The 57,671-nt window shown below is 59.7% G+C and carries 43 protein-coding genes and 1 pseudogene (1 of these 44 running past the window's edge); 37 read left to right on the top strand and 7 right to left on the bottom strand.

Going from position 1 to position 57,671, the window contains the following annotated elements; translation table 11 throughout:
- The 7 genes from HHL14_RS27200 to HHL14_RS27170 form a co-directional block, all read left to right on the top strand.
- On the top strand, window positions 1-7,835 hold the 3' portion of the coding sequence (locus HHL14_RS27200; protein WP_169500692.1) for an LPD38 domain-containing protein. 3,307 nt of this gene lie to the left of the window's left edge; only the last 7,835 of its 11,142 coding nucleotides appear in the window; its start codon lies beyond the left edge, outside the window; it ends in the stop codon at window positions 7,833-7,835.
- 84 nt (window positions 7,836-7,919) lie between these two features.
- Window positions 7,920-8,318 (top strand): putative holin, encoded by a 399-nt coding sequence (locus tag HHL14_RS27195; RefSeq protein WP_169500691.1) that lies wholly within the window; start codon window positions 7,920-7,922, stop codon window positions 8,316-8,318.
- Window positions 8,299-8,739, top strand: a complete 441-nt coding sequence (locus HHL14_RS27190) for a hypothetical protein (protein WP_169500690.1) — start codon at window positions 8,299-8,301, stop codon at window positions 8,737-8,739. The genes HHL14_RS27195 and HHL14_RS27190 overlap by 20 nt, the downstream gene beginning before the upstream one ends.
- Before the next feature lie 71 nt (window positions 8,740-8,810).
- Entirely contained in the window at window positions 8,811-9,572 is a 762-nt protein-coding gene (locus tag HHL14_RS27185) for a lysozyme (protein WP_169500689.1), read from the top strand.
- Window positions 9,569-9,886 (top strand): hypothetical protein, encoded by a 318-nt coding sequence (locus HHL14_RS27180; RefSeq protein ID WP_169500688.1) that lies wholly within the window; start codon window positions 9,569-9,571, stop codon window positions 9,884-9,886. Before HHL14_RS27185 ends, HHL14_RS27180 begins: the two co-directional genes overlap by 4 nt.
- Window positions 9,883-10,101: a hypothetical protein gene (locus HHL14_RS27175; protein WP_169500687.1), complete on the top strand. Its 219-nt coding sequence runs from the start codon at window positions 9,883-9,885 to the stop codon at window positions 10,099-10,101. Before HHL14_RS27180 ends, HHL14_RS27175 begins: the two co-directional genes overlap by 4 nt.
- Before the next feature lie 366 nt (window positions 10,102-10,467).
- A complete protein-coding gene (locus tag HHL14_RS27170) occupies window positions 10,468-11,721 on the top strand; it encodes a tyrosine-type recombinase/integrase (RefSeq protein ID WP_169500686.1) in 1,254 nt (417 codons plus the stop codon).
- A gap of 172 nt (window positions 11,722-11,893) precedes the next feature.
- Here the strand turns inward: HHL14_RS27170 and HHL14_RS27165 are convergent, their stop codons facing one another.
- The 3 genes from HHL14_RS27165 to HHL14_RS27155 all read right to left on the bottom strand — a co-directional run bounded on the left by HHL14_RS27165 (window position 11,894) and on the right by HHL14_RS27155 (window position 15,759).
- Window positions 11,894-13,213 carry an MFS transporter gene (locus HHL14_RS27165; RefSeq protein WP_169500685.1) on the bottom strand — a complete coding sequence of 440 codons (1,320 nt, stop codon included), beginning with the start codon at window positions 13,211-13,213 and terminating at the stop codon, window positions 11,894-11,896.
- 85 nt (window positions 13,214-13,298) lie between these two features.
- Complete coding sequence (locus HHL14_RS27160) at window positions 13,299-14,378, bottom strand: porin (protein WP_169500684.1); 1,080 nt, start codon at window positions 14,376-14,378, stop codon at window positions 13,299-13,301.
- Between the two features lie 124 nt (window positions 14,379-14,502).
- The gene (locus tag HHL14_RS27155) at window positions 14,503-15,759 is read right to left on the bottom strand and encodes a cytochrome P450 (RefSeq protein ID WP_230413225.1); all 1,257 of its coding nucleotides are present in this window, start codon (window positions 15,757-15,759) and stop codon (window positions 14,503-14,505) included.
- A gap of 149 nt (window positions 15,760-15,908) precedes the next feature.
- On the opposite strand from HHL14_RS27155, the gene HHL14_RS27150 reads away from it, so the two are divergent.
- Window positions 15,909-16,838 (top strand): LysR family transcriptional regulator, encoded by a 930-nt coding sequence (locus HHL14_RS27150; RefSeq protein ID WP_169500683.1) that lies wholly within the window; start codon window positions 15,909-15,911, stop codon window positions 16,836-16,838.
- Between the two features lie 76 nt (window positions 16,839-16,914).
- Here the strand turns inward: HHL14_RS27150 and HHL14_RS27145 are convergent, their stop codons facing one another.
- Window positions 16,915-17,646 carry a TetR/AcrR family transcriptional regulator gene (locus HHL14_RS27145; RefSeq protein ID WP_169500682.1) on the bottom strand — a complete coding sequence of 244 codons (732 nt, stop codon included), beginning with the start codon at window positions 17,644-17,646 and terminating at the stop codon, window positions 16,915-16,917.
- Between the two features lie 273 nt (window positions 17,647-17,919).
- On the opposite strand from HHL14_RS27145, the gene HHL14_RS27140 reads away from it, so the two are divergent.
- The 18 genes from HHL14_RS27140 (at window position 17,920) to HHL14_RS27055 (ending at window position 41,600) form a co-directional block, all read left to right on the top strand.
- Window positions 17,920-19,020, top strand: coding sequence for a porin (locus HHL14_RS27140; protein ID WP_169500681.1), 1,101 nt, complete (start codon window positions 17,920-17,922; stop codon window positions 19,018-19,020).
- A gap of 54 nt (window positions 19,021-19,074) precedes the next feature.
- Entirely contained in the window at window positions 19,075-20,319 is a 1,245-nt protein-coding gene (locus HHL14_RS27135; protein WP_169500680.1) for a CaiB/BaiF CoA transferase family protein, read from the top strand.
- Between the two features lie 84 nt (window positions 20,320-20,403).
- Window positions 20,404-21,741, top strand: coding sequence for an MFS transporter (locus HHL14_RS27130; RefSeq protein ID WP_169500679.1), 1,338 nt, complete (start codon window positions 20,404-20,406; stop codon window positions 21,739-21,741).
- 45 nt (window positions 21,742-21,786) lie between these two features.
- Window positions 21,787-22,947, top strand: coding sequence for a 2-hydroxyacyl-CoA dehydratase family protein (locus HHL14_RS27125; protein WP_169500678.1), 1,161 nt, complete (start codon window positions 21,787-21,789; stop codon window positions 22,945-22,947).
- On the top strand, window positions 22,944-24,236 hold the full coding sequence (locus tag HHL14_RS27120; protein ID WP_169500677.1) for a 2-hydroxyacyl-CoA dehydratase family protein: 1,293 nt from the start codon (window positions 22,944-22,946) through the stop codon (window positions 24,234-24,236). The genes HHL14_RS27125 and HHL14_RS27120 overlap by 4 nt, the downstream gene beginning before the upstream one ends.
- 38 nt (window positions 24,237-24,274) lie before the next feature.
- Entirely contained in the window at window positions 24,275-25,186 is a 912-nt protein-coding gene (locus HHL14_RS27115; protein ID WP_169500758.1) for an amidohydrolase family protein, read from the top strand.
- Window positions 25,187-25,297: 111 nt separating this feature from the next.
- A complete protein-coding gene (locus HHL14_RS27110; RefSeq protein WP_169500757.1) occupies window positions 25,298-26,128 on the top strand; it encodes a p-hydroxycinnamoyl CoA hydratase/lyase in 831 nt (276 codons plus the stop codon).
- A gap of 78 nt (window positions 26,129-26,206) precedes the next feature.
- Window positions 26,207-27,658, top strand: a complete 1,452-nt coding sequence (locus HHL14_RS27105) for an aldehyde dehydrogenase (RefSeq protein ID WP_329601738.1) — start codon at window positions 26,207-26,209, stop codon at window positions 27,656-27,658.
- A 106-nt stretch (window positions 27,659-27,764) separates the two neighbouring features.
- Window positions 27,765-29,675 carry a feruloyl-CoA synthase gene (locus tag HHL14_RS27100; protein WP_407945312.1) on the top strand — a complete coding sequence of 637 codons (1,911 nt, stop codon included), beginning with the start codon at window positions 27,765-27,767 and terminating at the stop codon, window positions 29,673-29,675.
- A 118-nt stretch (window positions 29,676-29,793) separates the two neighbouring features.
- Window positions 29,794-30,294 carry a MarR family winged helix-turn-helix transcriptional regulator gene (locus tag HHL14_RS27095; RefSeq protein WP_169500675.1) on the top strand — a complete coding sequence of 167 codons (501 nt, stop codon included), beginning with the start codon at window positions 29,794-29,796 and terminating at the stop codon, window positions 30,292-30,294.
- A 653-nt stretch (window positions 30,295-30,947) separates the two neighbouring features.
- Window positions 30,948-32,150, top strand: coding sequence for a CaiB/BaiF CoA transferase family protein (locus tag HHL14_RS27090; RefSeq protein ID WP_169500674.1), 1,203 nt, complete (start codon window positions 30,948-30,950; stop codon window positions 32,148-32,150).
- A gap of 43 nt (window positions 32,151-32,193) precedes the next feature.
- A complete protein-coding gene (locus HHL14_RS27085; protein WP_169500673.1) occupies window positions 32,194-33,369 on the top strand; it encodes a 2-hydroxyacyl-CoA dehydratase family protein in 1,176 nt (391 codons plus the stop codon).
- An 88-nt stretch (window positions 33,370-33,457) separates the two neighbouring features.
- A complete protein-coding gene (locus HHL14_RS27080) occupies window positions 33,458-34,606 on the top strand; it encodes a 2-hydroxyacyl-CoA dehydratase family protein (RefSeq protein WP_169500672.1) in 1,149 nt (382 codons plus the stop codon).
- Window positions 34,607-34,662: 56 nt separating this feature from the next.
- Window positions 34,663-36,030, top strand: coding sequence for an MFS transporter (locus HHL14_RS27075; RefSeq protein ID WP_169500671.1), 1,368 nt, complete (start codon window positions 34,663-34,665; stop codon window positions 36,028-36,030).
- Between the two features lie 17 nt (window positions 36,031-36,047).
- The gene (locus HHL14_RS27070) at window positions 36,048-37,040 is read left to right on the top strand and encodes an NAD(P)H-quinone oxidoreductase (protein WP_206002547.1); all 993 of its coding nucleotides are present in this window, start codon (window positions 36,048-36,050) and stop codon (window positions 37,038-37,040) included.
- Between the two features lie 262 nt (window positions 37,041-37,302).
- Window positions 37,303-38,985, top strand: a complete 1,683-nt coding sequence (locus HHL14_RS27065) for a benzaldehyde dehydrogenase (protein WP_206002540.1) — start codon at window positions 37,303-37,305, stop codon at window positions 38,983-38,985.
- Window positions 38,986-39,013: 28 nt separating this feature from the next.
- Window positions 39,014-40,453, top strand: coding sequence for a carotenoid oxygenase family protein (locus HHL14_RS27060; protein WP_169500669.1), 1,440 nt, complete (start codon window positions 39,014-39,016; stop codon window positions 40,451-40,453).
- Window positions 40,454-40,520: 67 nt separating this feature from the next.
- Window positions 40,521-41,600, top strand: coding sequence for a porin (locus tag HHL14_RS27055; RefSeq protein WP_169500668.1), 1,080 nt, complete (start codon window positions 40,521-40,523; stop codon window positions 41,598-41,600).
- A 148-nt stretch (window positions 41,601-41,748) separates the two neighbouring features.
- On the opposite strand, the gene HHL14_RS27050 is transcribed toward HHL14_RS27055, so the two are convergent.
- On the bottom strand, window positions 41,749-42,696 hold the full coding sequence (locus HHL14_RS27050) for an AraC-like ligand-binding domain-containing protein (RefSeq protein ID WP_169500667.1): 948 nt from the start codon (window positions 42,694-42,696) through the stop codon (window positions 41,749-41,751).
- Between the two features lie 176 nt (window positions 42,697-42,872).
- On the opposite strand from HHL14_RS27050, the gene HHL14_RS32910 reads away from it, so the two are divergent.
- A complete protein-coding gene (locus tag HHL14_RS32910; RefSeq protein ID WP_206002539.1) occupies window positions 42,873-43,217 on the top strand; it encodes a hypothetical protein in 345 nt (114 codons plus the stop codon).
- Window positions 43,218-43,506: 289 nt separating this feature from the next.
- Here the strand turns inward: HHL14_RS32910 and HHL14_RS27045 are convergent, their stop codons facing one another.
- Both HHL14_RS27045 and HHL14_RS27040 read right to left on the bottom strand, forming a co-directional pair.
- Entirely contained in the window at window positions 43,507-44,868 is a 1,362-nt protein-coding gene (locus tag HHL14_RS27045; protein ID WP_169500666.1) for an FGGY-family carbohydrate kinase, read from the bottom strand.
- Between the two features lie 38 nt (window positions 44,869-44,906).
- A complete protein-coding gene (locus tag HHL14_RS27040) occupies window positions 44,907-45,698 on the bottom strand; it encodes a DeoR/GlpR family DNA-binding transcription regulator (RefSeq protein WP_169500665.1) in 792 nt (263 codons plus the stop codon).
- A gap of 179 nt (window positions 45,699-45,877) precedes the next feature.
- Here HHL14_RS27040 and HHL14_RS27035 point away from each other — a divergent pair, with 179 nt between their 5' ends.
- The 10 genes and pseudogenes from HHL14_RS27035 to HHL14_RS34115 form a co-directional block, all read left to right on the top strand.
- Window positions 45,878-47,998, top strand: coding sequence for a bifunctional rhamnulose-1-phosphate aldolase/short-chain dehydrogenase (locus HHL14_RS27035; protein ID WP_169500664.1), 2,121 nt, complete (start codon window positions 45,878-45,880; stop codon window positions 47,996-47,998).
- A 93-nt stretch (window positions 47,999-48,091) separates the two neighbouring features.
- A complete protein-coding gene (locus HHL14_RS27030; RefSeq protein WP_169500663.1) occupies window positions 48,092-49,582 on the top strand; it encodes a sugar ABC transporter ATP-binding protein in 1,491 nt (496 codons plus the stop codon).
- Window positions 49,583-49,621: 39 nt separating this feature from the next.
- Window positions 49,622-50,581 carry an ABC transporter permease gene (locus HHL14_RS27025; protein WP_169500662.1) on the top strand — a complete coding sequence of 320 codons (960 nt, stop codon included), beginning with the start codon at window positions 49,622-49,624 and terminating at the stop codon, window positions 50,579-50,581.
- 37 nt (window positions 50,582-50,618) lie between these two features.
- Window positions 50,619-51,620, top strand: coding sequence for a substrate-binding domain-containing protein (locus HHL14_RS27020; protein WP_169500661.1), 1,002 nt, complete (start codon window positions 50,619-50,621; stop codon window positions 51,618-51,620).
- An 87-nt stretch (window positions 51,621-51,707) separates the two neighbouring features.
- Window positions 51,708-52,466: an SDR family oxidoreductase gene (locus tag HHL14_RS27015; RefSeq protein ID WP_169500660.1), complete on the top strand. Its 759-nt coding sequence runs from the start codon at window positions 51,708-51,710 to the stop codon at window positions 52,464-52,466.
- A 159-nt stretch (window positions 52,467-52,625) separates the two neighbouring features.
- On the top strand, window positions 52,626-53,546 hold the full coding sequence (locus tag HHL14_RS27010) for an ABC transporter substrate-binding protein (RefSeq protein ID WP_169500659.1): 921 nt from the start codon (window positions 52,626-52,628) through the stop codon (window positions 53,544-53,546).
- Between the two features lie 63 nt (window positions 53,547-53,609).
- Window positions 53,610-55,121 carry a sugar ABC transporter ATP-binding protein gene (locus HHL14_RS27005; protein WP_169500754.1) on the top strand — a complete coding sequence of 504 codons (1,512 nt, stop codon included), beginning with the start codon at window positions 53,610-53,612 and terminating at the stop codon, window positions 55,119-55,121.
- Window positions 55,118-56,098 carry an ABC transporter permease gene (locus HHL14_RS27000; protein WP_169500658.1) on the top strand — a complete coding sequence of 327 codons (981 nt, stop codon included), beginning with the start codon at window positions 55,118-55,120 and terminating at the stop codon, window positions 56,096-56,098. Before HHL14_RS27005 ends, HHL14_RS27000 begins: the two co-directional genes overlap by 4 nt.
- A 36-nt stretch (window positions 56,099-56,134) precedes the next feature.
- On the top strand, window positions 56,135-57,271 hold the full coding sequence (locus tag HHL14_RS26995) for an alcohol dehydrogenase catalytic domain-containing protein (protein WP_169500657.1): 1,137 nt from the start codon (window positions 56,135-56,137) through the stop codon (window positions 57,269-57,271).
- Between the two features lie 4 nt (window positions 57,272-57,275).
- Window positions 57,276-57,374 (top strand): annotated as a pseudogene (locus HHL14_RS34115) (IS6 family transposase); the annotation flags it as partial.
- Window positions 57,375-57,671 lie beyond the last annotated feature (297 nt).

The raw sequence follows: 57,671 nt of genomic DNA, 5'->3' as shown, positions 1-57,671 counted from the left end.
CGCAAAATCTGGGCGTCGCCGTCGGGCGTGAGCCTGCTCAACAAGATCGTGTTCGACAAGACGCTGGCGCCGCGCGATCGGCAGACGGTCGACCTGTTGAAGAAGGCAGGGCCGCCGGACCGCGCGAAGTTGCAACTGGTGGCGGGCAAAGGAACGAGGTAGAAGGCCGCGACAGCGAGCCGCTGCTCGGGAGCCAGACGCCGGATGAACTTCGGGCGCGTGACGAGCAGCAGCGCGCCCACGCGGCAGACCGGGCGCGAACGCAAAGGCAGGCAGAGGAGCGGGCGCAAGCCGACGATGAGGCGAAGGACTTCCGTCTTACCGGCAGCGATCGCGCAGCGGATGTCGCGGCGGCGCATGGGCAAGGTGATCTGCTCGAAGCAGGGGCCGAACAGCACGATCGAAACGGACATGTAGAGCGACGCCCCAAACTGTCCGGCACTGATCGGATCGACTATCCGGTTGGCCGGGGTAGCGAGGCGATAGTTAAGGCTAAGCGGGACGTCGTGGATTACATGAACGGGGACATTACCCGTTCGGAGCTACTTGCCGAACTCAATAAATCCGGTTTGCAAGAGGGCGAGTTGGCGATGGTTGCGCATCGTCTCGGCGACGACTCCCTGATGTCCGGTGAAGTCGACAGGCTCGTTAAAGGACAGTGGCGGCCCGATAATCAATCTCGATTTGATCGAACAGGAGAATCAGGTGACCGAAGTACCGCAGTGGATCTGGAACGAGATCGCACGCGACGAGCAACTGGCGACGCCGTGGGCGCGCAAAATGTTCGCGGCGACGCCGGACGAAGTGACGAAGGAACTGGACCAGCAGGCAGCAGCGCTGCGGGCGAGGGGCGTGCCCAACAAGGTGATCGGGGCGTATCAGACGGTTCTTCCGCTGTGGCTGGAGCGGCACGCGATCAACGAGTACGTGAGCCACGCAAACGATCCGCAGTTGCGGGCGATGCTGCCGGAGCTGACCGAAGTGAGCGAAGCGGTGGATCTGATGACGAAGCAGTACGGGCTGACCGCGGAGAACGCGGGGACGCTGTACGATCTGCTCGAGCAGAAACCGGTGAGCTGACCGAGCGTATTGCGGCACAGGAGAAGGCCGACCGTGATACCAAGGTCAAGGTCGGCGACCTCGCGAACATTCGCGAGACACTTCCGGTCCTCTTGCCGGAACAGCAGGATGACGTTGCAAAAGCGGAGCGGCGGTTCTTCAGGGACGACCAACCCGGCATCCTGTTCACGAACGGAACGGGCACTGGCAAGACATATACGGGCTTGGGAATTGCAAAGCGATTCGACCGTCTAGGTAAGCACAATATTCTCTTTCTCGCGCCCACCGACGCAAAAGTAAAAGACTGGATCGAGGACGGCAAGAATCTCAAGCTCAATATTTCGCAGCTCGAAAGCACGAGTGACGCCGGCAAGGGCCGCGTAGCGACGACGTACGCGAATTTCGGGCAGAACGAAGCGTTGGTGCATCGGAATTGGGATCTGATCGTCGCCGACGAATCGCATTACCTCATGAGCAACGAGGCGGGCGTGTCGACGGACGCGCTTCAGCGACTGCGTGAACTCACGAATCACCCCGATGCGCTGCGCCTGAAAGCGCAATCGTATTTCGCCAAAGAGGCGCGAGAGCTCAAGGCCGCCGAAGATGCGCGGCTCAATGAATTGCAGCGCGCCGGGATGCATCAAGGCGCGGCCGCAGAGCAGATGCGGAAAGAGTTCGAGGACCGCCGCGGCGCACTTAACCAAAAGGTCGAAGCACAATACGACGACATCAAGGACGAGAAGCCTTCGAATGTCGTGTTTCTCTCGGCGACGCCGTTCGCCTATCACAAGACGCTCGACTACGGTAACGGCTACCTTTGGCCGGCGTGGAGGCACGGCAACGGTTATGGCACGAGCGAGCGCGATCAATTCTATTTACAGAACCTTGGCTATCAGTGGCGTTATCACCGCCTCGAATCGCCGTCGGCAGAAGTGAATCAGTCGTACCTCGAACGTGAGCTGCATCGCAAGCTGGTGGAGTCGGGCGCCGTGTCGGGTCGCAAGCTCGAACTTGACCGCGACTACTCGCGTGATTTTGTTGAAATCGAGAGCGGTGCGGGCCGGAAGATCGATGCGGCGCTTAGCGCTATACGCGATCACAAAGGGCCGTACAAGCTACTGGGTGAGTACGTTCACGACCGATTCGACTACCACGCACGCAACCGGCTGCTGGAGAACCTGAAAGCTGACGACGCGGTGGAGCGCGCGAAGAAACACCTTGCGCTCGGCCGCAAGGTGGTCGTGTTTCATGGGTACAAGACGGGCCACACGATCAACCCGTTCGACTTTCCCGAGCGTTTGCCGTCAGATATCGGCACGCACCAAGGCAACGCCCATGAAAAATGGCGTGCCGAGTTGCAGCAATTCCGCAGCGAATTCCCCGACATTGGCCGGATGAACTTCAACCGGCTCGGCAATCCTATCGAGGCTTTCACGAAGGCATTCGGCGACCGGCTCGCGCTCGTGAACGGCGACGTGCCCAAGGGCCAACGCGTTAAGAACATCCGCGAGTTCAACAAGGACGGCGGCAAGAAAGACGTGATTCTCGTCCAGACGAAGGCCGGCAAAGAAGGCATCAGTCTGCACGACACGACCGGCAAGCACCAGCGTGCGCTGATTGCCCTGCCGTTGCCAACGAGTCCCACGGATGCGATCCAGATCGAGGGCCGCATTTACAGAACGGGCAACAAGTCGCACGCGGCTGTCGAATACATGAAGGCGGGGCTGGACTTCGAGCAGCACACGTTCGCGAACACGATCGCGCAGCGCGCGCGCACGGCCGAGAACTTCGCGCTCGGCCACGGCGCCCGCGACCTTGAACGTGCATTCAAGGACGGTTACATCAACAGTTCGGCGTTTGAGCCGCACGAAGGTCAGGGCGTAGGCGGTAAGGAGGCTGACCATTCCGCCGATACGCTTACTCCGTACCAGAAGGCCGAAACGCTGTATTTCGCGAAGCAGAAAGAGCGCGGTCGGCGTGACCAGCGACACGGCAAGGACTGGTACGCCACGCCGGAGCCGGTGGGCCTGAAGATGGTCGAGTGGGCCGGGTTGCGTCCTGGCGAGAAGGCGCTGGAGCCGTCAGCCGGCGACGGCGCGATCGCGCGGTTTTTCCCCGAGCAGACGCAGAACACGTTTATCGAGCCGTCGAACGAGCTGCAATCACGGCTTGCGCTGAACGCGCGCGGCGAGGTCAAGCCGACCACGTTCGAGGAACACCACGTCGTCAACAAGTACGACGGGATCGTGATGAACCCGCCGTTTGGCGTGGGCGGCAAGACGGCTATCGACCATGTGGAAAAGGCCATGATCCATCTGCGCGATGGTGGGCGGATTGTTGCGCTGATTCCAGAAGGTATTTCTGCCGACAAGCGTCTGCAGGCGCTCTTGGAGAGCGACGCAGCGAAGCACGTCTATACCGTGGCCGATGTGTCGCTACCAACGTCGGCATTCGAGCGAGCGGGTACTGGCGTTAAGACGCATATCGTCGTGCTGGAGAAACAGACCAATCCGGAGGCGGCCGCGCGCCTGCACATGCGTACGGTCGATCTGTCCGGCGCGGCCACGCCAAAGGAACTGTTCAAACGCCTCGAACACGTCGAGTTTGCCGAGCGTGCGCCTATGCCCGAATCCGGTAAGCGCGGTGCGGGCGCGGCGCGCTTCTCGCGCGCGGAGAGTGAGAGTGGGCTGACCAGCGACGAGGTGCGTCGCGCGATCGACGCCGATACCTATGGCCACAACGTCGACGTGTACGACACGCTCGCCGATGCGCCCGACTATGTGCGGCGTCAGGCGGAGCGCGAAGGCGCCGACGACGTGGAAGGCTTCTTCGATCCGCGTACGAATCGCGTCGCGCTGATCGCGGGCAATCTGCGCAGCGCCGAGCGCGCGCGCGAGGTCGCGCGGCACGAACTTATCGGCCACTACGGCATCGAGAACATGGTCGGGCGCGAGACGATGAACGAGCTCGCGCGCAAGGTTCTGACTGCCGAGCGCCTCGGAAACAAGGTGTTTCGCGAGATTGGTGCGGAGGTGGACCGGACTCAGCCTGATCTTCCTGACGGGCGCCGCGCTCGCGAGATTATCGCGATGATGGCCGAGCGCAACATGCAGAACAGCGTCGTGCGCCGCGTGCTGGACGGTGTGCGTCAGTTTCTCAGGAAGATCGGGCTGCTGCGGGGTGACACGACGGATGCTGAAATCGCGGGGCTGCTGCGCGAGGCACAAGCGCATCTGAAGGAACAGGGGCGTCCGTCGATCGCGAACCCGGAAGCCACTGCTGCATTCACGCGCCAGGGTGACGGTGGCGCCGAATCGAGTTTCGGTCAGCGCGCGGACCTGTTCGAGCATCCTGATATGCCAGTCACGCGTCTGACCGGCCGCGAGCTGGGCAATCCGAACGGTGGCAAGGCTTTTATGCGCGCACAGGCAATCAAGGCAATTCGCGAGTTCGCAGATGCGCCAGCAGCGGACAGGACGAACGCCGACACTGGTTGGACCTTTACGGTATCAAGGATAAATCGCAGCAAGATTGCCGAAGACCGCGCGGCGCCGGTTACGCAGTTGCAGGCAATCGCAGGGCTTCGCGATCTTGTGCAGCACGCGGTTCTTGCGGAAACCCATACGGATCTAAAACATAGCAATCCGGACGTCAAGGCAATCCACCGACTGTACGCGCCGCTCGAAATTGCAGGCGTGCCATATCGTGCGAAGCTGACGGTGAAAGACTATACGTTGAACGATGGGACGGCGCGGAAGAACTTGCACGCGCTGGAGACGGTGGAGCTTGAGAGGGCCGACGGGGCTCGGAATGGTTCTGACGTGGCAGGCCGCCAATCCCAACCGCCGGATGTCACCGCTGGGAACGTTCCTGACCTCAGTGCCACGCTTAAGGACAGGTCAACCAACCACGGCGACACCATGAGTATAGCCGAACTTTTGCGCGGCGCTGAGCGCGACGGCGACGGCAAGCCGTTCGGGCCGGTCGACGCGTCATTCTCGCGCGCCGGCACGCCGCGGGCTCCGGTTCCCATGGCCGAGCGCGAGCCAACCGTGCTCGAGCGGATGCGCGAAATGTGGCGCAACCCGCAGAGCTCGAAGGATACGGCCCGCGCGCTCCTGTCGGAAGGCTCGCGCGCGGCACAGCCCGAGTGGCTTGAGAACTTCGTGACTGCCGCGTTTGACCATCGCAATCCGGTTGAGCAGGTAATCCGGCGCACTGGCGATACGGCGGCGGGCCGCGCGCTGCGCAACACGATGCGCTCGTTCGAAGCCGCGACACAGGCCACGCTCAACCGCTTCAGCGAACGCAGTGTCGACCCGATGACTCGCGCGTTGAAAGACGCGTGGAAGCAGACCTTTTCGAAACAGGACTGGTACAAGGAGCACGGTTGGCGGCAATTCTTGCAGGACGTTGGGACAATCGGCAACCTCGTTAAGCATGGCCGCGAGCGCAACGCAGAGATCGCGCGCAAGACGGACGGTAATGACCTCGCGGGCTCGGGCGCAACGGATGCCGAGATTGCTGCGTTCGAAAAGCACTTCCGCGAATCAGCGCCAGGCCTGATCGAGTTCTACGAAGGGCTGTATCGCGACCACCTCAAGCCGATGCTCGAGTACGCGGACCAGACACGTAGAGAGGCGGGTCTGCTCACACCGGAGATGGAAGCGGCGCGCCCGAAATATGAGTGGTATCTCCCACTGTACGGCGACCCCGACGAAGTAGAGGGCGGCGGCGGGCTGCCCTCGGGCGGCAGTCTCAAGGCGCCGAAAGACAAGCAGGCGATGGGCCGTTCTGGAACGCTCGCGGATAACCCATTGCAGAACGTGCTTGTGTCGGTCGAGAGTGCCGTGCGCAATGCAGGTATGCAGAAGTTCAAGAAGGACTTCGCGAGCTTCGTGAAGGAGACGCCCGGCGCGAGAGCGCTGATGTCGGCGAAGGTGAACGAGGCGCCCAACTTCGAGATCTTCGAGAAGTACGTCGACAAGCGCGACGGGCTCGTGAAGCAGCGCGTGAAAGCGAACGCGGCGATGTCGCCGGATGCGATCGTGCTGCGTGACGGCGACCGCACGACGGTCATCCACGTCGGGAACCGCAAGGTACTGGACGCGATCAAGGGCACGAACCGCGCTCAAATTGACGGACTCATGGGCCTGCCGCTAAAGGCGACCCGCACACTCTCTCGCGTCTACACGAGCTGGAACCCGGTGTTCCCGTTCATGAACAAGATGCGCGACGTGATGTCGATGGCGTCGCTGGTGATGGCAGACGCGCCGACGAAAGACAAGCTCGGCGCGGTGCGCCGCATGCTTGCAAACAACGCGACGTTCACGCCGCAATGGCGGGCGAAACCGGGCAGCGAGTACCACTCGTGGCTCAAGCGGTTCGAAGATCTCGGCGGCGCAACGCAGTACGCCGACCTGTTCCGCGACGACATCATGAAGAACATCGAAAGCGAGTTTGGCAAGATGGCCGGCGTGAACACGAAGTTCAAGGCGAAGGCGGCCGCGCAGAAGATCGGCGACTTCATCGACCACGTGAATGAGCACATGGAAATGACCTCGCGCGTGTCGCTGTTCAAGGCGCTGGTCGAGTCGGGTGTGCCGGAGCGCGACGCAATGCTCTATGCCAAGAACACGATGAACTTCGAGACGAAGGGCAAGATCGGGCAGCAGCTTGGCGCGCTCTACACGTTCGCCGGGCCCGCGATGTACGACGCGCGGCGCATGGCGCAGGCGCTGCGCACACCGCGCGGCGCGGCCGTGATGGCTGCGCACTTCGCTCTCATGTATGGCTTGTACGGTGCGCTGAAGGCAATGGGCGGACAGGACGACGATGGGGTTGACCGGCTCAACAAGGTGCCGGTCTCGCAGTCGGGGCGCTATCTGACGATGATCGATCCATCCGACCCGGACGGACGAGGTTTCAAGATTCCCGTCGGCTTCGGGTTTCAGCGCATCGCGCTCACACTCGCGGCAGCACTCCATCGTTATGCCGACGGCGTGGACGATACCGGCACGTTCCTGAGCAACACACTGAAGGATGGCGTTCTGTCGAACTTCAGCCCGCTTGATCCGACCGACATTGACCCGTCAAAAGACCTGTCTCAGTGGGCTATGCAGCAGTTTGCGCCGAGTGTCGCGAAGCCTTTGTTGCAGCTCGCTCTCAACTCGACGGGCCAGGGTAACCCGATTCATAAGCCTGACGAATGGACCGGCAACAAGCTCCACTTCGAACAGGCATGGCCGCAGACGTCGGGATTGTTTCGCGGGCTTGCGAAGCAGATTTACGACAGCACGGGCGTCGATGTGTATCCGGAGACGTTGCAATTTCTCATGCGCAGCTACGGCGGCGGTGGCGCGCTCGACGCGATCAAGGCGATCGATGCGCTTGGCGAAAAGGCAGACGTTGATAAGTACCTGACCGATATTCCGCTAGCGCGGTCGTTTGGTTCAGGGCCGCTCCCGCAAGACATGACGACGTTCCGCCAGAACTCAACGGACATCGACCGTCTCCAGAACGAGCGGGCGTATGCAGAGAAGCAGGGGACGCTCGACACGTTCGATGCTGCGAACCCGGGCATTGCGCCGCGCGCCGCGATCATGAAAGCAGCGAACGCCGAAATCAAGTCGCTGTATAAGGCGCGGCAGGAAGCGCTTACGGACGAAGATCCCGCACAGCGCCAGCAGCGCGCGCTTGATGTCAACCGGCGGATTCGCGCGGTCCAGATGCGCGCGAACAAAGCCTATCAGGAAGCATTGGCGAACGCCGGATAACCGGCTTCGCGTTCACCCTGCCGCCTTCGGGCGGTTTTTTCGTTTACGGCCGCCACGCGCGGCCGTTTTTTTTAAGGAGAGTCGATGACCGAACCTGTTTCTTCCGCGGGAGCAGTTGTCGCGGCCGGGTTGACGAGCGGGGTAGTGCTCACGGCACTGCGATCGCAAGTGGACCCCGGCATGGTGGCGGGCATTCTGTGCGGATCTTTTGTTTTTCTGACGCGCTCGCGCGAGTCGTCGCGGTGGCGCAAGGCACTCTATTTTTTCGTGTCGCTGATTGGCGGTTATCACCTCGCGCAGTGGGGAGCCACACGTTGGCCGACGATCTCTACGTGGGCGATCGGCTTCGGCACGAGCGCCTCGGTGGTGACGGTTGCCGTTCTGGTGCTTGACTGGCTGGAGCGGAACGTCTCGCCGATGCTCGACGACCTGCGCGAGCGCTGGCTTGGAAAAGGAGAAAAGCATGACGAACCTCGCAGCTGACGTTACTGCCTTCGTACTGTCCGAGATGCGCTACGTCTACGTCGCGATGCAATACCTGCATGCACGTGACGGGCTGGATTTCACACTGCTGATTCTCAACGGTGTCGTCGGTCTGCGGATTTTCTGGCATCTCGCCTTTCCTCACATCGAGCAGGACGAAGTCGTGCCGCTCGGCGCGAATCTGGTTCGCTGGTCACTCGTTGGCGCGAGTGCGGCGCTGTCGTACCGCATCTTTACAGGCCACTACCTGACGCCATTCGATGCCTCGGAGCTGCCGTTCAATCTGTGCATCTGGCTGATGGCCGAACTGCTGCGCGGCGACGTGCGGCCCGTCTGGGATCTGTTGTCGGAGCGCTGGAAAAAACGGCGTGACGAACGCCGGCGAATTTTTGGAGGAAAGCGGAATAGCCGGCGTGCGTGACAGTGCCGGGCGCCCGCGATCTGTCGATGGTCGGCGCGCGGGTGTCCCGGCGTAGCGAAACAGGAGGAAGCATGTTCAGCAAGCTGATTTCATTTTTCAAATCGCTGTTCGGTGGTGGAGTAGCTACGCAGGAGGTATTAGACATGCAGGGATTACAGACTATTGCGGCAGAGCCGCAGCCGCCAGCGGCAACGCCGGTTGCTGATGCGCCGCAGCCGGCCGGGGCACCGGTCGCAACCGTGCCGACGTGGATCGAACTGTGCCGGCCGCTCGTGCAGCACTTCGAGAACTGCTATCTGACGGCATACCCTGACCCGGGCTCTGCACTCGCGAAAGTGTTGCAGGGGCGCGGTCTATGGCAGAAGACGCTCAATGGTGCGGCGATTCCTGCGGACCTGCAATCACTGAGCGGCGCGCCGTGGACGTGTGGATGGGGCAGCACCGGCACGGACGTAAAGCAGGGCACGGTGTGGACACAGGCGTTCGCCGATGCACGGCTCGATGCGCAGATTAACGAAGCAGCGGCGGCGGTCGATCGCGCCGTGAAGGTGGCGTTGGCGCCGCGGGAGAAAGCTGCGCTGACGAGCATCGTGTACAACGTCGGGCCGGGCCGTGCGGCGGCCGGCAATGACCAGGGGCGCGACGGTATTGTGGTGCTGGCAAGCGGCAAGCCGTCGACGTTGCTCTCGAAGCTGAATGCAGGTGACAAGCCTGGCGCGGCCGATCAGTTCCCGGCCTGGAACAAGTCGGGCGGCGTAGTGAGCAATGGGCTTGTGCGACGTCGCGCGGCCGAGCGCAGCCTCTTTCTCACCGGTACCTGGAGCACATCATGAGCGCGATCTGGCAGTTTCTGATTGGCGGCGCTGGCGTGGTCGTGGCGGCTGTCGTCGGGTTGTTCGCGTGGGGCAAGAAGAAGGAAGCCGATGCGCATGTCGCACAGGCCGAGGCCAGCGAAGCGAAGGCGAAGCAGGAGACAGCAGACGTGAAAGCGGCGGTCGAGCTGGGGAATGCTGCCGCAGCCAAGGTGGGGGAACAGGCCGTAGCGAACCGCGTGAAAGCGGACGACCTGGCGGCGCAGCTTCAGGACGACGAACTCGACGCTGCGCTTCGCCGGCAAGGCGCGCTGCGCGATGGAGAACCGAAATGAAGGCCGTGCTGATTTCAATTTGCGTGACAGCCGCGCTCGCCGGCTGTGCGTCGCGCCCGTCGCCTCAACCCGTCGTCCAGACCCGAATCATCGATACGGGCTGCGACTGGACGCGGACGATAACCGCGAGCACAGCTGACACTGCGGAGACGAAACGGCAGATCATCGCGCACAACGACGCGCGTGCGGCGAACTGCCCGCCAGCCGATAAGTGACCCTGTTCGTAAGTCAAAAATCGTTCCGCAATTTTTTCGATTGTGACGACGTCATGGGATATTTGACGCCAAGAAACCATCTTTTTGCGGAACGATTTTCATTCTAGCTTATTGATTTATATGTAAATGCGGCCGGGCTTCAAACCCGGTTGAGGGCGTCAGACGCTCTCAGGATGGTTCGACTCCATCTGCCTTCCGCCAAATGGGCCTTCCGGGCTATTCCGACCTCTTCCGCTGACGTCCTCCAGGTCGCTGATTTTAAAGCGATTTGTGGGTAATGACGTGCTTGCGGCTACCGTTGATGTCCCGCACAATTTCTTCACGAAGTATGGGTAGCGATGTGGGTTTGTGGGTAGGGAGGGCAATATGGCTGGACGACAGTTGCATCGGCTCAGTGCGCTGCGGGTCGCGAAAGAGGTGGCACCGGGCCATTATGCGGATGGCGGTGGGCTCTACATGCAGATCGCGGACAGTGGTGCACGCTCGTGGGTGTTCCGGTTCAAACTGAACGGCCGGATGCGGGAGATGGGGCTCGGTCCACTCTCGCGGGTTTCTCTGGGCGAAGCGCGGAAGCTGGCCGCCGGGTACCGTGACATGGTCCGGGACCTTATCGATCCCATCCTTGCACGACGTGAGCAACAGCGCAGGCAGTTGCTCGACATATCGCCGGATGCTAACGTCACGTTTCGTGAAGCCACTGAAGCGTTTATCCGCGCGCATGAACCCCAGTGGCGAAATCACAAGCATGTCCAGCAGTCGGGAAACACGCTCAAAACGTACGCGTATCCGGTGATCGGTGACGTCCGCGTGCGCGACATCGACACGGCGATGATCGTGCGAATCCTTCAGCCGATCTGGACGAAGAAGGCCGAGACCGCGCGCCGTGTGCGCTTCCGCATCAAGGCGATCCTTGATGCGGAAGCGGTGCTGGGTCATCGCACTGGCAGCAACCCGGCACGGTACGTTGACCATCTGCAGCTTGTGTTGCCGAGGTCGAAGAAACGCTCCCAGGTGAATCACCATCCCGCACTACTCTGGGAGGACTTGCCGGCATTTATCCTTGAGCTTGAGCAGCGTCCCCGGCGTGCGGCGCGCGTATTGCATCTGCTCATCCTTACCGCGACCCGCACGAACGAGGTGCGTTTTGCGCGGCCGGAGGAGTTTGATCTTGTTGCCCGCATTTGGGTCATTCCTGGCGATCGTACGAAGAGCGGTCGGCCGCTTCGCGTACCGCTTTGTGATCGCGCTATCGAAATCGTGCGCAATGCACTACCCAAAGCGAAGTACGGTTATCTGTTCCCTGGTTGCAAGGAAGGGCGTCCGTTGTCGAACATGGCGATGCTGACGCTTCTGAGACGCATGTCTCGACATGGAATTACCGTGCATGGTTTCCGGTCGACGTTTCGTGACTGGGTTGCTGAATGTACGGATTATCCCGATTCGCTCGCAGAGGAAGCACTGGCTCACGTCATCGTATCGCAGACAGTGGCAGCCTACCGGCGTCGCGACCAACTCGAACGTCGGCGCCTGATGATGGAGGACTGGGGACTGTATTGCGGTAAAGCGCAGGTAGAGGCTGCGCAAATGGCGCCGGCAGCGGCAGAAGCATTCGCTGCGTGATAACGCTTCAAGGCATGGTCAGGCAGACTTCCCTGCCTTTGCATCCTGAGGTTGGCCCATTCGCGAAATCCAGTATGCCTTTCATGCGCACGGGTCGCATGCTTGCAGTTGACTCGTCGATCGACGCGCACAGGGTCGAGCGCCCAGTCCTCGACGATCCCCACGACAGGGCTCAGGTTTCGGGATTTGGGTCGAGGGCCTCAGGTTTTTCTCCGCTGACCCTCGACACCGTCTCGTTGCCACGGAGGATTGCGGCGAGCAGTGCACCCACCACCATGAGTGCTGCCATACTGTACGCCGGCAGCTTGTACGAACCGGAAGCCTGGAGTATCACGCCAAGTGCGTAAGGGCCGAAGAGGCCGCCAAGGTTTCCACAAAGACTGATTGCTGCGACGCCTTTCCCGGCCAGATCTCTCGTCAGGAAACTTGTTGGGATGGTCCAGAAAACGCCTTGCGCACCACCTAGCCCTACACTGCCGACGAACAGCAGCGCGAGCGCCAGCACCTGATCGCTTACGAGAGTAGCCGCGGCGAGACATAGGCTGCACAGAAGCAGTGGCACTATTACATGGTAGTAGCGTTCTCCCGACTCATCGGAGTGGCGTGAATTGAAATACATTCCGAGGCCGATGCCAAGCCATGGAAATGCGCTAACAACACCTGTTTTAAAGATACTAATGTTTGATAGCTGCTTGATTATCTGCGGCAGCCAGAACAGGATTCCGTACGCACTCGCTATCAAGACGAAGTAGAGTCCAGCCGCGGCCCAAATCTTGTGGCTCCAGAGCATGGCGCGCATCGAAGCAAGGGCGTGACCTTTTGAATCGGCATCGAGAGCATGCTGTTCGTTCAGCCAACGCTTGTCGGCGTCGGCGAGCCATGGCGCATCATCTGGACCGTCACGAACTATCTTAAGTGCGAATATTGCGAATGCAATAGTCAAAATCCCCTGTGCGAGAAACATCCAACGCCATCCAGATATCGCAAATGGGATAGTCTGATGTGACATTAACCACCCTGAAAGAGGCCCACCGACAACTACCGAAATGGGAACTGCCAGCATGGTCAAGCCGATTGCCGCGGCACGATATCTGTTCGGGATCCACAGACCACATAGATATACGATGCCCGGTGCAAATCCCGCTTCGGCGAGGCCGAGTAAAAAGCGTAACAAATAAAGTGAAGTAGTGCCTCGAACAAAGACCATTCCGATGGCCAGTACACCCCACAGCAATACCGAGACGAAGATCCACTTTCGGGCACCGTAGCGCATTAGCAAGGCAATGCTCGGGAATTGGAAAATCAGGTAGCCAGAGAAAAAGGCACTGATGGCTACTCCATACTCTCGCGGAGTGAGCCCGAGTTCCGCGTTCATCTGGAGAGCGGCGAAGCTGATGTTGACCCGGTCGATTGAACTGACGACGAGCAAGATGAGTAGCGGGAGGATGATACGCGTCCGAATCCGCCGAATAACTGCCTGATTCTCAATCATGAAGATTCCTCGCGTCGTTTTGTCGAAAAACGTTGAGGCAACGTTGCGGCGTGCCCCAGTAATGGCGCCGCGTGCCGATTGGGGATTAGAAGAACGTGATCATTCCGACGCGAAGCACTGACTGCGCGTCACCGGAGGAAGGTGCGGTTGCGCCACCAGGGAGACCGACGAAGCCATGGTAGACATTCACATTAGAGGACCTGTTGATTGCCCCAATCGCGTAGACCAAGGTCCGTTTACTCAATGCGTAATTGGCACCAGCTGTGACCTGACGGAGCGTCGTGCCCACACCGGCGGCATTGGTCACTACGGCCTGCTCAACGGCGATACCAGCGTGAGTGGCAACATTGACCTGATAGTCGACACCAAACTCAAGTGGCTGATTTCTTGCGGGCGACCAGCGGCTACTTGCGTTCGCATAACTGCCCAAAAGCGTGAAGTCGCCGAGCTTGTAATTTGCCTTGATGCCGAGCACCCGGTTCGCGGTATTGCCGGACTGGGCGGCACTCAGGTGGTCTTGGGTCCATCCCACGCCGACATTGATCGGCCCTTGGTGGTACGACAGAAGCGCCGAATCCATGCGGGTCGATGTACCGTTGTCGGTACTTCCGTCGCTGAAGCCGTGCATATAGCCAACCGTCACGGGTCCCCAGTCTTTAGTCCATTTTGCCGTGTTGTTGTAATTGGTGCCGCCAAAATGGCTGTCGATGGGACCGATGTTCCCCGCGGTCCCTCCAGGACCGCCGGCCACGCCGGCTATGACGGGGCCCGCAAAGAGTTCAGCGCCGAGAGGCAAACTAGTCACATAGAGAAAGTCGTACTGGCGACCGAGGGTAAGTCGGCCATAGGGACTTTCAACTCCGAGATAGCTCTGCCTGCTAAAGAAGGAACTGCTATTCCCGGCCGTACCCGTGGTCGGGCTGACACCACTTTCGAGGCGAAATATTGCGGCATAACCGCCACCGAGATCTTCGCGACCGAGAAAACCGAAGCGGCCAGCTTGCCAGATGCCGGAATTGGCATAGACAGCCGAATGACCCCCGACGTTGTTGACGTAGGAAATGCCCGCATCAAGCAGGCCATAAAGCGTAACACTGCTCGATTGCGCGTAAGCGCTCATTGGCATCACGGCAGCCAGAAGCAGCGCCCATTTTGTTCTTTGCACAACATGTCTCCTTAACCCTTGATTTTAGTAGTTACGTCTACCGCACCAATTCTTTGCCTGGTTAGCTGCGGATCAGTCGTTGCCGGTTCCTGGCCGGTTTATGGTTGTTATGGAAGAACGGCGACTACGCGACTTGAAATCGAATCGGTACGCAACTTGGTCCTAGCTCGGGAAACGGACTCATCGTTATTTCGCCCACGACATCGAAGTCGGTCGTATGCTTGAGCAGTTCCTCAAGCGCTATCTGAAGTTCGTATCGAGCCAGATGCGCGCCCGCGCAATAATGTGGGCCGCGCCCGAATGCAAGGTGGTCCTTGATGTTCTGACGGTCGATTTGAAATTCGGCAGGGCAATCGAATACTTCTTCGTCGCGATTCGCCGAAGAGATAATCATTGCAATTGCTTCGTCCTTGAGAATGGTCCGGCCGCCGAATTCGACGTCTTTTGTTGCCGTTCTGGCGAATCCTCGATAAGGCGTATAAAGGCGCAGGAACTCCTCGATTGCGGCCGGAATTTTCTCTGGATGAGTACGCAAATAACGCTGCAATTGCTTGTCGCGGGCAAGATGGATGCCCATATTTCCCATCATGATCATCGGTGCCACGATTCCGACCACGAGCACCTGGCGAATTGCGCCGACGATCATGTCCTCTGGTAAGGGCTTGCCCTCGCTGGTTGCGGCGAGAAAGGAACTGACGGGATCGACGTCAGGATCCATGGGGTGCGCCTTGCGCATTGCCACAAGAGTGCGCGCCATGTCGTAGAGGACGAAACTGGTCTCCTTCATCTGCCCGGCCTCGGCCGAGCGTACGGCATTGATGAAAGCGGGCCCTGCCTGACTGAGCTGCGCCTCGAGGTCCGCCGGAAGATTCATCCAGAGGCTGAACACTTTCACCTGAAACTGACTCGCGAACTCGTTACAGATGTCGCCTTGTCCGCGCGCTAGCAGTCCCAGCAACTCCTTGTGTATGCAGGCCCGGATTTCGGGTCCCAGCGCGCGGACTTTCTCGTCGGAAAGCAGTGGATTCAGGGCGGCGCGATAGGGCGTGTGCTCAGGCGGATCAAAGTGCAGAGGTGGACGCCGACCGGAGAATGCGACCTTGGGTACGACGTTCTGGACCGATGTGATGAACGTCGCGGAATCGCTCAACACACGTTGGACGTCCGCATACTTCGTTAGCGCCCAGAAGCCGCCATATGCTTCGCTATGCGCGACGGGGCATCGAGACCGGAGCTGTTCATACGTCTCGTGAGCGCTACCAAAGATTTCCTTAACGAGGGGGTTGTAGTCGTCGGAGCGGTTCGGAATGTCGGCCATGAAGAAGTCTGAAGATGCGGATAAATGACAGCGTTGACTGTTGGTGATGAGGCGGCGACGCATCGGTCATGCGCCGGCTTCTGTTTGCAGGTTTCCGAAGATCGCTTCCGGTTTCCCTGTGGGATCACCGCCATGTCTTACGTGCACGAATGCTAGTCGCAAGCTCACTTAAGGTATATTTAGATTACCTTTGATAGTCATCAGAATCCCTTATGCCAGATCTGCCTGCGCGTCTTCAAAAGTTACGTGTGCGTGACCTTCTGCTCCTCGAATACATTTCGGAATCGGGATCGCTTCAGCGGGTGGCGGAACGGCTGCATATCACGCAGCCGGCCGTCACGATGGCGGTGCAAGCGCTCGAGGACGCATTTGGCGCGGCGCTCGTGCAGCGGGGGCGACGTGGCGTCGCCTTGACGAGGCTCGGGGAAGCGGTATTGCGACGTGTCGTGGTGGGTCGCAAGGAACTGGCTGAGGCGTATGCGCTGGCTTCAAATCCTGAGGCACCTCACATTCGACTTGGCTGTTCACCTATTGCATCGCTTCGGTTGCTGCCCAAGGCGCTGGAAAGGCTGTTTGGCGAAGCAGGGCACGACGAGTTCAGAATGTCTCTCACCGAGTCGGCCGTTCCGGTTCTGTGGGACATGCTCGAAAAAGGGGATCTGGATGCGATCGTGTGCGCGATGCCAGGCGCGGCGCAGATGGACTTCACGAGACCCGGCATCGCGCTGGAGACCGTTGGATTGGAGCGGATGGTGATCGTGGCCAGTCGACGCAGCGTGGTTGCCGCTGGCCGGGCGGATATGGCGACCCTCGCTGCGCAGCGGTGGATTCTGCCACCCAAAGGCTCTCTCGCTTATCCGATGTTGGCGGAATGGTTTGCGCAGGCGGGGCTGCCGCCGCCGCTTGCGACGATAACGTCCGCTTCATTCCAGACCAGTATTGCAATCGCCAGCAAGGTCGGGATGGTGACGCTCGTGCCAGAATCGGCGGCACTCGACATGGCCGACACTCTCGAGATAGAGATCATCGAGACCGACAGCGAATGGCGGCAGGCTTCGCTGGTATTTGCATATCGGACTACCAGCGAATGCCAACCTGTCGTCGCCACACTGCGCGCGTGCTTTTCCGCTGGCGCGCCTTGAAGGCGCAAACGAGTTCGGAAGCCGAGCGAAAACTCCTTGCCGAAAACGACGCGGCTCTTCCGTGCGAGCCGATCAATTAACCGGCTTGGGCTGGCGTTTGGGCATGTCGAGAGTCGGAAGCGTGTGAAGCGTCCGCTTCTTGCGTGACGAGCGAAGACGGCAGATTCGCCAGCTCCTTGCCGATCGACGTCCGCAGCCGCGAGGCATCGACGAGGCCACCCGCGATCAGATCGAAGAACACGTCGACGATGCCGTTGAGCGTGACCGGGCCGGCCGGGTCGTACCAGTGCGTGAGCCAGTTACACATGCCGAGAATCGCAAACACGACGAGCTTAGGATTCTCCGTCGGCCGCAGCACGCCCGCCTCCGCGCCCTCGCGGATCAACTGCACCCAGCACTCCTCGTATTTCTTGTAGAGCGGACGGACTTCCTTGTGGACCGACTGGCGGTCGTCGTGCGCAATGCCGCGCAGGCCGACTGTCACGGTGTCGAGCGCCACGCGGTCGAAGAGTCGGATGTGGTGTTGCAGCGCGAGGAACAGCTTCGTGACTGGCGTAACGTCGGCCGCGAGGATTCGCTCCATGCCCGCGACGAGCAGCTGGTTGTTCGGGCGCACCAGCTCGATCAGGATGTCGCCACGGCTCGGGTAGTAGTAGTAGACGTTTTCCCGCTTGATACCGCACGCCTGCGCAATGTCGTTGATCGACGTATTCGCAAAGCCTTTGCGCTCGAACAGTTCGCGCGCGCTCGCCAGGATGTCTTCCCGCCTCTGCTGCGACTTCTGCGTCTTTTGCAAGCGCTCGCTCATGAGCTCTCGTCCCCTCGGTGATTTGTTTCGGCCGTATTTTACACCCCGGAAAATTTACGAAGTGTAAAAAATGACAGCCAAGACTTGGGCGTGCTGTATGTCGACCCGCTCGCCATTCCCGGATTTCGGCGTGACATGTCCCGATTTGCTACTTTTTCGTTGTTTTCTGTCGTTCGTCTTCCACAGTAGCAAATACCCTGGATTGACCGTTATTTTTACGGTGCGTAAAAATAGAGCTAATCAAACCACAACGACACTTGGAGACTGACGGAGATGAGAAAGACGCTTGGCGCGCTCGGGGCGTGCGCAATTTCGGGGTTGGCGATGGCGCAATCCGCGCCCGCACCGGCCAGTACCGACACGGGAAGTTACGTGCAGCTTTACGGCCTGCTCGATATCGGCGTGAACTACACGACGCGCGCGGCGAGCGGTTCGTCGAGCGGCTCGCTCTATTCGCTGACGAGCAGCGTAATGCAACCGAATCGATGGGGGCTGCGTGGCTCCGAAGATCTCGGCGGCGGTCTGCGCGTGATCTTCACGCTCGAAAGCGGCTTCTTTCTCGAGAACGGGACCGCGAGCCAAGGTCTGATGTTCAGCCGCAACTCCACCGTCGGCCTGGCCGGCAACTGGGGCGAAGTGCGGATGGGTCGCCAGTTCGACTTCATGTACGACCTGGGCAGCTATTCGGGCATCGTCAATGTCTCCGGCGGCATGGCCGGCTCCGCACACACCTATGGCGTCGACAACCGGCTCGACGGCGTGAAGGTCAACAACTCGATCCGCTACCTCGGTCAGTTCGCGGGCTTTAACGTCGGCGCCATGTATGCGCTGGGTGGCGTGGCCGGGCACCCGGGCGCGAAGGACGCGCAAAGCTTCACGCTCGGTTATACGAACACGCGCTTTTCCATCGACGCTGTCTACACCGACGACCACAATCCGGAATTTTCTCCGCTGCTTTCACCATGGCTGTCCAAAGCGTCCGGCGTAAAAAATGCTGGTATCGGCGCATATTTCAATGTCGATGAGAAAACCCGCGTGTTCGCGCTCTATACGTACTCGCGCGCGGAGAGCCTCGCGAACAAGTCGAATCTCTACACGGCTGGCGCGTCATACCGCATCGCGCCGGACCTGAGCGTCGGCGCCGACTACACGTTGGTCTATACGCGCGATTCGGCGAACGCGAAGGGTCGTCTTCAGCAAGGCGACGTCGGTATCGACTACCTGCTCTCGAAGCGCACGGACGTCTACACAGGCTTCACTTATCAGCGCGTGACCGGCGCGAACACCATTGCGTTTGCATTCCCCGCCACGAACTATCCGTCCGACGGCAACACGCAGGGCGTGTTCCGCATCGGCCTGCGCCATCGCTTCTAGCGCGGCACTGAACGCGTACACCAGATTCATACTCGTAACCGCAGACCGAACTACATGAACGCATCCCAGCCTCGTCCGCTAGAAGGACTCACCATTCTCGATCTGACCACTGCCCTCGCCGGCCCCTATGCGACGCTTCTGCTCGCAGGGCTCGGCGCGCGCGTCATCAAGATCGAGAATCCGTCGAATCCCGATACGATGCGCAACAACGCTCCGTACCTTGGCCGCGATGGCGTGACCCTGCAAAAGCGCGGCGTCGACGATCTCTCGCTCTCGTTGCTGGAGCGCGGGCGCAACAAGCTCGGCGTGACGCTGAACCTCAAGAGTGAAGAGGGGCGCGCGATGTTTATCGATCTCGCGCGTCACGCCGACGCGGTGGTCGAGAACTTCAGCGCCGGCACGGCGGACCGGCTCGGCATCGGCTATGCGGCACTTTCGCGGGTAAATCCTCGACTCGTCTACACGTCGATCAGCGGCTTTGGCGCCGACGAACTCGGCGGGCAGAATCGCGCGATGGACACCATCGTGCAGGCGCTCTCCGGCCTCATGATGACTTCGGGCCTCGTCGGCGACGCACCCGTGCGCGTGGGCGTGCCGATCGGCGATCTTTGCGCGCCGCTGTATGCGACGATCGGCACGCTCGCGGCGCTATTGCAGGCGCAGCGCACCGGGCAGGGCCAGCATGTGGACGTGTCGCTGCTCGGCGCGCTCACGAGTGTGGTGGCCTGCGAACAGTCAGATGTGATGGAGCGCCTTGGGCAATCCACGCGCACCGGCAACACGCTCACGCGCCTCGCGCCGTTCGGTGTTTTTGCCGCGGCCGATGGCCATGTCGCGATCTGCTCGCCCACCGACAAATTCGTGGCCGCGCTGTTCGGCGCGATGGGCACCCCCGATCTCGCGAAGGACCTTCGCTTCAGTTCGCGCGACCAGCGCGTGAAGCATGCGGACGAGCTGCACGCGCTCGTCGAGGCATGGACCTTGACGCTGCCCACCGCGCAGGTCGTCGAAACGCTCGGCGCGCTCGGCGTGCCCTGCGGCGAAGTGCGCACGCCGGGCGAAGCCGTGCGCGACGCGCGCGCGCTGCGGCGCGGCGAGACCACGCGCCTTGAACACCCGCAATATGGCGAGGCCGACGATGTCGTCGTCACCGGCCTGCCGATCCGCATGTCGGGTGCTTTCACGGGCTTTGATCGTCCGGCGCCACATCTGGGCGAGCACAATGCGTCGGTCTACGCCGAACTGCTCGGCCTCAGCGACGAGCAGCTGCGCGCGCTGGCCGCGCGCCAGGTGATCTAGCGCCGCAAGGCGCATGATGAATACCAACCCACTCGAGGCCGGCGCGACCCGAAGGCGCGACCCGCCCAACCCCGGAGGAGACTGATGCAAACCGAAGTCGATGTGATGCGCAAGGTGGTCTGGCATATCGTGCCGCTGATCTTCGTGCTGTTCATTTTGAACTCGATCGATCGCGTCAACGTGAGCTTCGCCGCCTTGCAGATGAACGCGGAACTCGGCTTCACGCCGCGAGTGTATGGATTCGGCGTGGGCATGTTCTTCGTGAGCTATCTGCTGTTCCAGATTCCGATTGCGTTCGCCGCGAGGCGCTATGGCGTGCGCGTGTGTCTCGGGCTCATGAGCATCGCGTGGGGGCTGGCTGCGGCGGGCATGTCGCTCGTTCACACGCCCACGCAGTTCTACGCGCTGCGCTTTCTGCTCGGCGTGACCGAAGCGGGTTTTGCGCCGGTCACGCTGTACTACTACAGCGTCTGGATTCCGGCTCAATACCGTGCTCGCGTGACGTCGAAAAACACAATTGCGATCGCGGTGTCGATCGTCATCGGCGCGCCGCTCTCGGGCTGGCTCATGACGTCGACGCACACGCTCGGCGGCCTCTCCGGCTGGCGCTGGATGTTCGTCGCCGAAGGCGTCGTGCCCGTGCTACTTGGCCTCTACACACTGCTGCGTTTGCCGGAGACGCCACACGACGCGGCTTGGCTCGGCGCTGATGAACGCGCGCTGCTGCTGGCGAGACTCGACGCGGACGCCGGCGCGCACACCACGCACGCTGGCAGCGCCGCACGCGTGAGCGCGCTGCCGCGCACGGCGGGCAGCTTGCGGCTGTGGGCCTGCGCCGGTGCGTGGTTCGCGCTGACGATGGGCGTCTACGGCATCATCTTCTGGCTGCCTCAGGCCATCAAGCATCTGTCGCACTTCGGCGACTTCACGGTGGCGGTGCTGGCGGCCACGCCGTGGGTGTTCGCAGGCGTGGCGATGTGGCTCAACGCGCTGCACTCGGATCGACGCACCGAGCGCCTGTGGCACGTCGTGTTGCCGACGCTGGTCGGCGCGTTCGGTCTCGCGGCTTCGGTGGTGGCCGGCGCCGGCGCGAGCGCCTACGCGATGCTGCTCGTCGGGCTGATCGGTCTTGGCGCGGCGCAGGCCGTGTTCTGGGCCGTGCCGATGGACTTCCTGAAGGGCGCGGCCGCCGCAGGCGGATTCGCGCTCATCAACCTGTGCGGCAACCTCGCCGGACTCATCGGGCCGAATGTCATCGGCTGGATCCGGCAGACGACGGGCTCGTTCGAGAACGTGGCGTACTTTCTGGCCGCTGTGCTGCTTCTCGGCGCGTTGCTGCTCGCGCTTGCGCTGCGTCCGCGTGGCGCGGCCGGCGAGATGAACGGCGATGGCCGCTCTGCGCGCGTCGGCAACTCGGACTGACATGCGCGCGCGCCCGTTTCTCTCCATGCAGAACCTCTTGCAGACATGACTGAAAATCTTTACACGCCTGATGCGATTCTCGAGGCGTTCGACGCCATCGAGCTGGCCGCGTCGCCGGACGGTCGCAAGACAGTTGGCTATGTTTCGCTGAATGTGCCAATCGAGCTGATCGAAGCCGCGGGTTGCGTGCCGCGGCGCCTCGTGCCGCGACTGCACGCGCTCACGCCGAACGCCGACCGTTATCTCGACGCCTGCTTCGACGGCGCGACGCGCGCGTTGTTTGAGCAGTTCCTGAACGGCGAATTCGTGGACTGCGACCTCGTCGTCATTCCACGTACTTCGGAAAACTACCTCCAGCTCTACTACTATCTTCTCGAAGCGCAGCGGCTGGAACCGCAACGCGCGATTCCGCCGCTTCATCTGTTCGACCTCCTGCAAACGCCGTATCGCGCGAGCGCGCGGTATGTGCGCGATCAGGTCGAGCGGCTGAAGGCTCGTCTCGATGCGCTCAGCGGTTGCGCGACCGGGACCGGCGCGCTTTCCAGCGCCGTGCAAGGCGCCAATGCGCATATTGCGCAGTTCGACGCGCTGGCGACGCTGCGCAACGCGCAACCTGCGCGGTTGAGCGGTTCGGCTGCATTGCGGATCGTGGGCGCGCTCGGACGCATGCCGCGTGCGCGGCATGCCGCGTTGCTACAGGCGTTGTTCGACGCGCGCGAATCGCTACCCGTATCAGATGGACCGCGTATCGTCGTGAAAGGCTGCGCGCAGGAGCATGGCGCGCTTTACCGGTTTGTCGAGGAGTGTGGAGCAGTTATCGTCGCCGACGAGCATCTGGGTGGCCAGCTTGCAGTCGGCGGTGCGTTCGACGAAACGCTTGAACCGCTCGACGCCATCGCGCATCGCTATCGACTGCGTTCGCCGAGCCTGCGCCGCTACCCGCAGGCCGAAGACGACGCGCGCTTCATGGCAGCGGTGCGCGCCGCGTGTGCCGATGGCGTGATCTTCTGGTACGAAGCCAACGACGACGTGCTCGGCTGGGACTACCCCGACCAGAAAGCAGCGCTCGACGCGCTCGGCGTGCCGTCGCTTCGCCTGCTGCACCAGCCATACAGCGAGGCGCCCGATGCAACCACCTGCGTCGAAATCGCCGTGTTCATCGATAGCTTGCGCGATCGCGCCCAACCCGAAGGAATCCGCCAATGAGCGCGACGCGCCAGGACTACACCCCGCTGCGCACGACGCAGATCGGCCGCGATCATCAGAAACAGTGGTTCGCGAATTTCCGCCGCGGCGTGCTCGAACAGAACCAGCCGTACGTGGTCGCGGGCGCGGTGACGCCACACGAGATTCTCGACGTACTCGGCATTCCTGTCGTTTCCGATGTCTGGTATTCGTCGATCATTTCCGCCAAGCAGATGGCGCCGCACTACTTCGACGTCATGGACCGGCTCGGCTACCACGAGGGCCTGCCGCGTTACACGAGCCTGCCGCTTGCCTGCACGCTCGACAACGATCCGGCGAGCGCGCCTTATGGCGGATTGCCCAAACCGCTCTTCGTACTCGAACGCCTGCGTGGCGACTACGCTCAGCGCATTACGGAGAAGTGGGCGAAGGCGTTTGGCGTGCCGCATTATGTGATCGATGCACCGTCGTCGACGCGCCTCGATCTGCGCTGGTTCGAGCGCGGCATGCATGACTGGGAAGACCTCTACGAGACGCACCGGCTCGATTTCCAGGTCGAGCAGCTCGAGTCGCTGATCCGGTTCGCGGAGACACTGAGCGGCCGCACCTTCGACGAGGCTGAATTCACGCGCCAGATGCATCGCATCAATCGCGCGGGAGAACTCGTGGCCGAGGTGCGCGAGCTGCTCGCGGCCGCGCCGCGCAGCGTTGTGCCGTTGCCCGAGCAACTCGCGACCGTGATGACAGCAACGTGGCATCGCGGCTCGCAATGGTCGGTGGACTTTCTCACGCAATATCGCGACGAGGTCACGCAACGGGTCGCGCAAGGCGATGCATTCTGTCCGGACGAACGCGTACGTCTGCTATGGCTTAACAACGGGCTTTGGCACAACACTGGGTTTTATCGCAAGTTCGAGGCGAAATACGGTGCGACGTTCGTCTGGTCCATGTACTCCGACTTTCTCTCGGACGGCTATCGCAAGTATTTTTCAGGTGATCCGATGCGCGCGCTGGCGGCGCGGCACATCAGCATGAACGAGCAACTGCATCTGCCGGGCTGGATGAGCGAATGGATCGTCGACCAGGCAAAGCGCTGGGGTGTGCATGGCGCGGTAATGCTGGTGCCGAAGAATGATCGCCTCTCCGCGTTTGGAGCGCGGCACACCGCACGCATGCTGGAAGCCGCGGGTCTGCCAGTGGTCGAACTGGAGGCGAATATGGTGGATTCGCGTCAGTGGGACGACGCAGCGATGACCCAGCGCGTCGAGCAGTTTATTGAAACGAGGGCACTCAGCACACCGTTCAAGTGAGTCCGCTCACCGCACGCTTACCCGCAAAGGAACGCAAGATGGATATCGCCAACCTCGTCGCAATCGACACGCACGTTCATGCCGAAGTCTCCTGTTGCGAGCCGCCGGATCTCTTCGGCAAGGAATTCGATGAGGCCGCGGACAAATACTTCGGCACCGTGTTGAAGAAGGGGCGCCGCCCCACGATTCCGGAAACGATCGAATTTTATCGTGAGCGGAAAATCGGCCTCGTGATGTTCACTGTCGACTGCGAATCGCAACTCGGGCGCAGGCGCATTCCGAACGAAGAGGTAGCGCGTTTCGCGGCCGATAACCGCGACATGATGATTGCGTTCGCCAGCATCGATCCGCACAAGGGAAAAATGGGTGCGCGCGAAGCGCGACGTCTCATCGAGGAATATGGCGTGCGCGGCTTCAAGTTCCATCCGACGCTGCAAGGATGTTATCCAAACGACCGGATGGCTTACCCGATCTATGAAGTCATCGCCGAGCACAAATTGCCCGCGGTGTTTCATAGCGGCCACTCCGGAATGGGGAGCGGCATGCGCGGCGGTGGCGGCCTGCTCCTGAAGTATTCGGAGCCAATTCACCTCGATGAGGTCGCGGCCGACTTTCCCGACATGAAGGTGGTGATCGCGCACCCTTCCTGGCCGTGGCAAGACCAGGCGCTGTCGATCTGCCTGCATAAACCCAATGTCTATATTGATCTGTCCGGCTGGTCGCCGAAATATTTCGCGCCGCAGTTGATCCAGTACGCGAACACACTGCTGCGGCACAAGATGCTGTTTGCGTCCGACTTCCCGCTGATTCGCCCTGATCGCTGGTTGAGCGACTTCGAAACAGTGGGTTTCCGGCCCGAAGTGCATTCGTTGATTCTGAAAGAGAACGCGATCGATCTGCTGGATCTGCGCGCACCCGCGTCCCTTCGGTCGATACCGGGCCACGGGTAATTACCAAGAATTTAAGGATTGCTTGTCAGGATGCCTGATACTATACTCTTTCTCAGGTTGCCTGATATAAAACGTCGGGCGAAATCTTACCTATACGCAGGAGTGAAGAGCATGGCTAGCTACGAAGGTCGTTGGAAAACAGTTGACGTAAAGGTTGAGGGTGGAATTGGCTGGGTGACGTTCAATCGTCCCGAGAAGCGCAACGCGATGAGCCCGACGCTCAATTCCGAGATGCTGCAGGTTCTCGATGCGCTGGAGCTCGACGCTGCCGCGCGCGTCGTGGTGTTGACCGGCGCTGGTGCGGCGTGGACGGCAGGGATGGATCTGAAGGAGTATTTCCGCGAAGTCGACGCGGGCCCCGAGATTCTGCAGGAGAAGATTCGCCGCGACGCTTCCGAATGGCAATGGCGCCGCTTGCGCATGTACGCGAAGCCGACCATCGCAATGGTGAACGGCTGGTGCTTCGGCGGGGGTTTCTCGCCGCTGGTTGCATGCGATCTCGCGGTGGCAGCGGACGAAGCTGTATTCGGCCTGTCCGAAATCAACTGGGGCATTCCGCCGGGCAATCTGGTCAGCAAGGCTATGGCCGATACCGTCGGACACCGTAAGGCTCTGCACTACATCATGACGGGCGACACTTTCACCGGTATCGAAGCCGCTGAAATGGGCCTCGTCAACAAGAGCGTGCCGCTTACACAACTGCGCGAGGAAACGCTCGCGCTTGCCGCCAAGCTGCTGGAAAAGAACCCGGTGGTGCTGCGTGCCGCAAAGCATGGCTTCAAGCGTTCGCGAGAGCTGACCTGGGAACAGAACGAGGACTACCTGTACGCCAAGCTCGATCAGGCGCAATTGCGCGATCCGGAGCACGGTCGTGAACAGGGTCTCAAACAGTTCCTCGATGACAAATCGATCAAGCCCGGCTTGCAGGCGTACAAGCGATAAGTCGTTACGGAGGCAGCCGGAACGCCGCGAAAGTAGACGTTCCGGATATCACACAAGACATACGAGGGGACAGTAATCGTGAGCGAAGTGAGTATGTTGATCGGCGGCCGGGATCGCGCCGCTTCCAGTGGCGCGACGTTTGTGCGCCTGAATCCGGTGAGTGGCGACGTGGCGTCGCGAGCACCCGCGGCGACGTTGGCCGACGCCGATGCCGCCGTTGACGCCGCCGCCGCTGCATTTCCCGCCTGGTCCGCGCTGCTGCCGACCGAGCGTCGCACACGCCTGCTCAAGGCCGCAGAGCTGATGGACGCACGAACCGGAGAGTTCATCGCGCTCGGTATCGCCGAAACCGGAGCGATGGCGAACTGGTACGGCTTCAACGTGCATCTGGCCGCCAATATGCTGCGCGAAGCCGCCGCGATGACCACGCAGATCGACGGCAGCGTGATTCCGTCGGATACGCCCGGCAGCATGGCGCTCGCCGTGCGCCAGCCGTGCGGCGTGGTACTGGGTATCGCGCCCTGGAACGCGCCGGTGATTCTCGCGACGCGCGCGTTGGCCATGCCGTTGGCGTGCGGCAACACCGTGGTGCTGAAGGCGGCTGAGGCGTGTCCTGGCGTGCATCGACTGATCGGTACAGTGCTGCAGGAAGCCGGGCTCGGCGACGGGGTGGTGAACGTCGTGACCAATGCACCGGAGGACGCGGCCGCGATTGTCGAACGGCTGATCGCGCACCCGGCCGTGCGTCGTGTGAATTTCACGGGTTCGACGCACGTGGGCCGGATCATCGCGATGCATGCGGCGAAGCACCTGAAGCCCGCATTGCTCGAACTCGGCGGCAAGGCACCGTTGCTCGTGCTCGACGACGCCGACCTCGATGCCGCTGTCGACGCGATCGCGTTTGGCGCTTTTTTCAATCAGGGGCAAATCTGCATGTCGACGGAGCGTGTGATCGTGCATCGCAGTGTCGGCGATGCGCTGGTCGAAAGGCTCGCAGCGAAGGCTCGCACCCTGGTTGCACGCGCACCCACCGACGACAATGCCGTGCTCGGCTCGATGGTGAGCGCGCAGGCGGCGCAACACGTCGCGGCGCTGATCGACGATGCACGCAGCAAAGGCGCGACGATTCTGGCGGGTGGGCCGGTGGAGGGCGCGATCATGCAGCCAACGATCGTCGACGGGATTCAACCGGACATGAAGCTGTATGCAGAGGAGTCGTTTGCGCCGGTTCTGACGGTACAACGCGTGGATAGCGATGACGAAGCCGTGCGTATTGCCAACGACAGCGAGTTCGGTCTGTCGGCGGCGGTATTTAGCCGCGACATCGCGCGTGCGATGGCGGTGGCGAAGCGGATCGAATCGGGGATCTGCCATATCAACGGCCCGACCGTGCACGACGAAGCCCAGATGCCATTCGGCGGAGTCAAGAGCAGCGGTTATGGCCGCTTCGGCAGCAAGGCCTCGATTGCCGAGTTCACCGATCTGCGCTGGATCACGATTCAAACCGGGCCACGCCACTACCCAATCTAAGACGTTCGCTTCAGATGCAAGGTGTCGAACCAAGGCAACCCGGCAGATAGCGGAGAGGTCGCGCGCATTGCGAGGCGCACGACCGCCAACAGAGGAGACAGACAAGGTGAGTTTCGAGCCGACTCAAACGGAAAAAACTGATGCGGGTCAAACAGGCGTCGTGACTGAGCCGGTCGCCACCGCTCCGTCGTATCGCGGTGTGCGGGTCAGTTCTGCGCCGGCGCATGTGCGCCGCGACGGCGAGCATTGGTATCTGCAATCGACCGAGCGACTTGGCGAGTATCCGCGCAGCCTGACCGAGCGTCTGGTTAGCGGCGCGCGCGCGCATCCCGAACGCTGGCTGGTTGCCCGCCGCGGCGCCGACGGCGCGTGGCTGGGCGTCAGCTATGCGCAGATGCTGGCGGATGCCCGCGCGATTGGGCAGGCACTCCTCGATCGCGGTCTGAGCGCCGATCGGCCGCTCATGATCCTTTCGGGCAACAGTATCGAGCACCTGCAGTTCGCGTTGGGCGCGATGTTTGCCGGCGTGCCCCATGCGCCGATTTCACCGGCGTATTCGCTGGTATCGAACGATCACGCCAGGTTGCGCTATGCGATCGAACTGCTTACGCCGGGTGCGGTATTCGCGGCGGACGGTGATGCCTTCGCTGCCGCGATCGCGGGCGCAGTGCCGGACGATGTCGAAATCATCACGCACAGCGGCACCGCTGGCCGGGAAAGCACACGACTCGCCGAACTCCTGCGGACCGTGCCGACTAGCGTCGATGCTGTCCACGACGCGATCGATGCGGATTCGGTCGCCAAGTTTTTATTCACGTCGGGCTCGACGCGGCTTCCGAAAGCCGTGCCGACTACGCACCGCATGCTGTGCAGCAATCAGCAGATGCTGTTGCAGACCTTCCCGGAATTCGGCATCGAACCACCCGTTCTGATGGACTGGCTGCCATGGAACCATACCTTTGGCGGCAGTCACAACGTGGGTATTGCGCTCTACAACGGTGGCACGCTCTATATCGATGACGGAAAACCGGTCGGCAGGAATTTCGCCGAAACCGTGCGAAATCTGCGAGAGATCGCGCCGACGATTTACTTCAACGTTCCAAAAGGTTGGGAAGAACTGACTATCGCGCTCGAAAGCGATGCCCAGTTGCGCGAAACGTTTTTCTCACGCGTCAAACTTTATTTCTTCTCTGGCGCCGGACTGTCGCAAGCCGCGTGGACCCGGCTCGAACGCGTGACCGAACAGTACTGCGGCGAGCGGATCCGCATCATGGCGGGACTCGGCATGACCGAGACGTCGCCGTCCTGTCTTTTCACGACGGGACCGATCATGAGCGCGGGCTACATCGGCGTGCCCGCGCCCGGCTGCGAGGTCAAGCTCACCCCGGTTGACGGCAAGCTCGAGGCGCGGTTTCTCGGCCCCCACGTGATGGCGGGGTACTGGCGGATGAATCCGGATGCCGGCGCGGGCACGTTCGATGAAGAGGGCTTTTACTGTAGTGGTGACGCTGTCACTTTCGTCGACGTACAGCGTCCGGAAGTTGGTTTGACGTTCGACGGCCGCATTGCTGAAGACTTCAAGCTCAGCTCGGGAACGTTCGTGAGCGTCGGGCCGATGCGCGCGCGCGTGGTATCGGAGGGGGCGCCCTATGTGCAGGATGTGGTTGTGACGGGCATCAATCGCGGCGACGTCGGTTTGCTCGTGTTTCCACGCCTCGACGAATGCCGTGCGCTCGCAAACCTGTCTGCGACAGCGGACGCAAAAGAGATCGTGGAGTCCCCTCGTGTGCGTGGCTTTTTCGCGGCTATGCTGGCGCGATTGAACCGCGGTGCGACCGGGGGTGCGACCCACATCGCGCGTTTGCGCCTGCTTGATGTACCGCCATCGCTGGACCTTGGCGAGGTCACCGACAAAGGATCGATCAATCAACGCGCGGTGCTCGCACAACGAGTGGATTTAATCGAGGCGATGTACGCTCGCGGTAACGACGATTCCGCCGTGCTTTACGCGGCTTAACAGGAGCGGTGAAAGACACTCGCTGTTTGCGATAGCAGACAACGACCATTTGGCGCGATACTCGGCAGATGGCTAATCGCGGTAACATCGTCTATCAACGTCTGACAGGCTTGCCGCAATGACCGCCAAAACCAGGGGAAAATTGGCCGCCGTTACTATCACAAATCCTGGCGCGCCAGCACTCGGCCGGAGAGCGGCGAGTCGGCCGCGCCTGACTTACCTCATCGGCAGCCTCGACCGGATTCTGCGGCGCAGAATGACGGATGCGCTTTCGCCAATTGGCCTCACACTTGCGCAATTTACCGCGTTGTCAGTGCTCGAGGCGAGAGGCAAGGCGTCGAACGCGGAACTGGCAGAACGATCGTTTATCACGCCTCAGTCGGCAAACGAGATCATGAGCGTGATGGCGGCGCGTAAATGGATTACACGCGAATCCGATCCCAACCACGGGCGTATTGTCCTGCTGCAAATGACCGACGAGGGGCGCGAAGTGCTGCATAAGTGCTCCAGAGTCGTGGAGGCTGTCGAGGAGGAAATGCTGGGGGGCGTGGATCTGGACGATGCGGCGCGCGTACGAGCGGCGCTGGAGTTGTTTGGACGAAACTTACGCCGCGAGTGACGGAAACGGGTTCGAATTGGTTGTCGCGCCGTTTCGGGTGATGCGCGCTTATTGCGCGGGTTACGAATGCGATGTGCAACCTCATTCACCCGACAATTGAACTAGCGCACCTCGCAGTCTTTTTTGTTTGGCCGGCAATCGTCGAAAAAAATTGGTCCGAGCCGAACTCAGCGCTGCAATGACAAGCACCCCTGACAGCGATCCAACCCCGTCAGCGCAAGTCCACGCCAGGCAGCAAGAAATCCCGGCCGAAGTTGAATGCCTTCGCGTCGCATAGTCCCAATGGCCGCCGTTGGTGTCACCACGCCAACTCCCGAAATCCCGGCAATTGCCCGGCACGCTTGTTTCTCTTTCATCCACGTCTGGACTTCGACTCGGCCTGAATTCGGCTTTCCCCCGAAATAGTTGGACCCCCTGTCGCTGGCACAAGCGAAGAAGGTAGCGTGCCGTCGGTCTCACGTCGCGCGCGAACACATGCCACGGAAAACGGAAGTCTGTGCGCTCGCACGCAATATCCGTTCGCGCATATGAAAGTCAAGGGGGCGAGGCGACGGTAGATTACAGGCAAGCGTCGCATGGTCAAATCGCGTTATCCGCCTCGGCGGGGCCGCCAACGAATGCACACCCGCTGAACACATAACTGGAGACGGACAATGAACGGAGACGGACCGCTTGCGGGTCTCGTAGTAGTAGATATGGGCCAATTGCTGGCGGCTCCTGAGGCGGCTATGTTGCTAGCCGACTTCGGTGCGACTGTCATCAAGGTCGAACCACCCACGGTGGGGGATATTTCGCGGAAATCCGGATGGGAGGTCAATGGGACTTCGGTTTGGTGGCGTTGGCTCGGTCGCAACAAATACGCGGTCACCATCAATATCAAGGACCCGCGTGGACAGAAGCTGGTAAGACGTCTGATAGATGGCGCAGACGTGCTCATCGAGAACATGCGGCCGGGCAAACTCGAGGCCGCGAATCTTGCGCCGGAAGACTTGCACTCCACCAATCCTGATCTGGTGATTCTTCGTGTTACAGGATGGGGCCAAACCGGGCCTTATTCCGACCGCGCCTGCTTCGGCACGCAAGTCGAAGCGATGAGTGGCTTTGCCGCCGCAAATGGACAACCCGACGGGCCCCCGACGCTGCCCACCTTTGCCATCGCCGACGCAGCCGCCGGATATCTTGGCGCCTTTTCAGTGATGACCGCACTGCATGGTCGCGACAAGCATCCTGAGAAGCGGGGCGAGGTTATCGATTTGTCGCTGATGGAGGCGATGTTCGGTCTGCTCGGCCCGCAGGCGTCGGCCTATAGCGCACTCAAAGCGATGCCGCAGCGAATCGGCAGCCGCTCGCCGATGGGTGCGCCGCGCAATATTTATAAAACTCGCGACGAGCGTTGGCTGGCGATTTCGTGCACGGCTAATCGTATTGCTCACCGGGTCTTCACTCTCATCGGACAGGGGCATTTGCTCGATGACCCGGAATACAGCACACCGGAAGGCCGTCTTCGGAACGTGGACAAGGTTGACGAGCTGGTGCAGGCATGGGTTGGCGCACGGGACGGTAACGACGTTATCGGTCAATTCTCCGCTGCCGGTGCCACGGTGGCGCCCGTCTACACCATTGCCGACATTGAAGAAGACGAGCACTTCGCCAGTCGAAAGATGATTGTTGACGTACCGATGGAAAACAACGAATCACTGCGGATGCAAAACGTCTTTCCTCGTTTCCAGCATAACCCTGGGTCGGTCAAGTGGAGCGGGCGCGAACTCGGCGCAGACAACACGGCAGTGTTCATGGAGCGCCTCGGCCTCTCCCAGCAGGAATTCGAAGAATACAAGCGCGACGGCGTCATTTGATTCAAAGAAACAAGAGGGCGCCGGTCTAGGTGGAGAGACGAAAATGAGTGTGGCACTTTTACAGCTTGAGAAACATTATCGTGAGCGGGACCTGCGTGCGAGGACCTGGAAGTCGAACGGAGGGAAGGTCGTAGGGTATTTCGGCGAGACCGTTCCCGTCGAGATGATTGCTGCCGCGGGTTTTCTGCCCTATAGACTGAGCGGCAATCATGCCGCCCCAGTCACCCATCTTGGGAAACATTATTTTCCTTACGCGGACAAGTCGGTTCCGGGTTCACGTGTAATGAGCCTCGAGTTCGTCAATTCGATGCTCGATATGCTGTTGTCCGGCGCCTACGACTTTGTCGACTATCTGGTTATTCCGAATTCGCGTAAGGCGATACTCGCAATTCACTCGCATCTCACTGCCGCTCGCGCGGCGGATCCTGGCTTGCGGATGCCGGAACTGTACATTCTTGACCGAACCATCACCTCGTCCTACGTGTCGTCCGAATACAACCGGGCGCGGATATTTGAATTCAAGGAGCAATTGGAACGATGGTCCGGTCGCGGTCTGACAAACGAGGCACTCGAACACTACATCGCTCTATATAACGAAAATCGATCGTTGCTGGGGAAAATTGACGGCTTGCGCACGAAATTTTCTCCAGTGCTGAGTGGCGTTCAAGCATTGCACGCCTACGGTGCGGCGAAATTTATTCCCGTCGAAGAACACAGCTCTCTTCTTCGCCATGTTATTGATGAAGCGGCCGATTTTCCGCCGCGTGCGGGTGCACGAGTATTCGTAACAGGCAGCCCACTGGACTACACCGACCTATACGAACGCATTGAGGAAGGTGGCGCAACGGTGGTGTCGGAAAACCATTCATGGGGTATGCGGTGTGCCGGACGGACAGTCGACACCGATTGTGCGCCGATGGACGCAATCGCCGATGCATACCATAAGACCCCCGGATGCACGACTTATCCGCTCGCTGAGTCGGTGCGAGCCTGTACAGAGCGGGCGCTTGAGTCAAAGTCTTCCGTTGCGGTTTTTTTCGTATATCGGCACGACGATGCGCAGGTATTCGATACGCCCGACGAGATAGCTGCGCTAGTGGCAGTAGGAATAGAAAGCGTCTACCTCTCCGAACAACCGTATCGTTTTGACTATACGCAGCAGAGTGCGGAGAAGATCCGCAACCTGCTCGACGATGCGGCACCCTCTGCTAACGCTTAAACATCACACGGCTCTTACAATGGCACTTCCGATAGTTGAGCAACGCCTCGAATCCGTGAACAGGGTTCGGGCTCATCAGCGCGCCTGGATGAATCAGACACGCGCCCGTGTCATGGCGGGTGAACCCTTCGCGATCTGCAATGGCGACGAGTTCGAGGAAATATTCATTGCGATGGATATTCCGGTTCTTGCAATCAACTACTGGAACTTTCTAATCGGTGCCAAAGAGCAGGGGCCGCATTACACGAAGGTGTTGAACGACCGTGGTTATGTCGGGGAGCATTTCTTTGGATGGGGACTCGCTTCCACGATGAGTCCGGAGAACGCCCCATGGGGTGGTCTGCCCAAGCCGTCGCTGATTTGCGGAAGCGTGCGCAGCGAAATGGAATTGCGTGTGACGGAATTGTGGGCACGGGAGTTCGGATGCCCATGCTATCCGCTGGATTTCAGCTTCCCATCGCCGCCTTTTCAGGCGCTACCCGAAGATTGGTGGAACTACACCCGTAACGAGTGGGACAAGCTGGTCGATCCGGCGAGGTTGCGCCTGCGCGTTCAACAGGAACGGACCCTGACGAACTACGTTGAGCAGCTTACCGGACGAAACCTGAGTGTCACCGAGCTGGTTCGTTCGATGGATCTATTGAACAGGCAGATGGATTATTGGGCAAACGCCAGGACGTTGATTGGTAGCGCTCCAAAATGTCCGGTACATATTCGCGACCAGATGTCGATGTACCAGGCAATGTGGCATCGAGGCACCGAAGTCGGACTGGACTTGGTTAGGGACTACTACCAGGAAGTCGAAGGGCGGGTCAAGAATGGAATTGGCGCGTACAAGCAGGAGAAGTTTCGTCTTTACTATCACAGCCAGATTCCCCCCTGGCACGACTACATCGAAGAAAAATATGGGGCTGTGACAGTCGCCAACTTTTACAGCGGCATACCGGACCTGTACGCCCGAACGGTTCGCGACAACGATCCGTTCGAAGCACTTGCCGCACGCCATCTCTTCCTGTTTGGCTTCAATGCGGCACGTATCGTGAAAGAAGCGGTGGAGCATCGTTGCGACGCGGTGATTGTTATCGAGGCCTTCAACGAGGGCTATCCGTCCATCGAACAGAGTCAGGTCGAAGCGGCAGGGATTCCCTACCTGGCTCTGCCCAGGGAGGCGGATGACGCGCAGATTCGTTCACTACTCGAGAATTTCATCGAACAACGGCTTTTAAAACAAAGATAAACCTAGCAAACCATGACAGACGGGATACATCTTGCCGTCGGACCAAGGAGACAGGAGTGACCCCTCAGACAGAAGGCATCGTGGTTCCGGTGCCAGTAGTGAAACGCATATTTGCCCGAGTCGTTTGGCCGCTCTTTACCTTGTTCCTGGCGGGCGCCATAGACCGTGTCAACCTCAGTTTCGCTGCGTTGAAGATGAATGGGCAGTTGAACTTCAACCATGAAGTTTACGGTTTCGGCGTGAGCATTTTTTTTCTCGGCTATCTTCTTTTTCAGATGCCGAGTCTCTACTTGCTTAGAAAGATAGGTGTGGCGCGGTGGTGTTTTGTCGTAACCGCATCGGCAGGAATTATCGCCACCTTGATGGCGTTCGTTGCGACCCCTCTGCAATTCTATTCACTACGTTTCCTTCTGGGTGTTGCTGAGGCGGGGTTGGCACCAGGAATCGTCTATATCGTCGGCGTCTGGGTTCCCCGTAGCGACCGGGCGGCTGCTATAGCACGTACTCAGCTTGCCGCACCGATTTCAATCATCTTTGGTGGCCCGCTTTCTGGATGGCTGATGACGCGGCTTCACAGCACAAACGGTCTTGCTGGTTGGCAGTGGATGTTCATCGCGGAAGGGCTGCCGACGATCTGCCTCGGCGTTCTTCTTTTCGCTCTGATGCGTGACAAGCCAACCCAGGCGAAATGGTTGTCACACAAAGAGGCGGTTCTGGTGGAGAGCGTGCTGGCTGAGGAGCAAGCGGCACTGCAAGAGCGCGTGATCGTCGGCTTTCGCGATGTACTTACCGACATTCGTGTATGGTGCGCCGCAGGTGTATGGCTGACGCTTATCCTGGCTTCATACAGCCTAAGCTTCTGGCTGCCGTTGGTCGTCAAACAGACGTCCGGTCAGAGCGACTTGAACGTTGGATTTCTCAGCGCGTTGCCATGGCTTGGCATTGGTTCGGGGATGCTGTTCAATGCGCGCCATTCCGACAGGACGGGAGAGCGATATTTTCACATCGGCGTGCCTGCGATACTTAGCGCCATTTTCTTCGCGCTTTCCCTCGCCGCACACGTTGGTATTCTATCGCTGCTCTTTCTCGTTCTCGCAGGGTTTGGACTGGGTTCGGCGCAGTCGGTATTCTGGACAATTCCGTCGTCCATTTTTGGACGTGGCGTCGTTGCCAATGGACTGGCCCTCATCAATATTTGCGGTTCCATCGGCGGCATGGTCGGCTCGAGCCTTATCGGCGTAATACGTCAGAATACGGGCTCTTTTACGCCAGCGATTCTAGGCATATCCGCGACGCTCGCATTCGGTGCACTTCTGCTTATTCCCATCGCCCGCGCTTCGCAGGCAAAGCGCCACGCGATTCCGCCCGCGAGGCCACTGCCTGGCAACGCCCGCTCAGAGCCCACTGAAGAGAGTTATGAATGAATCACATCGCTGAAAATATGTACGCAGTCGAAATTGAGAACGCCGGCAGGAACGGCAAGCTGAAACTTACGCGACGACCGACACCGAGCATGGGTGACCGCGACGTATTGATCGAAGTACATGGCGCAGGCGTAAATCGCCCTGATGTACTTCAACGTCGAGGCTACTATCCGCCGCCGCCAGGCGCGTCCGACCTGCCTGGATTGGAGGTGGGTGGTGTAGTTGTCGCCATCGGAAAACGTGTTTCGAGGTTCGCCTGTGGAGACAGGGTGTGTGCGCTGCTAGCTGGCGGCGGATATGCCGAGTACGTCTCAGTGCATGAAGGTCACGTTCTACCGGCCCCTGCGGGACTTTCCCTGATAGAGGCAGCAAGCCTTCCCGAGACGGTGTTTACGGTTTGGGCAAACATGGTGACGCGAGGCCAATGCAAGGCAGGCGATACCGTTCTCGTCCATGGCGGGACCAGCGGTATCGGCGTGACGGCTATTCAGATTGCGACTGCGCTTGGTGCTTCGGTTATCGCTACCGCAGGCTCGAAAGAGAAAGCTACGGCCTGCGAGAAGCTAGGAGCCAAACTGGGTGTGAATTACCGCGAAGAGGATTTCGTGGCGTCGGTTCTTGAGGTCACCGATGGTCGGGGTGCCGACGTCATTCTCGATATCGTCGGCGGCGAATACGTGGAAAGAAATCTCCGGGCTGCAGCAACCAATGGGCGCGTCGTCAGCATTGCTTTCATTGGCGGAGTGAAAGGCGAGGTAGACCTGAACCTTGTGATGAAAAAGCGGCTTCTATTGACGGGGTCGACGCTTCGGTCGGCGCTGGTCGAAGAGAAGTCCGAGCTTGCTTCGGAGGTCATGCATCATGTGTGGCCCATGTTTGACGCGAACACATTGCGGCCGGTGGTGCATAAGGTCTTTCCTCTGGGAGAGGCGCAGTTGGCGCACGAATTAATGGAACGTTCGGAGCACATTGGGAAGATCGTGCTCGATGTACGCTCAGCACGCGCGTGATACCGGGCCGTGGATTGTACCAATCAGTAACGCTGCGCCGTTTGAATCATCCGGTTCACCGCTACCACTGATAGCCGTCGCGTCGTGGCGGCAGACATTCCGAGCGCGACACGAGGGCGAATAGCACCGAGACATACGCCATCCGAACGTGCGTCAGCCATTTATCGGCACTAACGTTCTCGTCACGCGTATACATCTTTTTGATGCTTCATAAAACATTATCGCAATGTCAACCACTCGCTATCTATGGATGCGAGTGGGCTTGAGCTTTCCCGTCGCCGTTTCACTATTCCAGGGAAATTACTCTTCAATTGCGATTTCGCACAGAGACCGTCATGAGTCGGCATATGGCTGGGGAGAACCCTGGCCGTGCGCTCCAGCTAAACGAAATTGCGCGAATGAGAAAGAGCAAACCTTTTGCATTGCGTATCTTCATCTCAACGGCCCGCACGGCGAGTTGCTGCGGAGTGACATTGAGATTGGGAGACTGACGATGCATGGTAGGAAGGATGGGCTACTGGCAGCTGCGACATGGGACCATGGTGACGCTGAAACGGGATTTGAAGTCACCGACAAGGCGACGGGCGAAGTCATTGGAAAAGTCGCGTTGAGCCGTGCAAGCGATGTGAGCACGGCGGCGTGGATTGCAAAAAGCGCGCAGCAGGCGTGGGCAGTGACATCACCCGCAGAGAAAGCGGCCGTTTTCAGGCGAGCCGCAAATCTTCTGGAAACCCACTATGAAGAGGTGCAGCAATTCCTGATGAGGGAGGCGGGGGCGACGAAGGCTAAAGCGGACTTTGAACTACGTCACATGACGCTTGGAATTCTCCATAACGCCGCCGCGATGGTCAACGAGCCCCAAGGACTTGTTCTCCCGGCGAGTTCGGGAACGTTAAGCCTGGGACGTCGGGTTCCACACGGCGTCGTCGGCGTCATTGCACCATTCAACGTGCCGGTCGTACTCGCAATACGCGCGGTCGCGCCGGCATTGGCAACAGGCAACGCGGTACTTCTTAAGCCAGATCCGCAGACGGCCGTGAGCGGCGGCCACTTGATCGCGCGGCTCTTCGAGTTGGCGGGTTTGCCCGAGGGCGTTTTTCATGTATTGCCGGGCGGCGCCGACGTTGGCGAGGCATTGTGCACGGACGTCAACATATCGATGGTCGCATTCACCGGTTCTACGTCAGCAGGCCAGCGAGTAGGGGAGTTGTGCGGCCGGCATCTGAAAAAAGTATCTCTGGAGTTGGGCGGGAAAAATTCCATCATCGTTCTGGCTGACGCAGACGTTGAGCTCGCAGCCAGGAACATTAGTTTTGGCGCATTTCTGAATCAGGGGCAAGTGTGTATGGCTGTCGGGCGAGCACTCGTTCACCGCTCGCTCATGCCGAAGATGACCGAACTCCTGGTTGCCACCGCGAAGTCGCTTCCAGTAGGCGACCCGTCCAGCCAGGATGTTGTCCTTGGACCCCTCATCAATGCCCGGCAGGTGGCAAACGTCGACCGCATTGTGCACTCTTCGGTGCGCGACGGCGCGGTGGTTGCCGCGGGCGGAACGTTTGAATCTCTCTTTTACAAACCGACGATCCTGTCCAACGTGCGGCCGGGCATGGCCGCCTTTGAAGAGGAAATTTTCGGCCCGGTCATTCCACTGACCAGTTTTGAAACAGATGACGAGGCCATTCGCCTTGCCAATCAAACCGAATACGGCCTCTCGGCATCTGTGATTTCGTGCTCCGTAGGACGCGCGATGAAGGTTGGCCGACAACTGAATGTTGGGCTGCTTCATATCAACGACCAGCCGGTGCACGATGATCCGCACGTGCCGTTTGGAGGCCGGGGATTCTCGGGTAATGGGACCAGCATTGGAGGCCCTGCAAACTGGGACGAGTTCACCCAGTGGCAGTGGATGACGGTCAAAGACAGCGCTCCGCAGTATCCCTTTTGAACTCCCTCCAACTATGGAGCAATGCAAAGTGACGACACGTTTTCCCCAAACACAAGCTTTTAGTGGCCCGAATGCACCGGTGCGTATCGAGTGCGATATTGAAGATCTACCGGTCGATGGCCGCCTGCCATCCGATATTGAAGGTACATGGTATCGGATTGGTCCGGATCCTAAATTCGCGCCATTGGCGGGCGACGATTTGTACGTCGCCGGCGATGGAGTCATCAGTTCAGTCAAGTTTCAGAACGGTCGGGTAGCGTTCAAAATGCGTTACGTGCAGACCGAGCGGCTTCTGCGCGAGCGCGCTGCGGGACGCGCATTGTATGGTGCGTATCGCAATCCGTTTACCGACGACGCATCGGTCGCCGGGACGAACAGGGGCACCGCGAACACAACACCCGTGTGGCACGGAGGGCGCCTGCTGGCGTTGAAGGAGGACTCGCTGCCCTATGAACTGGATCCGGACACGCTCGAAACCCTAGGGGTTTGCAATTTTCAGGGTCAACTGAAGAGTCCGACGTTTGCGGCGCATCCGAAACTTGATCCCGAAACGGGCGAGTTGTTCGCCTTCAGCTATGAGTGTGATGGAGAAGCGACCAACACGGTTGCCCTATGTGTTGTTTCCCCCGACGGAAAACTAGTTCGTGAGGAGCGGTTCGAGGCTCCGTACGCGTCGTTCATGCACGATTTTGCGGTCACGCGTGAGCACATCATCTTTCTTGTTTTCCCCACAACCGCAGACCTCACCCGGATCAAATCCGGGGGCGCGCATTGGGTATGGGACGACAGCAAAGACGCGTACGCCGGGGTGATGCGACGTGACGGCGCGGTGTCGGAGATGGTCTGGTTCCGGATGCCGCCTTGCTACGCCTTCCACGTCATGAATGCCTTCACCGAGGGTGATCTGGTGAACGTCGACCTCTGTCTTGCCGACCGAAACCCGTTTCCGGGAATCGACGATATAAACAACGCGCCGTTCAACCCGGAAGCCGGTGCCCCATTTTTGACGCGCCTGACTTTCGACCTCAAGGATTCGAAAGAGACTCGCAAGACACGGTTAGCACCCATGCCTGGCGACATGCCTAGCGTTGCGGCAAGTTCGGCGATGAGTCGGCAGCGGGTCGGCTACTACGCCGGTCTTGACCCGTCGATAGAACTTCACAACGGCGGCCCGACGGGGGCCGCTTTCAATCACCTGTGTCGCGTCGACTTCGAGTCAGGGGCTTTCACTGCGTTGCACCTCGGGAAAGACGTCACGTTCCAAGAGCCTATTCACGTGGCCGACTCAGATGGAAGCGGCGAAGGTTATCTCCTCGCGGTCGCAGACAGGCACGACGAGGTCATGTCGGACATCGTCGTTCTGAGCGCTGCGAATCCGGAGCGGGGACCACTTGCAACGATTCATCTGCCGTTTCGCTTGCGCAATGCCTTCCATGGGACTTGGGTTTCATCGGTTTGCCGAAGCTAAGGTGTATCCGCCTCCCGGCACAAGTCACTCGCGCAGAGATTGATAAAACTCATATTTGGAGACCACAGTGAAGAAGACATTGGCTTTATGCGCAGCGTTAGCCGTGACCCCGCAGGCTTTTGCTCAATCGAGCGTCACGCTCGCGGGGGTCATCGACATGGGTTATACATACAACGGCCGCATCTTTTCGAAGGGGGGCGTTTCAGGTCAACACTCGAGCTCGCTGCAAAGCGGCGCGTTTCGAGGCAGTCGAATCGTATTCTCCGGGACTGAAGACCTGGGAGGCGCACAGCATGCCTTCTTCATGCTCGAAAACGGATTTCAAGCTAACACAGGAGCACTCGGGCAAGGTGGCCTTCTGTTTGGCCGGCAGGCATACGTCGGCCTGAGTGGTAATTGGGGGGCTGTTCGATTGGGTCATCAATATACTCAATTATTCGACCGTTTATCGATGACGGACCCCTTCGTCAACCTGATGGCGGGCGGAAATGGAAACATCGAGACGCCGAATCCCCGGGTGGATAATGCGATTTTGTACCTCTCTCCGACATTTCACGGATTCAGCGCGAACGCGATGTTTAGCCTTGGAGGCGTGGCGGGAAATTTTAGAGCGGGAAACCAATGGTCCGGCGATATTACGTATTCGAGCGGTCCGATCTACGCCACTTACATTCATAACGAAATTTCGAGCAACCCTGGTGTCGTTCCTAATCCTGGTGCGCCGGCCTACGGGCCGAACAACGTGACCGGAAAAATCGATTTGGTCGGCGGCGTATACGACTTCAAGTACTTCAAACTTCACGCGAACTACTATCGCGCCGTGAACCTGGCGAACAACAGTATTCCCAATCCAATCGTGCAGGAAGGAGGCCGATTCCAGAACTGGATGGCAGGCGTCACCGTGCCATTCGGTCCGGCATGGAGATTCGAAGCCTCGTATACGCATCACGATGATCAAACCGGGAAAGGGCAGAACGCGAGTCAATATGCGGTAGGTGGATTCTATCTTCTGAGCAAGCGAACGAGCGTTTTCTCATCTTTTTCACGTATCGTGAACAAGAATGGGGCGACCTTCTCCGTCGCGAACTCAACCAACCCGGGTGTCGGGGAATTGCAATTTAATATCGGGCTGGATCACAGCTTCTAAAGCGGCTATTTTGGCAGACCGTTCGGTCTGGTCTGCAGGCTCATCGGCGCGAGATGAGCCTGCTACTTTATGGATCGAATCGTGCTGACGGCGTCTTATGGCACTGTCCGACGGCGACTCACGGGCGGCTCAGTGGGACACTGAGCCGTTACCCGAGTGCCGTCTGCCTGAAGTCGCGCGGAGAAATCCCATAGGTCTCTTTAAAGCTCGTGCTGAAATGAGCGGAGCTGTTAAACCCCCATTTGAACGCAATTTTCGTTATTGCTTCGGATCCGCCGGCGATGAGTTCCTTTCGGCATCGCTCTAACCGGTTCTTCAGGATATAGGTTCCGATGGTCCCGTCTGATTCCGCCGCGAACGCTTTATGAAGGCTGCGTTTCCCGTAGCCGAGGTTCGCAGCAATTTTATCGACGCTCAGTAGCGGGTCTTCTAAATGTGAGTCGATATAGGCGCGAATTTTTTGCGCAAGGGCGAACTTCGTCCCGCCGTCGGATGGGATGGAAATTTGTTCGGCGAGTGCTTGTTGGAACAGCCTGATGATTATTTCTTCTATGTCGCTACGCGCTTTCATGCTACAGGCCGACAGCTCTTCCATGGCATTTTGCGCAAAGTTCGCGGCGAGACTTCCCACTCCGCTTGTCGCGTCAAGACGACGTCCTAACGATTCTTCCGCTATAAGACGGTTGTGGAACAACCTTTCCCTCGGAACAAGAATCATCAATTGCTCGACGTTGCCCTTGTTGACGGCGCGGAAGTCACGAGCTGTCTCGTAGACGGACCATTCCCTCGGACGCAGCTCCACGGTTCGACCGGCCTGTTCGAACGAAGCCTCACCTCGAAGCTGAAGCAGGATAAAGAGCCGATCGTCAGCCAATCGCGGCTGAAGCGGACCGTCCCGGCGGATTACAGTGTGTTTCGACGCGGCGATATGGCAGGCACGAAGCGTGTGTATATCTCCAAACTGCATTTCACCAGAGAAATCGGGTCCTTCGACAAACGCATCCAACAAACCCGTGTCAGGTTGCGACGCAGAGAGCACGAGCCGTGGCGGCAGCATCAATTCGAGAAAAGCGCTCCCCCACCTAGCCAGGCGCATGTGGGTCTCTGCGTCGTCCGTACTAAGTCGAGTGAATCCGTTCATATGCTGCAACCCGATGGAACAGCGCTTGAAGGCTGTTGAAAAACTGTTTCAGTGACGCCCGGAAGGGATATTTGCGGTGGTGGCCTTTGCTCACTGGAGTTGCGCGAGCCGGTCGTAGAGGGAGTTGTTAGGTGGGCAATTTCCTCCAGCACCTTGCCGACTGGAACTTGGGCAATCGACTGAATGTAGGAGTGTTGCGTTACACAACGGACGATGTCAATCCGGGCATGTCCGCGGATTGCGCTTCGAGATGGAGAGCTAGCGGTCCCTCACTGGCTCGCGCTTTCAATGTGGGAATTGCGGCACGTTACCAGCACGTGATCGTCCCTTTGTTGCTATGCAGCTTGTGCCTCGTGCTAGCGACGCTGACGAATCATCAGCTACTTGCGCTGGCGTTGCTGTTTTTCGCCGGCATTGGCCTGGGCGGAGCGCAGAGCGTTTTCTGGACCATTCCAACAAGCTTCCTGACGAAGTAGGCGGCGGGTCAAGGGATCGCCGCCATCAGCCTTTGTGGCAACCTCAGTGGTCTTTTCGGTCCGTTTGCACTCGGCCTGATACTGCAGGCTTCGGGTTCATTCAGGCTGCCCGCATACGTCATGGCAACACTGATGGCATGCGGTGCATTGCTGGCCGTATTCGTGCGCAACCGCGATCCCTCGATAGCGATCAGCAACGACAAATCGCCAACGGTCAGCGCATGCATCGAGACCTGATGTGCGGGAGCGCGCTGCTGCATTGTCGGGTATCGCCACCGGAACCGCGAGTTCATGGATGTCCCGGTCCTAACGCGGTATGCCATTGGGTGGCGTAGTCCGACAAACCCAAAACCGAACAGGGCAGAGCGCGCGAGCGCGCAGCGTCATATGTTGCGGGCTGGGACGCCAGAAGATAGGCACCGCCGGTTGTCCCCGAGCGGTCCTCGGACACCCAGACCGCCTGCTCTGGTCGCAATGTCGCGAGCAATGCCGCGAAGTGGCGATTGGCTGTGAAGGCGCCTTCGATCACGATTTGGCCACTGCTCTTCAGACGCGTGAGGCAGTCGTCGGTGACCAACGCGGTGTAGAGCGTGGCCAAAGCATAGGACTCGTGTGGCGAGCTCGGTTGCGGCCCACGGATTTCACCGCGCCGCTCGGGCCAAGGGCCACCAAGCGGTGCGAAGCTCGGCAGTGCGAGCGTTCTCCGTGCGACGAGCGTTGCGATATCTCCCCAGCTGCAGTCGCCGGCCGGCCCCGCGTTGAGCACTGAGAACTCACGCCCCCCCATAAAACGGGCGCAAGCGATGGGTCGACCCCACGCATCGACATTGGCGAGCATGTCGCGTCGCGGGTCGAGCACCGAGAGGGGCGCGCCAAGACCAGCCACGAGCGCCCACGTACCCGACGAGATCACGTTCATCGGCGCCAGCGGTGACGGTGCGCCATAAAAGTGCTTGACCAGCGACGCGTTACTATCGTGGATACCGCACACGACGCGACAGTTCGCAGGTAGGCCGGTGCGTGCGGCCACATGGGGCAGCAATGTGCCAAGCGTGGCGTCCGCCTCGCGCAGCGGCGGGAAAAGTGATTGCCAGCCAAGCCTGTTCACCATGGGCGCCAGTCGACCACGCGTCACATCCCAGAGATCGGTATGACAGCCCCAGGACGTGATTTCACCGGAGGCCACGCCTGACAGGCGCCATGCCCAGTACTGGGGATAGGGCAAGATCGCGCGCGTGCGCGCAAACGCATCGGGGAACCGCCGGGACTGCCAGTACAACTGCTTGCCGACGTTCAATCCGCCCGCTAGCGCGGGCGAAAAGGTGCAGCCGAAATCATCCCTTAGCGACGCGTAGACGGCGTCAATTTCGGCGATTCCGGTGAACTCGTAGTCGAGCACCGGTAGCGCAAGCTCTCCGTCACCCAGCAGCGCGACCGTTGCACCATGTGTCGTTGTGATGATCGAGCCGACGCGGTGCGGCTCCGGCAATTGCTTCAGTTTGCATAGCAACCAGTCCCAGATGGTGTCGACGTCGAAGTGTGGATAAATGCCTGCGTGAACGGCATGGTTGGCGCAGCGCGCTTCCGAAAGTGACGTTCCGTCCTCATCGATCAGGCTCAGTTTGAGGTTGGTTTTGCCAATGTCGAACACTACTACCCTGCCGCTATGCGCACTGTTCGGCACAGGATTCATGGCGCCACCGGCTCGGCATCGACCGCCACCACTTCGATCCCCTGACCTTGCAGCATTTCAATGGTCTCCGCAGTGACGCCGTTGTCGGTGATCAGCATCCTGACCCGCGAGAGCGGGCACACGATGAGGCCACCGCGCCGGCTCTTGAACTTGGAGCTGTCGACGAGCACGATCAGCTCGTCGGCCTGCTTCATCAGCTTGATCTCGGCACGCACCAGAAGTGGATCGCCCTCGATTAATCCTAGCGGTGACACAGCGGCCGCACCGATGAACATCTTGCTCGCGTAGTGATTCTGGATCACGTCGTTCTCGAAGGGACTGACGATCACGTTCTGTTCCCGGTACACCTTGCCACCGGGTAGCAGGATTTCATTGCGGCTACGCGTGAGCAACTCGTGAGCCGTGAGGAACGAGTTGGTCAGGATGGTGAGCTGACTGTCGATGAGGTACTCTGCCATCATATGTGTCGTGCTGCCGCCATTGATGATGACGGTCTCACCGTTCAGACACATCTGCGCCGCGCGCCGGGCGATCGCCCTTTTGCGCTCCGGATACACCGCCGTGCTTTCCCAGAAGTTCGACCCCACCAGTCCATCCGGCTTGTCGGGTGCGAGATGCTGTGCGCCGCCGTGGACCTTGACGAGTTGCCCGCCGGTCGCAAGCACCGTGATGTCGCGCCGGATAGTAGCGGCCGAAGCACTAAGCACACCTTCAAGTTCGGTGACTGTCACGTTGCCCCGTTCAGCGAGGATTCTCAGCAGTTTCTTGCGCCGGGTATGGTTGATCAAGACATGTTCTCCATTTTATCGGATTATGTCATTCGAGCATCGAACAATCATCAAATGGCTAATAATGGAAAACCCGCAATCAAAACAATCATAAAGTTGATCGAAATATGATTGAAAAATGATCGTTTTGTGGACAAACTGCGACCGTCAACCCACAAAACCCGCGAGACACCGTTTCCATGAAGACCTCCTCCGCTCTTGCCGCTTCGAACCCGATCGTCTCCCTATGGAACGACGCACAGGTTGCATCGATGTCGGAACCCGAGCTTCTGCTCTATCGCTCCAACCTGCTGGGCAGCGACCTGCGCATCACCAACTTTGGCGGTGGCAATACGTCAGGAAAGATCGACATGCCTGATCCATTGACCGGCCAGACGGCGAAGGTACTGTGGGTCAAAGGCTCGGGCGGCGACCTCGGCAGCATGAAGATCGACGGCTTCGCGACCCTTTACATGGACAGACTGCAGGCACTCAAGTCGCGCTACCGTGGACTGGCCAACGAGGATGAGATGGTGGCCATGGCCTCGCATTGCACGTTCAACCTGAATCCCCGCGCCGCGAGCATCGACACTGCATTGCATGCCTACATTCCCAAAGCGCACGTCGACCACATGCACCCGGACGCCGTGATCGCCATCGCTGCGAGCCAGAACGGCGAGCAACTTACACGCGAAATCTTCCACGGCGAACTGGCCTGGGTGCCGTGGCAACGTCCCGGCTTCGACCTGGGCGTGAAGCTTGGCGACATCACGCGCGATCAACCCCAGCTCAAAGGTCTCGTGCTGCAGAACCACGGCCTCTTCACCTGGGGCAATACGTCAAAGGAGTGCTACGAGAACACGGTGCGTGTGATCGCGCAGGCGAACGCTTGGCTCGCCGCACAGAGTGCTGAACCGGCCTTCGGTGGCGCCGTGCGAACTCCGCTCGACCCACAGGCGCGGCTACGCGTCATTGAACGGCTCGTTCCGTCGCTGCGCGGCAAGATCAGTGGGGATACCGCAGGCGGCCAGCGCAAGCAGGGCCATTTCGACGATCGCGCCGAGGTCCTCGATTTCGTCTGCAGCAAGGATCTCGCGCCCTTGGCGGCGCTCGGCACTTCCTGTCCCGATCATTTTCTGCGTACCAAGATCTATCCGCTGGTGCTGGACTTCGACCCGCAGAGGGACAACCTCGATGAGGTGATTGCCGGGCTCGACGTCACGCTTGAGCAATACCGGGAGAACTACCGCGCCTACTACGAGCGCTGCAAACGCCCGAACAGTCCGACCATGCGCGATCCGAACGCGGTGATCTACCTGATCCCCGGTGTCGGCATGTTGAGCTTTGCGCGCGACAAGGCCACGGCCCGCATCGCAAGCGAGTTCTACATCAATGCCATCAACGTGATGCGCGAGGCGCAGCGGGTGGACCGTTACGTTGGCCTGTCGGAGCAGGAGGCTTTCGACATCGAGTACTGGCTGCTGGAAGAAGCCAAGCTGCAGCGCATGCCCAAACCTAAGAGCCTTGCGGGCCGCATCGCGCTAGTCACTGGCGCGGCGGGCGGCATCGGTCGGGCGACGGCCGAGCGGTTTTTGCAGGAAGGTGCCTGTGTGCTGCTCGCCGACATCGATGCAAACGCATTGTCCGACGCCGAGACGAGCCTGCGCCAAAGTTTCGGCAAAGACATGGTGGCCAGTGCCGTGACGGACGTAACGAACGAAACTTCGGTTCAGGCGTCGATGGCCTCGGCCCTCACCAGCTTTGGAGGGCTCGACCTTGTAGTGTCGAACGCAGGCATCGCTTCGTCGGCGGCCATTGGCGATACCAGCCTCGAACTGTGGAACCGCAACATAAACATTCTGGCGACCGGCTACTTTCTGGTGGCGCGCGCTGCGTATCGGTTGCTCCAAGAGCAGGGCGTTGGCGGAAGCATCGTGTTTGTCGCCAGCAAGAATGGGCTAGTCGCGTCCGCGGGTGCCGCGGCCTATTGCACGGCCAAGGCGGCGGAAATTCATCTTGCACGCTGCCTCGCGCTGGAAGGTGCAGAGCATGGCATTCGCGTCAACGTAGTGAACCCCGACGCCGTGATACGCGGGTCAAAAATCTGGGACGGCAAGTGGAAGGAAGAACGTGCCGCCACCAATAAGATCGCCACGGACGACATCGAAGACTTCTATCGCAAACGCAGCATGCTCAAGCTCAGCGTCTTGCCTGAAGACATCGCCGAAGGTGTGTACTTCTTCGCGAGCGATCTGTCTGCCAAGTCGACCGGGAACATTCTCAACGTCGATGCAGGCAACGCTGCCGCCTTCACCCGGTGAGCCACATACCGCCACGCGCGAGCCCCAGCGCGCGGCGGCAGATGCACGGCGTCCCTCGGGATGCCGCAAAGACAAACTCAATGTGGTGGAGACATGGACAACGATCACTACCTGCTTCATGCAGCGGGTGTGCAGAAATCGTTCAACGGCGTGCCGGCGCTACGCGACGGCCGGCTTGAATTGCGTCCGGGCACGGTGCACGCGCTGTGCGGCGGCAACGGCGCGGGCAAGTCGACCTTTCTGAACATCCTGACTGGCATGCTGCGGCGCGACGGCGGTACGATCAGCTGCAAGGGTCAGCCGGTCAATTTCGAGTCGCCGGCTGAATCGCTGGCGGCCGGCATTGCGATGATCAGCCAGGAGCTGAATCCGTTGCTCGACATGACCGTCGCGGAGAATCTCTTTCTTGGTCGCGAACCGATGAAGTTTGGCGGCCTCGTCGTCGACTACAGCCGTCTCTTCAAGCGCGCCACCGCGCTGATGGAGTCTCTCGGCTTTGACATCGACGTGCGAGCGCCGCTGCGGCAACTGAGCCTGGCGAAGCGCCAGCTTGTCGAAATCGCCAAGGCGATTAGCTACGACAACGACATTCTGATCATGGATGAGCCGACCTCCGCGATCGGCGAGGCCGAAACGGGGATTCTGTTTGACGCGATCCGTCGACTGACTGCGCGCGGGGTGGGGGTGATCTATGTCTCGCACAGGATGAGCGAGATATTTTCGATCGCCACCGAATACACGATTTTTCGCAATGGCGGCTTTGTCGAATCGGGACTGCTTGCAGACATCGACACCACGCATCTCGTGCATGGGATGGTCGGAGAACACGTGACGCGCAGCCAGCGCCCAGCCACATTGCGCGACGAGCCCGTGATGCTCGAAGCGCGTGGCTACGCGCAGCGCACGCGTTTCACCGGCATCGATCTGCAGGTGAAACGCGGTGAAATCCTCGGTGTCTATGGCCTGATGGGCGCTGGCCGAAGTGAATTTCTCAACGCCGTTTTCGGTCTGACGCGGCCTGATAAAGGCACGCTGTTGATCGACGGAAAACCGGTGCGCATCGACAAGCCTGCCGATGCGCTGAGTAACGGACTCGCGCTGATTACGGAGGACCGCAAGGACACGGGCCTGATCGGGTGCCGTTCGGTACGGGAAAACGTCACTCTTGCTGCGCTACGTAGCTATTCGAAATCCGGCTGGATTCATGCTGATCTCGAACGGGATGCCCTCGCGCAGATGGTTCGGCAATTCTCGATTCGCACCAGTTCCTCGGAAATTCCGGTGCAACAGCTCTCGGGCGGCAACCAGCAGAAAGTCATCCTCTCGCGCTTTCTGCTCACCCAGCCGCGCATTCTGCTGTGTGATGAACCCACTCGCGGCATCGACGAAGGCACCAAGCAGCAGATCTACGAGTTCCTCAATACCTTCGTGGCGAATGGCCGGTGCGCGATCGTCGTGTCGTCTGAACTCGATGAAGTGATGCAGGTGAGCGATCGAATCGCCGTGTTCGCGCGTGGCCGCATTACCGGGACGCTCACACGCGTCGAGGCTTCACATCACGCGTTGACGCATCTCGCGTCGTGAGTACTGCGGATTTCCCGTACTTTTCTGGTGCCCAACATCATGATGCTTGCACAAAGTTCCCTGTCGATGAAGCACCTGTCACGCTACGGCATCGTCGCGGCCCTTGTCGCGATCTGCATTGCGCTGTCGTTGATGAACCCGTATTTTCTGACCGTCAACAACCTGCTGAACATCATGCAGCAGGTCTCGATCAACGGCTTGCTGGCGATCGGCATGACCTTCGTGATCCTCGCCGGCGGCATTGATCTTTCAGTGGGCTCGGTGGTCGCCTTCGCCGGCATGGTGGCGGCGAGCGTCGTCGCGGGCGATACGCCCCATGCCCCATTTGCGGCGGTTGCCGCGGGCATCGTGGCCGGCGTGGCGTGCGGCGCGCTTAACGGTATTGTGATTGCCCGCTTCCGCGTGCCTGCGTTCGTCGTCACCCTCGGTATGCTCAGTGTCGCGCGCGGCGCGACGCAGATATACAACGACGGTATGCCGATATCCGGCCTATCCGACTCTTTCCTTTTTATCGGTCAGGGGAAAGTGGGCGGCGTGCCCATCCCGGTTCTGATCTTTCTGGTCCTGTTCATCGCGTCACTCATCGTGTTGCGCTATTCCCGCTTTGGCCGATATGTCTATGCAGTCGGCGGCAACGAAAAGAGCGCACGTGCGAGCGGCGTGCCGACCCGGCTGATCCTGCTGTCTGTCTATGCGATTTGCGGCGGCTGCGCGGGTCTGGCCGGGATCGTGCTCAACGCCCGCACTACGTCAGCGTTGACGCAGGCCGGCGTCGGATATGAACTCGACGCAATTGCGGCCGTCGTGATCGGCGGCACCAGCCTTTCGGGCGGAATCGGCGGTGTAGCCGGCACCCTGTTTGGCGTGCTGATCATCGGCGTGATTAACAACGGACTCGACCTGATGGGTGTGTCTTCGTACTACCAGCAGGTCATCAAAGGCGCTGTCATCGTGTGTGCGGTTCTGCTCGATATCGCCGCACGCCGGGAAAGTAACTGAGGCGGTGCCTCGCACAATCTGAAAACCAGGAGACGATATGAACTTAGGAAAATGGCTTACGGCGGCTGCGCTCGGCGCAACGTGCGTAGGGGCGTTCGCGCAAGCCGCGCCGGCTAAAACGTGGAAAATCGGCGCCGCCGTGTACGGCCAGCGAAACGAGTATGCGCAGCTTTGGGTGAACGCGATCAAGGACCATCCCGCAGTCAGGAGCGGTCTGGTGAACCTGACAGTCTTCGATGGTCGCTACGATCACATGACGCAGGACGGTCAGTTCGACACGATGATCACGCAGAAATATGATGGCGCGATCTACATTCCAATTGACTCCATCGCCGGCGGTAATGTCGTGCGCAAAGCGGCTGCCGCGGGTCTGCCAGTAGTTGGCTCGAACGGGCCGGTGAAGAGCGATCAGCTGGTTTCGTACATCGGCTCGAACGACGTTCTCGGTGGGCAGCTCGAAGCAACCGCGGTCGTCAAGCAACTCGGCGGCAAAGGCGACGTCGTGATCCTCGAAGGGCCGGTGGGGCAGATGGGTGCGACCCAGCGAGGCCAGGGGATCGATCAGGTGCTCAAGCAGAACCCCGGCATCAAGGTGCTGGAGCGCAAGACCGCCAACTGGTCGCGTGCGGAGGCCCTGACGTTGATGCAGAACTGGATCACCGCGCATCCTGGCCAGATCAACGGTGTGATTGCCGAAAACGACGAGATGGCGCTTGGCGCGATCGCCGCCTTGAAGGCCGCAAACATCGATCCGAAGACTGTCCCGATCGCAGGTATCGACGGCGTGACTGATGCGGTCAAGGCAATCGCCCGCGGCGAGATGGTATTGACCGAGCGGCAGGACGCCAAGGCACAGGCCCAAGGTGCGCTCGATATTCTGCTGCGTCGTGAGATCGGCCCGAGCTACAAGCCACAGTCGGCGATCTGGCAACAGTACGCGTCGACCATGCCGTGGGGCGACGGTACTGCGAAGCTGTACGCGGTGCCATGGACTGAAGTGACGAAAGTGAACGCCGCGCAGTTTGAGACCGTGCGTTAAGTAGCCGCGCGGCTCGCCAGCTGGGCTCAGCACGGCTCCCCTGCGACGCCGGCCGGTTTTCCTCCTGCATCTAGAGGTTCTGTTTTCATGCCTAGCTCTTTTCAGCAAGCTCTCGACTTTAGCCATAAGGTCGTTCTGATTACCGGTGGCGCCTCGGGTATCGGCCTGGCCATCGCCACCGAGTTCGTGGCTCAAGGCGCGAGAGTTGCGCTGATCGATACCAGTGACGACGTGGAACGCGTTGCGGCGTCGTTCGGAAACGGCAGCGCCGGCTGGCTCGGGGACGTCAGCGACGAAGCGCGCACCGAGGCCATCGTGTCGGATGTCATTGCCCGTTTCGGACACATCGACGTACTCGTGAACAACGCTGGCATCGGACTGATCGAGAAGGCTGAGGCAATGAGCGCGGCACTATGGGACAAGACGATGGCGATCAATCTCCGGGGCCCGTTTCTCTACAGCCGCGCGGTTGGCCGCCACATGCTGGCGCGGGGCGTGGGGCGGATCGTCAACATGGCGTCGCAGGCTGCGCTCGTGGGGCTCGACAAGCACCTGGCCTACAGCGCGAGCAAAGCGGCGCTACTCGGGATGACGCGCGTACTGGCCGGCGAATGGGGGCCGCGTGGCATTACCGTCAACGCCATTTCGCCCACCGTCGTCGAAACCGAGCTCGGACGCCGCGCGTGGGCAGGGGAGGTTGGCGAGCAGTTCAAGCGCAAGATTCCGACGGGACGCTTTGCGCAACCTGACGAAATTGCGTTTGCCGCGCTATACCTTGCAAGTGACGCTGCCGGGATGATCAACGGTGAGAATCTCGTGGTCGACGGTGGATATACGTCGCAATAAGGCATTTTGTTCAAGCTGTTTGCAATCGGGCGAATCCCGTCCCAGGAATGGATTGCACCTTACCTGTCTGAATTCACCTCACGGAGATCGCCGGGCGAACGCAGCCTGCCAGGCAGGTTGCCTCGCGCGATCCACGACCAGATAACGATGGAGACAATCATGAATAAGCTCATTCGCACCACTCTCGTTGCCGCAGCGCTGAGCTGTGGCTTTTCGGTTGTTCATGCCGAGGCGCAGAAGCAGCCAATCAGAATCGGCGTGTCGTTTCAGGAGATGAACAACCCGTACTTCGTCCTGATGAAGCAAACCATCGAGGAGATGGCGGGGACAATCGGAGCGACGGTCGTCGTGACCGATGCGCGGCACGACGTGGCCAAGCAGATGAACGACGTCGAAGACATGCTGCAAAAGAAGATTGACATCCTGCTGCTGAACCCGACTGATTCCACTGGTGTGCAGTCGGCTGTACGCGCGGCGAAGAAGGCGGGAGTGATGGTCGTCACCGTGGATGCGAACGCAGAGGGTCCGGTCGACTCATACGTCGGTTCCAAAAATGCCGACGCAGGGCGTATCTCTTGCGACTATCTGGCAAAAAGCATCGGTGGCAAAGGCGATGTGGCCATTCTCGACGGGATTCCTGTCATTCCTATTCTGGAGCGCGTAAAAGGCTGCAAGGAATCGCTCGCGAAGTACCCCGGCATAAAGATCGTCACGACACAGAACGGCAAGCAGGAACGCGCTACCGCGTTAACGGTGACGGAAAACATGCTGGCAGCCAACCCGAACCTGAAAGGCATCTTCAGCGTCAACGACGGTGGCGCCATGGGCGCGCTGGCAGCTATTGAAAGCAGCGGCAAGGATGTCAAGCTCACGAGCGTGGACGGTGCGCCGGAAGTCATTAAGGCAATGCAAAAGCCTGGCTCGAAACTGGTTGCGACCGCCGCGCAATTCCCGCGCGACGAGATCCGCATTGCGATGGGTATCGCACTTGCCAAGTACTGGGGCGCCAATGTGCCTTCCACGGTGCCGGTGGATGTGAAGCTCATCGACGCCACGGGCGCGAAGACTTTCTCCTGGTAACACCGGCGACATCGTGTGCGCGGCGATTTCCTCGCCGCGCGCGGCAATCACGAGAATAGCGCGATGAACGACACGAACGAAATACTGAGACTCGAAAGCGTCTCGAAGACCTTCCCCGGCGTGAAAGCGCTCTCGGGGATCGATCTGTCAATTCGTAGAGGCGAAGTGCATGCGTTGCTGGGCGAGAACGGTGCAGGAAAGTCGACATTGATGAAGATCCTCTGCGGCATCTATCAGGCCGATGAGGGGCGCATCTACATCGAAGGCAGCAAGCGGAATTTCTCGGGGTACAAGGATGCCATCCAGGCCGGCATCGGTATCATCTTCCAGGAGTTCAGCCTCATCCCCTACCTGACTGCGGTGGAAAACATCTTTCTCGGGCGCTACCAGACCAACAGCATCGGTCTGATGAGCAAGGCGGCAATGAAGCATGCTGCGCGCGAGCTGTTCGAGGAACTGGGGGTCGAGATCAATCTAAACGTGCCTATCTGCGAACTCTCGGTGGCGCAGCAGCAGTTTGTTGAGATCGGCAAAGCGCTCTCGCTTAAGGCCAGAATTCTGGTGCTGGATGAGCCGACTGCGACGCTTACGCCGAATGAGGCAGAGCATCTTTTCAAGGTGATGCGCGATCTGCGCGCCAAGGGTGTGGCGATGATCTTCATCTCACACCACCTGGAGGAGATTTTCGAGATCTGTGATCGCATCAGTGTGCTACGTGATGGTGCTAACGCAGGATTTGCCGATGTCGCCACCATTGACGTGGCGCAACTGGTGGAGATGATGGTGGGCCGGAAGATCGAGAAGAATTTTCCGCCCAAACCCACGCGCATACGCGGTGCGCGCAAAGTACTCGAAGTACCCGAGATACAACTCGCCAAAGGCGGGGCGGTCAATCGCTTCGATTTATACCAAGGAGAGATTCTTGGCTTCGCGGGACTGGTCGGTTCCGGGCGCACCGAGCTGGCTCTTGGGATGATGGGAGCTGACCCTGTTCACAAAAAGAGAGTGCTATTGAACGGGACTGAAACGTCCCTGAAAGACCCGACGGAAGCCTTGGCGAGCGGCATCGGCCTGTTGCCGGAAAGCCGCAAGGTCGAAGGACTCGTCACGGATTTCTCGATCCGCTTCAATATTTCGATCAACAACCTCAAAAAGTATGGCAAGAGAGCGTTGATCAGCCTGGCGGCCGAGAAGAAGTCGACCAGTGAATTGTGCCGGCGTGTGGGCGTAAAAGCGCCGAGCATTGAGTCGTGCGTTGCCACGCTGTCGGGCGGCAACCAGCAGAAGGTGGTAATCGCGCGCTGGCTCGATCATCAATGCGACGTGCTGATATTCGACGAGCCCACACGTGGAATCGACGTCGGCGCCAAGGCCGAAATCTACGAACTGATGCGCGAGCTCACGCAGCAGGGCAAGTCGATCATCATGATTTCGAGCGAACTGCCCGAGATTGTCGGCATGTGTGACCGCGTTTGCGTGTTCTCGCGCGGGTCCATCGTGGCTACGCTGGAAGGCGACTCCATCAATCCTGGCGACATCATGCGTCACGCTACCGCAGGGAACTCCATATCATGAACAGAACAGCCAGCTCCCCCGTTTTGCCAGCAGCGACCGGCGGCTTCTTTACCCAGCTACGCAGGTCGACGGCCTTCCTGCCGCTAGTGGGATTAGTCGTGATCTCTGTGTTCATGGTCTTCATGACGGACAATTTCCTGTCCGTCAGCAATTTGCAGAATATCGCGCTGCAGTCGTCGATCAACGGAATCATAGCCGTCGGCATGACGGCGGCCATCCTGACCGGTGGGGTCGACCTGTCGGTTGGCGCGGTGGTCGCCCTGTCAGGCACGCTGTGCGCGGGGCTGATGGTGCGCTTCGGTATTCCGATGTTTCTGGCTGTGCTGCTGGGCATCGCGGTGGGCGTGGTGTTCGGTATGTTCAATGGCTACTGTGTGGCGTATCTGCGCATGCCGTCGATTATCGTGACGCTGGCCACCATGGGCGTTGCGCGCGGGTTGGCGCTGATCTATACCGGCGGCTATCCGATTGATGGTTTGCCTGATTCGTTCTCGTTTCTCGGCGATGGCGTCGTGGCCGGCATCAAACTGCCAATTCTCATCATGTTGCTGACGTACGGAATCGCATTCGTTCTGCTCAACATGGCGCCGTTCGGCCGCTATGTTTATGCGATCGGCGGCAACGAAGAAGCTGCGCGTCTGTCTGGTGTGCGCGTGTCGCGTTACAAGTTGCTCGTGTATGCGCTTAGCGGTCTGACCGCGGGGATCGCCGGCATTGTTCTGGCGTCGCGCATTACCAGCGGCCAGCCAGGGGCCGGCGTCGGTTTTGAACTCGACGCCATCGCGGCGGTCGTGATGGGCGGCACGTCGATCGCCGGCGGCCGCGGGGCCATCCTGGGCACGCTCGTCGGAGCACTCCTGCTGGGTGTGCTCAACAACGGCTTGAACATCATGGGCGTCTCGCCTTACCTGCAATTGATCGTGAAGGGCGGCATCGTGCTGCTGGCGATCTTCATTAGCCGTGAAGCCAGGCGTTAAGTCGGCTTCTTCTCCACCCACACAGGATTTTTGAAAATGACTTACCACGGATTCGAAAAAGGCCTTGCGGGCAGCGCCATCGGACAAATCGCCGTCATGCAGGCTGTGGTTTGCCGCGGCCCGAAGGACTACCGCCTCGAAACGGTCGAACGCCCGAAGGCGGGGCCGCGCGAGTTGATCATCAGCATTGAGGCCTGCGGCATTTGCGCGTCAGATTGCAAGTGCTATTCGGGTGCCAAGATGTTCTGGGGCGGAGAAGGGCAGCCAGCTTATGTCAAACCACCGGTTATCCCGGGGCATGAGTTCTTTGGCTACGTCGAAGAGCTTGGCGAAGGCGCGGCCGAGCATTTTGGGGTAAAGAAGGGTGATCGCGTGATCGCCGAACAGATAGTGCCGTGCGACAAATGCATGTTCTGCAAGAGCGGCAAGTACTGGATGTGCGAAGTGCACAACATCTTCGGCTTCCAGCGTTTGGTAGCCGATGGCGGTATGGCCGATTACATGCGTTTGCCGGCGACCTCGCGGGTCCACAAGATTCCGGAAGAGATATCGCTGGAGGACGCCGCAATCATCGAACCGTTCGCCTGTGCTATCCATACGGTGAACCGGGGCGACATCCAGTTCGACGACGTCGTGGTTATTGCAGGCGCGGGCCCATTGGGTCTGATGATGGTGCAGGCCGTGCATCTCAAAACGCCGAAGAAGCTCGTGGTAATCGACCTCGTGCCAGAACGGCTCGCTCTCGCCAAAACATTCGGCGCAGACGTGGTGATCAATCCGAAGACCGAAGATGCTGAAGCAATCGTCAGGGGGCTAACCGGGGGCTACGGGTGCGACGTTTATCTGGAAACAACCGGCGTGCCCGCCGGTGTGACCCAGGGTCTGAACATGATCCGCAAACTGGGTCGCTTCGTGGAGTTCAGCGTTTTTGGTGCCGATACCACGGCGGACTGGTCAATCATCGGCGACCGAAAGGAACTGGATGTGCGCGGTGCGCACCTGGGGCCTTATTGCTACCCGGTAGTGATCGACCTGATGGCGCGCGGGCTTGTCACGTCCCAAGGCATTGTCACCCATAATTTTCCTCTCTCTGACTGGGAGAAAGCCATTGCCGTAGCCAATTCGCTCGACTCAATCAAAGTGCTGCTCAGGCCGCGGCCGTCTCGAATCTGACAAGATGCATCGCATTCGCAAGGGACAGTTCGACCTCTCCACGCTTGGATTCACAGATACTGCTGCGCTAATTGTTTGGAATGCTGTGCTACTCACTAAATAAGGTATCCGTATTTATTAAAAACGTCTCAATTCTACTAGCTATTTGCACCATGTATGGACGACTCCCTGTTGTCAAGCAGTCTCAGTTCTCTAGCATTGGGTCGAGGTTGCAGCCATGTATCCGGGCTCAGTTCACAGCACTCGCTGCGGGCCCACGATGAATATCCGCGAATGAACCGCACCGGATTTTGTGGAGGCTCCAACTCTTGAGAGAATGGAGCCATGAACAAGAAGGCAACCAAGTTTTCCCCGGAGGTTCGCGAGCGTGCAGTACGTTTAGTGCGCGAGCAGCGTAGCG

This window comes from Paraburkholderia antibiotica (genome assembly GCF_012927125.1).
In the GTDB taxonomy this organism is placed as follows: domain Bacteria; phylum Pseudomonadota; class Gammaproteobacteria; order Burkholderiales; family Burkholderiaceae; genus Paraburkholderia; species Paraburkholderia antibiotica.
This window is presented reverse-complemented; position numbering and strand designations above follow the sequence as displayed.

Coding starts and splice junctions, on each gene's coding strand:
- HHL14_RS27070 (WP_206002547.1), top strand. CDS start 36,048: ATGTACGCAGTCGAAATTGAGAACGCCGGCAGGAACGGCAAGCTGAAA.
- HHL14_RS27135 (WP_169500680.1), top strand. CDS start 19,075: ATGAACGCATCCCAGCCTCGTCCGCTAGAAGGACTCACCATTCTCGAT.
- HHL14_RS27030 (WP_169500663.1), top strand. CDS start 48,092: ATGGACAACGATCACTACCTGCTTCATGCAGCGGGTGTGCAGAAATCG.
- HHL14_RS27170 (WP_169500686.1), top strand. CDS start 10,468: ATGGCTGGACGACAGTTGCATCGGCTCAGTGCGCTGCGGGTCGCGAAA.
- HHL14_RS27120 (WP_169500677.1), top strand. CDS start 22,944: ATGAGCGCGACGCGCCAGGACTACACCCCGCTGCGCACGACGCAGATC.
- HHL14_RS27095 (WP_169500675.1), top strand. CDS start 29,794: ATGACCGCCAAAACCAGGGGAAAATTGGCCGCCGTTACTATCACAAAT.
- HHL14_RS27090 (WP_169500674.1), top strand. CDS start 30,948: ATGAACGGAGACGGACCGCTTGCGGGTCTCGTAGTAGTAGATATGGGC.
- HHL14_RS27150 (WP_169500683.1), top strand. CDS start 15,909: ATGCCAGATCTGCCTGCGCGTCTTCAAAAGTTACGTGTGCGTGACCTT.
- HHL14_RS27020 (WP_169500661.1), top strand. CDS start 50,619: ATGAACTTAGGAAAATGGCTTACGGCGGCTGCGCTCGGCGCAACGTGC.
- HHL14_RS27180 (WP_169500688.1), top strand. CDS start 9,569: ATGAGCGCGATCTGGCAGTTTCTGATTGGCGGCGCTGGCGTGGTCGTG.
- HHL14_RS27010 (WP_169500659.1), top strand. CDS start 52,626: ATGAATAAGCTCATTCGCACCACTCTCGTTGCCGCAGCGCTGAGCTGT.
- HHL14_RS27110 (WP_169500757.1), top strand. CDS start 25,298: ATGGCTAGCTACGAAGGTCGTTGGAAAACAGTTGACGTAAAGGTTGAG.
- HHL14_RS27175 (WP_169500687.1), top strand. CDS start 9,883: ATGAAGGCCGTGCTGATTTCAATTTGCGTGACAGCCGCGCTCGCCGGC.
- HHL14_RS27125 (WP_169500678.1), top strand. CDS start 21,787: ATGACTGAAAATCTTTACACGCCTGATGCGATTCTCGAGGCGTTCGAC.
- HHL14_RS27080 (WP_169500672.1), top strand. CDS start 33,458: ATGAATCAGACACGCGCCCGTGTCATGGCGGGTGAACCCTTCGCGATC.
- HHL14_RS27050 (WP_169500667.1), bottom strand. CDS start 42,696: ATGCGCCTGGCTAGGTGGGGGAGCGCTTTTCTCGAATTGATGCTGCCG.
- HHL14_RS27015 (WP_169500660.1), top strand. CDS start 51,708: ATGCCTAGCTCTTTTCAGCAAGCTCTCGACTTTAGCCATAAGGTCGTT.
- HHL14_RS27035 (WP_169500664.1), top strand. CDS start 45,878: ATGAAGACCTCCTCCGCTCTTGCCGCTTCGAACCCGATCGTCTCCCTA.
- HHL14_RS27005 (WP_169500754.1), top strand. CDS start 53,610: ATGAACGACACGAACGAAATACTGAGACTCGAAAGCGTCTCGAAGACC.
- HHL14_RS26995 (WP_169500657.1), top strand. CDS start 56,135: ATGACTTACCACGGATTCGAAAAAGGCCTTGCGGGCAGCGCCATCGGA.
- HHL14_RS27145 (WP_169500682.1), bottom strand. CDS start 17,646: ATGAGCGAGCGCTTGCAAAAGACGCAGAAGTCGCAGCAGAGGCGGGAA.
- HHL14_RS27000 (WP_169500658.1), top strand. CDS start 55,118: ATGAACAGAACAGCCAGCTCCCCCGTTTTGCCAGCAGCGACCGGCGGC.
- HHL14_RS27185 (WP_169500689.1), top strand. CDS start 8,811: ATGTTCAGCAAGCTGATTTCATTTTTCAAATCGCTGTTCGGTGGTGGA.
- HHL14_RS27155 (WP_230413225.1), bottom strand. CDS start 15,759: ATGCGTCGCCGCCTCATCACCAACAGTCAACGCTGTCATTTATCCGCA.
- HHL14_RS27140 (WP_169500681.1), top strand. CDS start 17,920: ATGAGAAAGACGCTTGGCGCGCTCGGGGCGTGCGCAATTTCGGGGTTG.
- HHL14_RS27130 (WP_169500679.1), top strand. CDS start 20,404: ATGCAAACCGAAGTCGATGTGATGCGCAAGGTGGTCTGGCATATCGTG.
- HHL14_RS27165 (WP_169500685.1), bottom strand. CDS start 13,213: ATGATTGAGAATCAGGCAGTTATTCGGCGGATTCGGACGCGTATCATC.
- HHL14_RS27195 (WP_169500691.1), top strand. CDS start 7,920: ATGACCGAACCTGTTTCTTCCGCGGGAGCAGTTGTCGCGGCCGGGTTG.
- HHL14_RS27190 (WP_169500690.1), top strand. CDS start 8,299: ATGACGAACCTCGCAGCTGACGTTACTGCCTTCGTACTGTCCGAGATG.
- HHL14_RS27085 (WP_169500673.1), top strand. CDS start 32,194: ATGAGTGTGGCACTTTTACAGCTTGAGAAACATTATCGTGAGCGGGAC.
- HHL14_RS27115 (WP_169500758.1), top strand. CDS start 24,275: ATGGATATCGCCAACCTCGTCGCAATCGACACGCACGTTCATGCCGAA.
- HHL14_RS27025 (WP_169500662.1), top strand. CDS start 49,622: ATGATGCTTGCACAAAGTTCCCTGTCGATGAAGCACCTGTCACGCTAC.